Below are 56,896 nucleotides of genomic sequence, written 5' to 3'. Positions count from 1 at the left end.
GAGCGGGTCGGGCAAAGATGCTGTTATGCAATTAAGCTGCGTTCATATTGAGGCGCCGCTTGCTGGGGGAATGGCAGTGAATTATGTGGAAACGCGACTAGCTGAGCTGTCCCGCAATGGAGACCGCAAAGCATTCGCGGAGTTAGTGGACCTATATAAAGATAGAATTTATCATCTGGCCTATCGCATGCTTAGCCAAGCCCATGCCGCTGAGGATATTGTTCAGGAGACTTTTCTGCGCGTATATAAAAATTTGCACCGGTATGATGAAAAACAGAAGTTTTCCACCTGGATTTACCGGATTGCCACCAACTTATGTATTGACCAACTGCGCAAGCGCAAAGCAAATTACTCTTTAGATGCGGAAATGCCGGACGGGGAAGGCGCTGATTGGTATTCAATGCTGCCTAGTGATGATGTTTCACCGGAAGGGCAGATTCTTCTGTCCGAAACTCAGCAGCAAATTCGTTCAGCCATCGACATGCTGCCGGAAAAATATAAATCGGTTGTAATCCTCCGTTATTTGCACGATCTGTCGCTGCAGGAAATCGGGGAAGTGTTGGATATGCCTGTAACGACCGTAAAGACAAGGGTACATCGGGGACGTGAATATTTACGTAAAAGATTGTCACCGGAATTTGGCGATTAAAAAATGAAACATTCTGTAGTTTGTTTCGTATGGTAATAAACAATGGAGGAAAGGGGCAGTTCAATATGGATTGCAAGGGAGCCCTCCGATGGATTCACGACTATTTGGATGGGAATCTAGACAGGGCTGAGTCGCTTGAGTTGAAAGAGCATCTTATAGCATGCCCTGACTGCAAGCAAAGGTTTAAGCAGATGGAGCGCGCCGAAGCGATGATCCGGTCGATGCCTCGCATCTCTGCACCTGACGGCTTGACCAGCCGAATTATGGCCAGCCTCCCGGAATCAAGAAAGACAAATCGTTGGATCGATTGGATTAAACGCCATCCAGCCATATCTGTAGCCTCCGTTTTTTTGCTTGTCATGCTGAGCAGCTTTCTAACCCTTTGGAACCAGGATACGGATTTCGTCGTCAAGGGAAAGAACCTCGACCAAGTGGTGATTAAAGGAAACACCGTGTATGTGCCGGCCGGACATACCATAGTGGGCGACTTAATGGTGAAGAACGGCAATATCCAGATTGAAGGGGATGTCGAGGGAAGCGTAGTGGTCGTTGACGGAAGCTATCAGTTGGCTTCAACGGCTACCATATCCGGCCAAATCAAAGAAATTGACCAAGCGCTTGGCTGGCTGTGGTTTAAATTGAATGAAGCGTTCTCCTTGTTTTCCAAGTGATTGCCGGTGTGGCTTTCCAACCTCCCACTTATTTTCATAAAGGGGAGGTTTTTTGTTGAAAATATGATATGATTTAATATAAAGAGACAAAGGAATCCGCTGATTTTACTCGGTTCCAATGGGGGAACGCTAATGGATTACTTTACCGACCTAACGCTCAAAGATTCCATTAAAGATATAGTCGATATAACGATTGTAAGCTACGTAATTTATAAATTAATTCTCCTTCTTCGGGGCACGCGTGCGATTCAACTGTTGAAAGGGATTATCGTGGTGTTCATTGCCTGGGGCATTAGTCTCTGGTTTCAGTTGAACACTCTGCAGTGGATGATGAATCAGATGTTTACGTTCGGGGTGATGGGCGTTCTGATCATTTTCCAGCCTGAGCTTCGACGCGCCTTGGAGCAGTTGGGCCGCGGGAAGCTGTTCAGCCGTTCATCGAACGAGGAGAATCAGGAGATTAACCGAATCATCAGCGAGATCATGAAGACCATCATGAATTTATCCCGCAGGCGGATCGGCGCTTTAATCGTGTTCGAAAGACAGACGGGATTGAACGAATATATCGAGTCCGGGACACGGGTCGAATCGGAAATCAGTGCCGAGCTGCTGATTAACATTTTCATTCCGAATACCCCCCTGCATGATGGCGCAGTAATTATTCGCGGAAGCCGGCTTATGGCGGCGGGATGCTATCTGCCGCTTTCTGAAAATCCGTTTATAAGCAAGGAATTGGGTACCCGGCACCGGGCGGCGATAGGAATGAGTGAAGTCTCGGATGCGATCAGTGTTGTCGTGTCGGAGGAGACGGGCCAGATCTCGCTTGCCCTTAACGGTCTGGTCGTGAGAGATATCAAGGAGGAGTCGCTGATCTCCAAACTGTACGAGGAGTTAAAGACACCGGCTAAAGCCAAGAGGGGCTCCTTCTGGAAATGGGGGCGGAAGCAGAATGGATAAATGGCTGAGAAATAATACCGTCGTTAAAATCATCGCCCTTCTGCTCGGAGTACTGTTATGGGCTGTTGTACGCAGCATCGATGTGCAGAGCCCCGGTGGATCGGTAAGCAATCTGACCGGTGATTTAAGATACAACAATGTGAAAATTGAAGCGGAATATGATGAAAGCCAATATAAGGTTTCCTTGATAGATCCTTCGGAAGTCGCCGTTATCCTCAGAGGGAAGCCCTCGGATTTGAAGAAGGCCTCTATCAAATCCTTCAAGGTCAAGGCGGATTTGACCAAATATTCGTCCGGAACGTACACCGTCTTCCTTCATTCTTCGGGCCTGCCGGATAACGTAACCGCGGAGATTATTCCCCAAGCGGTCAGAGTGGTCATCGAAGAGAAGCAAATGAAAGAAGTGGATGTTATAATAACTCCTGTAGGGATACCTGCAGAAGGGTTTAAAGTGGGGAATCCCATTGTCTCCCCGAGCCGTGTATATGTAACCGTGCCTGAAAGTCGTCTGGACGATGTCGATTCGGCGCGGGCCGAAGTCAACGTGGACGGAGCCAACTCATCAGTGAGCAAGCAGGTTACATTAACGGTATACGACAAGGACGGGAATCCGATGGACGATCTCGAGGTAAGCCCGCGAGTAGTGGATGTGGAGGTTCCGGTGACCAGTCCGTTCAAGCTGATGCCTCTGCAGATCAAGCTTGTCGGCCAGCCGGATCCGGGATATAGCGTGTTGTCGGTGAAGCAGAGCGTAGAGCAGGTTACGGTATTCGCTCCTCAAGAGGTCCTGGACCAGATGGAATTTTACGAAGGACCGCAGATCGATTTGACGGGCATGCACGAGTCCAAAACGATAACGCTCGATCTTGTTCCGAAAGCCCAGATCATTAATCTCAATCCGACGAAAGTGGAGGTTGCGGTGGAAATCGCCCCTTCGGCGACACGGACCTTTACCAATCACAAGATAGAGATAGTTGGAGTCGGGGACAACCTGGTCGCTAATCTGGTGACTCCGGAAACCGGAAAGCTGGATGTCACGCTGGAAGGAGCGCCCGAGCTGCTCAATCAGATGAAAGCAGCGGACCTGCAAGCTGTTGTCGATGTCAGCAATCTTCCGCCGGGTCAATACGAATTGCCGATTAACTTGAATTTGCCGCCTTTCATTAAGAAAGCTGCAGAACAGCAGGAAATCAAGGCAACGGTTGAAGTTAAAGAAAAGTAGCAAGTGAAGGAAGAAACATTAATTAAGCTAATAAGAGGAGAAATTATATATGGGGAAATATTTTGGCACGGACGGAGTCCGGGGGATTGCGAATGAAGAGCTTACCCCGGAGCTAGCCTACAAGATTGGCCGCTGCGGAGGTTTCGTACTCGCGGGGCAGGTGAACCGTCCTAAAGTACTGATCGGCCGGGATACACGCATTTCCGGCCCTATGCTGGAGGCTGCATTGGTTGCCGGTTTGCTCTCTATCGGAGCGGATGTAATTAGGCTTGGTGTGATTACAACACCGGGGGTCGCGTATTTGACCCGCAAGCTTAAGGCGGACGCCGGGGTCATGATCTCGGCATCTCATAATCCGGTTGAGGACAACGGGATTAAGTTCTTCGGCGGTGATGGCTTCAAGCTGTCCGATGAGACGGAGCTCGAAATTGAGAAGCTGCTGGAAGCCGGGGAAGACCAGCTCCCCCGGCCGACGGGGGCGAATGTGGGCACCGTTACGGATGATGAGGAAGCTAAATATGAGTATTCCAACTATATTAAGACAACTGTCAAATCGTCCTTCTCCAGTTTGAAGATCGTATTGGATTGCGCCCATGGCGCAGCTTATGAGCTGGCGCCCAAGATTTTCCGGGAGCTGGGGGCAGAGGTAATCAGCATCGGAGATGCGCCTAACGGAGTGAATATCAACGACCGGTGCGGCTCCACCCACCCTGAAGCGCTGGCTGCGGAAGTTCTGCGTCACGGTGCCGATCTAGGCTTGTCCTTCGACGGGGACGCCGATCGCCTTATTGCCATTGATGATAAGGGCGAAGAGGTGGATGGAGATTATATACTGACGATAATCGGCGAAGCGATGAAGCTGGATGGCCGATTGAAGCAAAATACGGTGGTAACTACCGTGATGAGCAATCTGGGCTTCTTCAAAGCGGCCAGAGAGCTTGGATTCAATACAGCACAGACGGCTGTCGGGGACCGCTATGTGATGGAGGAAATGCGCAAGGGCGGTTACAACATCGGCGGCGAGCAGTCCGGCCATATCATTCTGTTGGACTACAATACGACCGGAGATGGAATGCTGTCCGCTCTGCAGCTTGTGGATACCGTTATTCAATCAGGCAAAAAATTAAGCGAGTTAAAGCTTAAGATGCAGAAATTCCCTCAGGTGCTGATCAATGTGAAGGTAACGGACAAGAGCAAGCTGGCTGGGAATGAGTCTATTGCACAAGCCATTCAAGAGGTGGAGGCGAAGCTCGGAGAAGACGGCCGGGTTCTGGTTCGTCCCTCCGGTACCGAGGCGCTGGTGCGGGTCATGGTAGAAGGTCCGGATAAAGCTCTGATTGAGGACTACGGCAACCAAATTGCGGAGGTCATCCGTAAGGAGTTATGTTAGTTTTAATTGATTTTATTAAGATCCAGGTCTAATCCAATATACTTATAAAGACAAGATCAGCCTTGCTGCGAGTCTAAGGGACCTATTCCCGGGCCGCGCAGGGCTTTTTTTGACTGTGGATTCCTACTAAGCATAAAAAACCGTTAATCCATCATCACGACCTAAATAGAGCTATGACTACGCAAGGGATGGATACGAGTAACGTAGATGCTTTCTACCACAGTGTGATCTCTGCATCCCCAAAGTCCTACTTGAGCTGAATACGAGTGACCCGATATTTTTGTCTAAATGAGACTATAGGACAATAGAAGTAAGAAATGAATCCAAAGTAGAGTATGGGACGAGAAAAATTAGATGCTGTGAGACATGGACAAAGCTTCGGAAACATGGGGAATAGGCGGTTAATCTATTTAATAATTTTGGTGGAAAAGGCGGATAATTAGCTGCGACTAATCTACCGTTTTTTCAATAATTTTGTTAAGAGAGTTGCTTTGGGACACAAAAATCAATATTATGTATATTAGATTTTTTACTCATATGTAGAAAGGTGGGCAGAAGCAGCAATTTCAATAGCGCCAGAACTTGTGCAGGCTGCGGAGATTCCCGGGATCATCTTAATGATTCAGGGGATAAAGCCGGCAAGTTGACGAGGTGAAGGTGTTCGAAGTTTTCGGCGGGGACCTTCCGGCAGCCATCAACTGCCGTAAGTTGGACGGCAAACCATCCGGGTGACCGGGTGAACAAGAGTCCATCTTGATTCCATAGTGAAGGCAAGGCGAGGATGCGAGAATCGCACCCTCTAGCTTAAGCTATGCATTCTTTGACAATCGTCAGAAGACGAACATATCGAGAGGGGATCTTATTTATGTGCGGAATTGTAGGATACATTGGAGATCGGAATTCGCAAACCATTTTGCTGGACGGCCTTAAGAAGCTGGAGTACCGGGGGTACGATTCTGCAGGCGTAGCTGTCTTTACCTCGAACGGACTGGAGGTGAAGAAGGCGAAGGGGCGTCTGGCCGTATTGGAATCCCGGCTGCAGGAAGATCCTCTGAATGGGAGCGTGGGAATCGGACACACCCGATGGGCCACTCATGGGAAGCCCTCAGATGTTAATTCTCACCCCCATACCGACAATGCGATGAAATTTTCCGTCGTTCATAACGGTATTATTGAAAATTATCTCTCTTTGAAAGAAGAACTGATCGGTAAAGGACATCGTTTTGTCTCCGAGACGGATACGGAAGTTATTTCCCATCTGATTGCTGAGTTATATGATGGCGATATTGTCCGGACGGTGCAGAAGGCGGTCCAACGTCTTCGCGGAGCGTATGCTCTTGGAGTAATTACGGAATACGAACCGGATAAGCTGGTGGCAGTCCGGCAAGCGAGCCCATTGATTATTGGCGTCGGCCAAGGAGAGAATTTTATTGGCTCGGATATCCCCGCTGTCTTGGCATACACTCGGGATATTTACATTTTGAACGATGGGGAAATGGCCGTTTTGACGAGAGATGATGTCGAATTAATGACTTTAGAGGGAGATATTATTTCCCGGGAATTATTTTATGTCGATTGGGACATCGCCACTGCGGAAAAAGGCGGATACGATCACTTCATGCTGAAGGAAATCCACGAGCAGCCCAAAGCTTATCGGGACACGATGGGAAGCCGGATTAATGCTGATGGAAGTAAGATTGTGCTTGATGAAATCCGGATGACTGAGGATCAAATCCGAAGCATTCGTAATATTCATGTAGTCGCATGCGGAACGGCCTATCATGCCGGTTTGGTTGGAAAATCCGTGATTGAACGGCTGGCTCGAGTTCCGGTAGAGGCTGATGTAGCATCGGAATATCGTTATCGCTCTCCCATTATTACGAAGGATACGCTGGTTGTAGTGGTGAGCCAATCGGGGGAAACAGCCGATACGCTGGCCGCCCTACGGGAGGCCAAAAGACAAGGAGCCCGGGTACTGGCCATTACCAATGTGGTCGGCAGCTCCGTTGCCAGAGAAGCAGATGACGTGATCATCACATGGGCGGGACCGGAAATCGCCGTTGCTTCAACGAAAGCTTATACTTCCCAATTAATTGCTTTCTATCTGTTCGGATTATACTTAGCCGAGGTGTTGGGTACAATTGAGGCGGCAGATCTTCGCAAGACGATAGCGGCATTACAAGAGCTGCCGGAGCAGGTTGAGAATATTCTTCAACAATCCGCTAAGATGGAGTCATTTGCGAAGCAAATTGCGGCTCATAATAGCTTATTCTTCATTGGCCGAGGTCTCGATTTTGCTATTGCCCAGGAAGGGTCCTTGAAATTGAAGGAAATTTCTTACATTCATTCAGAAGCCTACGCTGCCGGCGAGCTTAAGCATGGAACGCTGGCCTTGATCGAGGAAGGAGTCCCGGTAATCGCTCTGGCTGCGCAGGAGGAACTGCTGGAGAAGACATTAAGCAATATCAAGGAAGTTAAAGCCAGAGGGGCTTATGTCATCGGAATTGGGCTGGAGGGAAATGAAGAGCTGTCTGAATTCGTGGATGCCGCCATCTACCTGCCAAGAACCCTATCCCTGTTGACGCCTGCCCTCTCGGTTATTCCGCTTCAACTGCTGGCCTACTACGCATCCTTGGCCAAAGGAAACGATGTAGATAAGCCCCGCAATCTCGCCAAGAGTGTGACAGTGGAGTGAGATAGAGTTGATCGAAGGAAAATTCTGTCCGGTGAAAATAAAGTATTTTCTTAGTGCTTAGGTTAAGATAAGTCCCCTGTTTAAGCACTACATGCTACCCGCGTACGTTCTTTAATTGGTGATTGGAAATGGAATATAATGAGGAGGACGTAGCCAAAGCGAAGGCGCGGGAGCGTTCTTTTTATTGAACTAACGGGCAGTTTACGTTAATTACGAGTGGGTTTTTCGAGTATTATGCAGGTTGCTAATATACACGATTGACATCTGAATTCTAACTGGCTACAATAACAATAATTAGGAAATGATACAAATGAAATCAATGAATGAACAAAATATGCTACGTTTCGTTCAGAGAGGGAAGTTTTGGTGTGAAATCCTACGAAACTTAGTATGTTGCCGGTTCAGGAGTGCGGTTAATGCCCGCCGGTTTGACTCGTTATAGTCAACAAGAGCTGATTGTTTCGCTATGCGCGAGGACAATAACTTGGGTGGTACCGCGATTAAAATCGTCCCAATATTTGGGGCGGTTTTTTTGTTGTAAAAAATCGGAATGGAACGGGGTAATATTGATGAAATTGTATACATCCGATGAAATTAGAACGAAGTTTATTCGGTTTTTCCAAGCCAAGGGTCATGAAGTCATTTCAAGTGCTTCTGTTATACCCGATAACGATCCAACAGTTCTGTTTACGACAGCTGGGATGCACCCCCTGATACCGTATTTGCTTGGAGAAAAGCATCCTTCTGGAACGAGGCTAACTAATATTCAGAAATGCATACGTACTGTTGACATCGACGAAGTCGGTGATGATACCCATTGCACCTTTTTTGAAATGATGGGCAACTGGTCACTGGGAGATTATTTCAAGCAAGAATCGATTGCGTGGAGTTGGGAGTTCGTCACATCCCCCGAATGGCTCGCAATTCCCAAGCAAAAAATTGCGGTTACCGTGTTCGAAGGGGATGCTGATGCTCCTCGTGATCAGGAGTCGTATGACATTTGGCGTGAATTAGGTCAAGATGAGAAAGAAATTTTCTTCCTACCCAAAGCCGATAATTGGTGGGGCCCAGCAGGTCAAACAGGTCCTTGCGGTCCTGATACAGAAATTTTCATCATTTCGGATAAAGAACGTTGTGGTCCTTCCTGTTCACCAGCCTGCGGTTGTGGGCGTTATATCGAATTCTGGAACAAATGTCTTCTTGCAATACAACAAAAGGGCAGATGGCCAGTTTGAGCCGCTTGATCAAAGAAACATCGATACGGGAATGGGCTTAGAGAGAGTATTAATTGCATTGAATGGCGGAACTGTCTACGATAGTGATCTATTTACTTCGATATTCGCTCAAATTGCAGCATTGTCGGAGGCGACATATGTAGATCAGCCCAAAGCGTATCGAATCGTTGCGGATCATACCCGGACGGCCGTATTTATCCTGGGTGATACGTATGGCGTTACCCCGTCTAATGTCGACCAAGGATACGTACTGCGCAGATTAATTCGTCGGGCTCTTCGATTCGCAATGGAATTGGGTATTCAGGAAGGCAATTTGGCAAATGTCGCTAACGCAGTAATTGAGAAATACGAGCTCATATATCCGGAATTGCAAAGGAACCGCGATAAGATTATTAGGGAGTTCCAAGCGGAAGAAGCACGTTTTCAGAAAACACTCTCGCAGGGACTTCGTGAGTTCGACAAGCTTACGATTTCGTTGGAGAATGATCAACTAGATGGCAGAGCAGCATTCAAACTTTACGATACGTACGGGTTCCCCATCGAACTGACGATGGAACTGGCAAAAGAGCGTTCTATCGTCATCGATCTGGAAGGATTTAAAGAAAATTTTCAGAAGCATAGAGAATTATCCCAAGCTGGAGCAGCCCAAAAGTTTAAAGGCGGCTTAGCGGATCATTCTACGCATACAGCTAATTTGCATACGGCAACTCATCTTCTACATGCTGCATTGCGAAAGGTGCTCGGCGAAGAGGTAGCACAAAAGGGCAGCAATATAACGGCTGGGAGGCTGCGTTTTGATTTTTCTTTCCATCGCAAAATGACGGTAGAGGAAATCGCGGCAACCGAGAGGCTTGTCAACGAAGCGATTGCCGAGGGCGTTGAAATTATCTCCGAAGAGATGACACTGGAAGAAGCGCAGAACACAGGGGCTATTGGGTTATTCGAGAGTAAGTATGGTCAAAAGGTAAAGGTGTATTCGATGGGGAAATTCTCTAAAGAGATATGTGGCGGTCCTCATGCAGCGAATACGGCAGACCTCGGTACTTTTAAAATTGTTAAGGAAGAGAGCTCGTCGTCCAGCGTTAGGAGGATAAAAGCAATACTTGAAAGCACTGATGCTTTACGCTACCCCGAAAATCACTCTTAGCAGAGACCTGAAAATGGCAGCACGAAACTAAGCCCAGCTTTAATGGTTTTTAAAAACTGTGCTTGCTTGGTCGTATAGGAATTAGAACGTTAAGAGGCTTGTGGGGCAGATAACGCAACCTGAAAACCAAGATTCTCGAGTCTTCGTACGGCTTGTCCCACAATCGCTTCTTGCTGTCGTTGCTCAAAGTAATGGCTGCCTAAATCTTTGTAATCCTCTTTACGTGTGAGAAGATAATACACAAACTTATTTTTTAAAAGCTGGGCGATTCTCCAAGTCACAAACTCGCGCCAGATCTGAAACTCCAGTCTAATACTTTGTTTTCACTGAGCAAATTTGCCTTCAACTTCTAAACACTCACGGGGAGCGCAAGTTCAGTTCTCCTCATTTTATGCGAAAAAGAGGGTGCTCCGCATGTCCGGCACCTTCTTTTTTCCCAGCTCGATAAATTTTGTATAGAGGGCCATCGCTTTCGTGTCGGCTACTTGGGGTAGAAAATGCCACAAAACTTATAAAAGATGGACAGAGGATTCGAGTGGACGGTACGAAAGGCTATGTGGAAATATTGGAATCATGACATGAACTTCAAATTCACGCATTAACCGAGCTTTGTAGTCATGGGAGGCATACTGGCTGACAATTTGCTCGGCTTTTCTATTTGGAGCAGGGGTCGGAAATAGGGAGGCTTTGCTGTATCGGAGCGTTCTATCTATTTCGTTTCCTTTCCGTTACGGCTGATCAGCCCCCGCAGGCGCTTCATGACAGACTGAATTTCGGTATCGGTCAACAAATAATACGTATTTACAGTCCAGGTCTCTCTGTTTTTCAAATGAAATATCAGCACTGGTAATTTCGGAAGCAGCCACTTCCGAATGGAAGGGCCGCTGTAGCTGATGCTTGTAATCTCCGCCCAGGCTACGGTCCGCGTACCATCTGAAATGGAATTTTGATCGTAGGTCAGCAACCGCGTGTCTGATTTCAACGCCTTTGGCAAGCTGACAACCAAATATCCTCCAAAAAACGGAATCCCTATTATGGCTGATGTGATACAAAAAAACTTACGAATAAAGGAAGTGTCCATAAAAAAAGCTGCGTACAGCAGAAACAGGCAGGTCAGCACAAACAGTAAACTGCCAAGTGCTTTGCCCCATGCCACGGGTTTCCGATAAGATATCGAGTTCATGATCAACCGCCTTCCTGAAATTATTTGAACAGTCCGCTAATCCAGCGAATCGCGAAATTTGCGCGTAGCGGGAGATAGATATCGCTTCTTATGCCATACGATTTGAAAGTTGCGCTGACAAACGGGGAACTCCATATGCAGCAACCTCATCGAGGAGTCCGGGCCGCCGCAATTCCCAACGTCATGTGCGCCATCCGGGCCGCCGTTCGAAAATACCTCAACTGCAGCAGCTCCATACGTATCTCCCACCCATATACCTGAGTATATAATGACTATGTTTAAATATAAATTTTTGTTTTTATAAGGAATGTAAATTAAGGCATGTAAGGAAGGCAATAAGCTTTGGGTAAAAAATACCGCATTGGGCAGAGTGGGGAGCTCACCGCCAGGAAAGCAACAGTTCAGCAACAAAGCGGAGAAAATTGATTCGGATTCTCAGCTAACATTTTTTAAAAAACGTAAGCTTAGCTAAGAGGTTGTCATTTTCATTTATTAATTGATTTTAATATTACACTTGTGTAATATTACGATATAGTACAATAAAGTGAAAGGATATTTTATGGAAATCACTAACGTTGAATTAATGCTTTTACAGATTATTTATGAACAGAAGAAGGTTTCTGGTTATGAAATTAATCAGTTAATAAAAGAACGAGGATATAGAGATTGGGGAGATATCGGTACTACATCTATTTATGTCGGTTTAAAAAAATTAAGTGAAAAGCAACTGGTAAATTCCTATTTAGATGAAAGAAAACAAGGTAAAGGACCAATGCCAAGGAAATTTAAAGTAACAGATAATGGTGTAAAAATACTTAAACAGAATACTCTGGAATCTCTATCATCTTCACGGGAAAGAGATAATAGATTCGATTTAGCTCTTGCGGGTATTCCATTCTTAACTACTGAGGAAGTTGTGGCAGCATTTCAAAAAAGAAAAGAGTTTCTTTCCGAGGTTGCTAAAAACATAAATAAAAAATTTGAATCTCAAGGCGGATCAAGACTACCTTTTCACGTCCAAGCTTTATTCAAACACCCACTTTTATTAATTAAAAATGAAATTGAATTTATGGATATCTTAATAACGGATTTTTTGAAAAAAAATGACGATAAGGAGGAAGGATAAATGTTTATACAAAATTTCTCGCCTTTTTCAGGCCAACACTGTGAAACGACTGCTACCGGAAATTTGATAAAAAGATTAGGAATTGAAATGTCTGAAGCGATGCTGTTTGGTATTGGTGAAGGATTTGGTTATATATATTGGGACATGAAAAATATGGATTTTCCGTTTCTTGGAGGAAGGATTAAACCGGATCTTCTTACCCATAACATTGTAAATAATTTAAATCTCCAAATGGATGTACAAGAAACTTCTTCCTCCAAAAAAGCGTGGGAAAATGTTAAACAGAACATAGATAAAGGAATAATTGTAGGATTGAAGCTTGACAGTTATTACTTAGATTATTTCACTAATAAGGTACATTTTGCCGGTCATTATGTGGCTATGTATGGATATGACGATAGTTTTGCCTACCTAGTTGATACAGGACAACAGGGTAGTATGGTAAAAACAAGTCTTGAACATTTGGCAATGGCAAGAAACGCAAAAGGCCCGATGTCTTCAAGAAATCTATCTTATACCATTAAGAAAAAAGGGGCTGAACCCAATTTAAAGGATGTGATTACAAAAGCAATCAAGAATAACGCTATTGATTATATTAATCCTCCTATAAAAAATTTGGGCTATAAAGGTATTAAGAAAACAAGTGTAGAGATTAAAAAATGGTTTGAGAGAAGTAAAAATATTGAAGGTGACTTAGTATTAACAGCTACTCTAATGGAGCGTGGAGGAACCGGAGGATCTCTCTTTAGAAACATATACAGGGATTTCTTAAAAGAATGTTTGATTATATTAGATAATGCTACTTTACAAAATGCATATAATCTCTTTACCGAAATTGCGCTTATGTGGGAGAAAGTATCCAAGCTTATTAGAAAGGCTGGAGAAACTCATGAATTACTATACTTAAATCAGGCTTCTGATATACTTTTGGAGTTATCAAGCAAAGAATATGAAGCAATGAATCATCTGTCAAGAATCAGTTGAGCGAGAAGTCAAAGAGGGACTACGGGGGCTAGGGGTAAAATTTGGACTTGTTTATGGGGCTTAATCTCTTTTAGTTGAATGGGCGTCGTGGAAATCCACAGGAGAATGATGATAATGTATTGATCGGTATGAATGTCACTATTGCCACACTTAATCATGGGTTATCCTTGGAAACAAGAAACACAACGTTTCCCTCTCCAGTCGTAATCGGCAAAAATGTATGGATTGGGTCACGCAACAATATTACCTGGTGTGACTATTGGCGACAACTCTGTAGTTGCAGCAGGGGCCGTTGTCACCAAGGATGCTCCGGAAAATACGGTTGTTGCAGGAGTGCCGGCTAAAGTTGTCAAAGAAATTAATAATCATTTGGAGTAATTTCAAGCTTTAGTTTTTAAATTATTTTTCCTTGCCTGCCTCTTCAATCTTCTCTTCAATCTTGTGTTTTTCTTCTCCCCACCAAAGCACATGCTCCGTATCTTCAATGACTTCTTTGATTTCATGCTTTTCCGCAACGGCGGGTGGGGAACCACGGAGAGGTTTACCCGATGTATTTTTTAGAAATAGGGTAACAACGACAATACCAATTAGAGAAGCGAATAATAAATAATATGCCGGTATAAATTCATTGGCGGTCGTATTAATCAGCCAGGAAATCAGTAAAGGCGCCGTGCCTCCAAATAACGAAGCGGAAATATTGTAGGCCACCGCCAAGCCGCCGTACCTGACTTCTGTAAAAAACAGCGATGGTAATTGTGAAGTCATGGTCCCTTTAATGCCGGCCAGGAGCACACCAAGAATCAACAGTCCAAAGAAAATTGACCAATTATTGCCGCTTCCAATTAATATGAATGATGGAATAGACAACAAAATAATACCGGTCAAACTGGCCTGAATGATCCGTTTATTTCCGACTCGGTCACCCAAATATCCTATAAATAATACAATAGGGATCATAATAAACATAACAATTATTATTAACAGGAGTCCTTTAGTTTCTTCATAGCCTAATACCGCCGTTAAGTGGGAGGGCATATAGGTTAAAACCGTATAATCCGTTACATTATAGAAGAAAACCAGGACCAAACACATCAGCAGCGATCGTCGATGAAACTGAAACAGTTCTTTCATGGAGACATGCTTTTCTTTTCCCGTTTCCTCTTTCTTCTCTTCCATCGCTGTAAAGGCGGGTGATTCCTCGAGATGGTTTCGAAAATACAGGCCTATGATTCCGATTGGTCCGGCAATCAGGAACGGCACTCTCCAGCCCCAATCAAGCATCGTTTCGGATCCCAAAGCATAGGTAAGTGCCGTAACCAACCCCGCACCACCAATGTATCCGACCAGAGTCCCCACTTCCAACCCGCTTGCCATAAACCCGCGTTTTTTATCCGGTGCAGATTCCGCAATAAAGGTCATAGCCCCGGCATATTCCCCGCCTGTAGAAAACCCTTGTACCAATCTTGCGCACAGCAATAAAATCGGCGCAGCAATTCCAATGGACGCATAACTTGGGATAAGTCCGATACTGAATGTTGAGATGGCCATCATAATTAATGTGACAGCCAAAATCTTCTTACGTCCTAGCCGGTCACCCAGCATTCCAAAGAACATTCCGCCAATAGGCCGTATAAGAAAGGCAACCGCAAACGTACCAAAGCTAAATACCAACTGAGTGGATTCACTTATACCCGAGTAAAACACTTTCCCGATGATTACAACCAAATAAGAATAAATGCCAAAATCAAACCATTCCATGGCATTGCCTAATGCGGTAGCCACCACGGCCTTTTTCGCAATATCTGTGTCTACAACCGTAATATCATCTTTATGAAATTTATATTTTTTTCGTTTGTTCTTTTCTTTTTTTCGATCCATTGGCGGGAATCCTCCTTAAACACCCCCTTAGTATTTCCCCGCCCCCATAAGTTTTAAACCAGAATTTTGAAAGCCCATAATGAGAGGTGTGCTGCCCCCGTTTATGAGAAAGAACTGTTATAAAGCCGGAAGAATCCATTCCTTGATCAATGTCCACCTGTCCCGAGGATTCATGGTGAATTCCGATGCTATGGCTATGACAAGCTCTTGTTCCGGAAGACAGCAGATCACATTGCCGCCATCGCCTATCGCCGAATATGCAGAAACACCGTCCTCTTCGCGTAACCACCATAGATAACCGTAGTTATTGGGATTCATCGAAGTCGATTCGTTAATCCATGCCTCGGAAATAATCTGACGATGTTCCCAGAAACCTCTGTTCAAATATAGAAAACCGAAACGCGCCATATCACGGGGAGTCAGTGTAAGTCCCCATCCGCCAGTGGAGTGGCCCTGAGGGTCATGAACCCAGCCTTTCACATTGCTCCCGAACAAATCATCGAACCCGAATGCTTTCATTTCATGCTCCGGGATTTCTTTCATGCCGATGGGTTTAAATAAATGCTCGTTGGCAAACTCGCGGGCGCTCCGGCCGGTGCTGCGAGTGAGGATGGCCGAAAGTAAATGTGCCCCTGCAGTAGAATACTTGAAATCGCCAAGCTTTCCTTGTTGGCCCAGCATATCAAGGGTATACTTTACCCAATCAGGCTGCATGCACATCTTGTCCAGTGGTTCCTGCCAGTCCTGAAACGGATAGGGAGCCGTCATCGTGAGAAGATGGCGCAGGGTCACTTCCCCTTTAAGCGGATCAGCAGCTTTGGGAGCATATTCGGGGAAGAAATCGAGCACCTTCTGGTCAACGCTTGTGATATCACCATTATCTATGGCAATGCCAATAAGAGCCGATATAATACTTTTCGTTACAGATGCCACATGATGCGCATCATCCGGGCCACAGCCATTATAATACCGCTCGAAAGCGATAGATCCGTTCCTCACAACCACCATGCCGTTTATATTGCTGTAATCGGACTGGATTACAGACTCGAGCTCCGAGAGCTTGTTGGGATCCATTCCCAAGACGGCGGGATCTTCGGTATGCCATTGCGCAGTTGGCCAGTAATTTGTGTGCATTCTAAATTCCTCCCCTGAATGGAATGTGAATTCCATCGCTATTTTTTCTTAACAGGAAAATATACCTCTGTAACCATATCCTCAGGAACGGCGGCTTGATTGGGGTCGGTGACATATACTTCGTAGGGTGATCCCACCAATTCATATCCCTTACTATGGATCCATTCCATCAGCTTGGCATATACCGATGTCAGTTCGGAATAGGAGCCCTTTAGAACGGACTTCGCACAAAGACCTCCGGGCATATCTCTCGTTCCCTTGACCGGTTCCGCTATCGGGATGGCGAATTCGGTATCGTTGCCGGCAGGATTGTATTCAGGACTGTGGTAAATCGTCATAGGTTTACCGAGCAAGGTAAGTTTTTCGGTAGCGATCTTTTCATAGAGCCTGCTAAAAAACGTTTCATAACCTGCGGCATAGTCATCACTGCTCATCATCTGACGTCTATACAGAATATTCATTGGCCGGGTTTCGACAAGTTCTACTTCTATATGGTCAAGGTGCGACATCATCGGAATGCCCTTCTGCAAATTTAAAATATCTTCGTTCATTTGTTTAAGGGTGTATTCCAAAGCATTCAGCTTTTCCTGTATCTCTCTTGTCTTGCGATTAAGGACGGAACACAGCTTCTCTTCGGATTGATCCTCTTCCCATTCCAGAATGACTTTGATTTCTTCCAGGGAGAAATGATAAGATTTTAAACGGTTGATAAAGATCATCTTTTTAAGCTGCTTGATGGAATAATACCGATAACCATTCTCCGGGTTAATCTCATCGGGGTGGATCAATCCAATTTCATCATAATACCTCAGCGTTTTTGCAGACACACCGCATATCTTTGAGAATTCTCCAATCGAAAGCAAAACGTCACCTCCATTCTTCATATTTTATAGGGTCTGCATGGTTTAAGCATCAATATTTGATCAAATCAACCGTACACCTTACCCTAAGGGTAAAGTCAACGGCAAAAAATTAAAACTATTCAATACCGCTGCCAGGCTGTGGTTCTCTATAAGAGGACGAAGAATCTTACAGATGATCTTGAGGCAGATATGATGCGCTTCTCAGTGAATATCGAGATTTAAAGAGGCGTGTAATTTCGGAGGAAGAAAATTTCCAAATTTAATGCCGATCGTTAGGTGGAATCAGCTATGTTTACCGATCACGGCATATTTATTATCGGCTTTAGCGTAGCCAAACATCATCTGGCTGTCTCCCCTGAAAGCACAGGAATTAATCATTTCTGACGAAATTATGAATAAGAGAGGGATTCCAATTGGACTATAATAGAAAGATCAAGGAATATATGCAACATAAAAAGATCAATGCAGAACATCTTGAATTGAATGAGTCTTGCCACACCGTAGAGGAAGCTGCTAAGGCTGTCAACGGCGCAGTAGACGAGTTTGTTAAAAATATTTGTATGATGGATGACGACGGCCGCTTAATTGTAGCAATTGTCAAAGGTGAGGATAGAGCAAGTACGTCCAGGGTAGGCAAAGCTTTAAACATAGCCCGGCCTAGATTGGCGGAAGAAGACGAAGTTTTCAAAGGTACGGGTTATCCAGCCGGAGGGGTTCCATCTTTTGGCTATGACGCGATCTTCTTGATTGACCCGAAAGTAACCGAGCTAGAGTATGTATACACAGGCGGAGGCTCTATCCATTCATTGGTAAAAATAAAAGTGAGCGAGTTAATGCAAGCCAATCAGGGGATGGTAGCCAGAGTAAGAAAATGATTATTCGTAAAGTGAATTCCATATTTTGGGAATAATCATTTTCAGAAGGAGAAGGGTACAAGTAGTGAGAATAGGATTTTTCAGTTATTGGCGATGTTAGATTTAAAAGTTATGGGGAGGAGGAAGCGAATTGAGAGACGATTTCAATAATTGGATGCCTTTATCTGTAGCGGAAATCTATTCTCTCTATTCTAAAATGGGGATTCAGTGGGGCATTGCCGGAGGCTGGGCACTGGATTTGCATCTCCGCAAACAAACAAGAGAGCACAGTGATATTGATGTAGTGATCACTCGCGAGGAACATCTGACAGCATACGATTATCTGAATCAGGATTGGATGCTGTATAAGGCTGAGAAAGGCAAGCTTTCGCTGTGGGAGGACCGGGAGTTTTTATACACCACCATGGATATTTGGGTCAGCAAGAGCAGTGATACTCCGTTTGTTTTTCAAATGATGCTGGTTGATACGGAGGGGGATTCATGGGTATACGGAAGAAATAAATCGATAAAGAGACCGTTCGATGATCTATTCCTGAAATCGGACGAAGGCATCCCTTATATCAGGCCGGAGATACAGCTTCTCTATAAAGCAGGGTCATCGCAGGTACGGGATAAAGATTATCGGGATTTTCGAACGATCCTCCCCTCGCTGCTTCCGCAAGAAAAGGAGTGGCTGAAATCGTCCCTAAGCCTTCAATTTCCGGAAGGCCATGACTGGATTAAATTTCTATAGTCCAACAGGGATTTCAATCACAAGGGGACCTTCCTCACCGGAGCCGGCGGTCAGTCCCCTAGGTTACTCCCATATGGTGATTATCTCAAAAATTCCTTTTTAACAAATTCAAGTGCTTCTTTAATATCGGCATCCAGTTTCGCTTCATCGGCATTGTCCGAGAGATCTCTCCAAACCTTGATATCGGACCCGACAATTCCTCCCGGACGGACAAAAGGCTCCATGACTACACAGCCGTCATAGTTGATGTCCCGCAGGGCCTGACCCATTTCCGCCCAAGGCATATGGCCCTTGCCGGGCACTTTGCGATTGCACTCGCCAATGTGGAAATGCCCCAGATAGTCGCCTGTGTATCGGATGGCGTCGCCAATGTAATCTTCTTCAATGTTCATATGGAAGCTGTCTAACATGACTTTAACATTGTTCTTATTAACAGCCTTCACATATTCAACCGCTTCTTTCGCATCATTAAGTAAAAATTGCTCGAATCGGTTCAGAGTTTCCACTAACAAGGTGATGTCATATTGAGCGGCATAGTCCGCCAATTCCTGCATGCTCTTAATGCTTTGATCCCGAGCGGCAGGTTTATCGATAGGTTTGGAATAGTCAACCGGCCAGTAGGAATAGATCGTTCCGCCGATGGCCTTTATTCCGGCTTTATGAAGGGCATCCAAAATTTTTTTCATGAAGGCAATGCCGTTCTGGCGAACGTTCTCATCCTGGGAAGAAACATCATATTCCTTCGGAAGACCGATACCGGCCGTTAAAGTGATATTGTATTTCTCCGCCTCTGCCTTGAGAGCATATAAATCGTCGTCGGACATATTGACGATCCCCGCAGCTCCCACTTCCAGAACATCAAAGCCGAGGTCCGCCACTTTCTTGACGTATTTAAGATATTCCGTATCCCAGCTTTGCTCCCAATAAGCAAAATATGTTCCAAATTTCATTATTAATGCCTCCAATATTAATGGAATTGAGTGTATATTTAAAGTATCTTACAAATCTTGACACAGCTTGGAGGAAGGAGGGCCATAAATAATCGGGCTTCTTATTCGGCATCACGTCCCTTCGGAAACTTGCATATTGCCGACTGCTTTATGAAAGCTGCTGATGCACAATTATAGCTATATCGGGAACTTATTCATCTATCATGTAATGGTTTTCAATACGACAACTACGAAATTGAATTGATAATTTAACTATGTTACTATATAGTAACAATATAATATTGATATAGCATGATTAAATAATAAGAATTTCGAAACGACTCTGTCAAGTGAAAGAGCATTATCTTCGCTAACGAATATCCAAAACTGCTCATTGATAAAGGTAATTTAACAGGCTTGGGCTTTTACGAAAGGGCTTAAATTATTATCGGGAAACGAGGGAATGATGAGATTGAGAAATTTGCAATTGGATAAATCCGTTCCAATACCATTATATTTCCAATTGAAAGAGCTGATTCTATCAGAAATTAAAGAGGGCCGCTACAAGATTGGAAGCATGATTCCAACGGAAAATGAACTGAGCCATATTTTTCAAATCAGCCGCACCACCGTCAGGCAAGCGATAACCGAACTGGTTCAAGAGGGCTGGTTATATCGTGTAAAAAGCAAAGGCACATTTGTGGCGAAGCCGAAAATTGAACAAAGCTTCATTCAAGCTCTAGGTTCCTTTAATGATCAAATTGCTCAATTGGGCAGAACTCCCCATACGGAGCTGCTTGACTTCGAAGTGCTTGAAGCGCCTGAATATGTGGCCCATGAGCTCAATCTGCAGCCTAAGGACAAGGTCATTTATATCCACCGCCAACGGTTTGCGGATGACGAGCCCATTGTGATGGTTAAGACTTATCTGCCATATGAGAAATGCAGGTTTGTTCTGGATCATGATTTATCCAGGGAGTCACTGTACCCTGTCTTGGCGTCGCACGATGATACCCAAATCTATAAAATTCGCCGTTTAATAGAAGCCGTAGATGCTCAAGATTATGATATTAAGCATCTGAATATCAGTAGAGGCTAGGCGATCCAGCAATTTATTTCGGTTGGCTACAATATGTACGACGTGCCGATAGAGTATTCTTTGGCCAGATATCGCGGGGACAGGAACCGGTTCGAGGTAACGATATCGGCAAATCAAACCAATCAAGCGAAATAGTCAGATCACTGGATGGCTGCAGACTGAGGCTTATGAATCGAATCTGAGGTGTAATGGATGACAAAATATATATTAGCCCATGATTTAGGCACGTCGGGGAACAAGGCCACTTTATTTTCCGAAGACGGTAAAATGGTAGGAAGCCATGTCGCTTCCTATAATACCGATTATTTTAACGGTACCTGGGCGGAGCAGGATGCAGAGGACTGGTGGAATGCCGTATGTGTGACAAGCAAGAAATTAATTGGCTCATTGGGTATCCAGCCTTCCGATATTGCCGTTGTCAGTTTCAGCGGGCAGATGATGGGCTGTCTTTGTGTAGACAGGAATGGGGACCCTTTGCGCAAGGCGATTATTTGGGCGGACCAACGTGCTCAGAAACAGGTCGCACAAATTGAAAGCCGCATTTCTCAGAAGGATTTCTACCACATTGTAGGGCATCGCAATACGGCATCCTACGGGATTCAGAAACTGATGTGGATCCGGGATAATCAACCGGAAATCTACGAGCAAACCTATAAAACATTAAATGCAAAGGATTTCATTGTGGCCAGGCTGACGGGGAATTTCTATACGGATTATTCCGACGGCAATAGCAACGGATGCTTTGATTTGGTGAATTTGAAGTGGTCCGATGAAATTATCGAATATGCCGGGATAGATCCGGACAAGCTGCCGGAATTAAAGCCTTCGACCTTCGTAGCCGGAGGGGTAACCAGGAGGGCTGCGGAAGCTACCGGCTTGGCCGAAGGAACACCGGTCGTTATCGGCGGCGGGGATGGCGTAACGGCAAGCGTTGGTGCGGGTTCCATAAGCCCGGGCAAAACCTATTGTTCCATAGGAACATCGGCCTGGATTACCACCGCCTCGGAGAAACCGATTTTCGACGATGAAATGCGCACGGTTACATGGGCGCATATCGTTCCCGGATTGTATGCACCCAACGGGACCATGCAGACAGCCGGAGGGGCTTATCACTGGTTGAAAAATACAATCGGCCGGTTTGAAATGCATGAAGCGGAAGTGAATGGCAAATCCGCTTATGATTATATGAATGAGCAAATTGAAAAATCCCCTGTCGGCTCGAACGGGGTCATTTTCCTGCCGTATCTTCTCGGGGAAAGAGCTCCGAGATGGGATGCGGAGGCGAAAGGCGCTTTTATCGGCTTGAAGTCGGAAAATGAACGGGGAGACCTGATGAGGAGCGTTCTCGAGGGCGTAACGATGAATCTCTCTATTATTTTGGAAATTCTCCGCAAGCAAGTGGAGATAGATGAGATGATTGTCATTGGCGGCGGAGCCAAAGGTGCGGTCTGGCGTCAAATGATGGCGGATATTTACAACGCGAAGGTAATGGTTCCGAACGTGCTGGAGGAAGCAGGCTCTATGGGGGCGGCCGTAACAGGCGGCGTCGGGGTAGGCTTGTATAAAGATTTCAATGTTATTCATAATTTCCTTGAAATAAATCATGTGCATACTCCCAACCCGGAGGCGGTTACAGCTTATCAGCCGGTCAAGGAGCTTTTTGACGATTGCTACTATGCCTTGAAAGATGTCTTCGCCAAAATGTCAAAATAAAGAAAGATAGATAGGACAAAATATTCATCAGGATGGCAACAGCTTACAGGAGAGGAAGATAAACATTATGCCATTAGTTACCACGGAACAAATGTTTAAGGATGCCGATAAGGGAGGCTATGCGATAGCCGCCTTTAATGTGGAAAATATGGAGATGGTTCAAGCGGTTGTGGAAGCGGCGGAGGAATTAAAATCGCCTGTTATCCTGCAAACCTCTGCGAAAACCGTTCAATATGCGAACTTTGCTATATTTCACGCCCTGGTGAAGGCGGCCGCGGATGGTGCCGGCGTTCCGATTGCCCTTCATTTGGATCACGGAAACAGCTTCGAACTGGCAATGCAGGCACTGAGAGCGGGGTATACATCGATTATGATCGACGGCTCTCATGAAGCGTTCGAGGATAATATCGAGCTGTCGAGGAAAGTTGTGGAAGCCTGTGCCCCCTCAAGAATCCCTGTTGAAGCCGAGCTTGGCAAGGTGGGCGGCAAGGAAGATGATATCGACGGCGGAGATGGCGGATTGACGGAACCATCGGAAGCGAAGGAATTTGTGGCAAGAACCAAGGTCACATCCTTAGCTGTGGCCATCGGGACATCGCATGGGGTATATAAGGGAGTCCCCAAGCTGGATCTGGAACGTTTAAGCGAAATACGCGAAGCGGTAAATTTGCCCTTAGTGCTGCATGGAGGGTCCGGTTTGTCCGAACAATCGATCCAGGAATGTATTAAGAGGGGAATCCGCAAGGTTAATTATGCCACTGAGCTGAGAATTGCCTTTACGGAAGGCGTAAAACAGGCTTTATCGGAAACGCCGGATATTATCGATCCGAAAAAATTCACTGCAGCGGGTCGGGACAAAGTCAAGCAAATGGCAATGGATAAGCTGAAAATATGCGGCAGTGTCGGAAAAGTTAATTAGTGAAGGATGAAAGAGGCCATCGAGATGGAAAACCTACTACTGGGAATTGATATAGGAACCTCTGCATGCAAAATTGCTGTCTTTAATAAAAAAGGCGAGGTACTGGCTCAGTCCAATCAAGAATACAACATTTACTATCCCGATGCAGGCTGGGTTGAACAGAATCCGGAGGAATGGTGGAGGGGAGTTTGCCTGGGAATCAAGGATTGCCTGGCTAAAGGCGAAATCCAATCCTCGCAAATCATCGGAATAGGCATTGCCGGTCAAGGCTGGTCGGCCATCCCCGTAGATAAAGACGGGAATTGTTTGTCCAATACACCGATTTGGATGGATACACGCTCGAAGGAAATTGCCGCCCGCGTCGAAGATGAAATAGGCGCAGACAAGATTTTTGAAGTGTCCGGCAACGCATTCTTGCCTGCCTATACCACGTCCAAATTAATCTGGTTCAAGGAAACAATGCCTGAAATTTATAATAAAACCTATAAATTTCTGCAAAGCAACAGTTATATAGGTATGAAGCTCACCGGTGTCATGTCATCGGATAAATGTCAAAACTACGGGCTGCATTTCTATAACACGAAGACCTGTACCTATGATGAAGAGCTGGCCAACGCGATGGGGTTATCCCTGGATAAAGTGCCCGATATTTATCAATGTCACGATATTATTGGGAGAGTCACTAAAGAGGCGGCTGAACTGACTTCGCTGGCAGAGGGTACTCCGGTTGTCGCCGGTGGACTGGATGCAGCTTGTGGAACGTTGGGTGCCGGTGTGTATCTGCCCAAGCAAACCCAGATCCAAGGAGGACAGGCAGGGGGAATCAGCATTTGTGAGGATCAGCCGATCGCGCATCCCCAATTGATCTTCGGGCCCCATGTCGTTCCCGATTTATGGCTGCTTCAGGCCGGAACCGTTGGCGGCGGGGGAGTTTTACGATGGTTTAAACAACAGTTCGGAGAAGGCAAGTCGTTCGATGAGTTAACGGCTTTGGCAGAAGAAATTTCTCCGGGCTCGGACGGGGTTACCTTCCTGCCTTATATGGCCGGTGAACGCTGCCCGATATGGAACCCGGATGCCAAGGCGGTATTCTATGGGCTCGGCTTCGATAAGACCAAAGGACATATGGTGCGGGCCGCAATGGAAGGCGTCGTTTTCTCCGTTCAGCATAATTTAAAGGTAGCGGAGGAAGCCGGAGTCAATATCCACGAGTTGGATTTCAGAGCGATGGGCGGAGCCGCAAATAGCCGATTGTGGGTACAAATCTACGCGGACGTTACGGGCTGCAAAATAAGCGTGCCTGCATCGGATACCGCCACTACACTTGGGGCTGCACTGTTGGCGGGGGTAGGCGTCGGCTTATACGACAATTTCGCAGAAGCAGTCGGGGAAACTGTCAAAATAACGAGAGTTCAAGAACCCGACATGGAAAACCATAAAGTCTATCAACGTTCAATGGAAAGGTATTTGGGGCTTTATGAAGCTGTAAAGCCTACTTTCAGCAGATGATTCTGGCAAAGTAAGAGGAGTGAATTCACCATGAAAGCAGGAGTGCTGCACGCCAGAGAGGATTTGAGATATGAAGAGATTCCAACTCCCTCTCCCAAGGCAGGAGAAGTATTGATCAAAGTAAAATATACCGGAATATGCGGCTCCGACCTCCCCAGGGTAAATGGAGATGCGTCCCATTACTATCCCAATGTTTTGGGACATGAATTCTCAGGTATCGTTACTGAAATCGGAGAAGGCGTCCAAAGCTTGAAAGTGGGAGATAAGGTAGCCGGAGTTCCGCTCATTCCATGCTTCGAATGTGAAGATTGCCGGAAAGGCGACTATTCCCTTTGCAAGCATTACAGCTTTATAGGTTCGAGACAATTCGGCAGCTTTGCTGAGTATGTGGTTGTCCCGGAGAAAAACGCCGTGAAGTTCGACGATTCGATCAGCTTTGAGCATGGGGCCTTCTTCGAACCGATTACTGTCGCATTACATGGATTGAATCGCCTGGATTATAAGCCTGGGGGAACGGTAGCCATTCTAGGCGGGGGTACGATCGGTTTATTCACGATGCAATGGGCGAAGATCTTCGGAGCGAGCAAAGTCGTCGTATTCGATATTAGCGATGAACGATTGGCGCTTGCGACAAAATTCGGGGCCGATGAGTGCGTTAATACTCTGCAAGAAGGCTTTATTGAACAGGCCAAATCGTTCACCGGCGGCCGAGGATTTGATTATGTTTACGAAACGGCGGGAAATACGGCTACGATGAAAATGGCCTTCGAATTGGTGGCTAACAAAGGGGGAGTCTGCTTAATCGGAACCCCGACCAAGGAAATTTCCTTTAGCGTAGAGGAATGGGAAAATCTCAACCGGAAGGAATTCAGCCTGACGGGCTCCTGGATGTCGTACAGCTCGGAATTCCCCGGCAAAGAGTGGGAGCAGACAGCCCATTATATTAACACCGGCGAGTTTAAACTGGATGATTCATTCATTTTCAAGAAAGTTCCTTTAAGTGAAATAGCCGATGCATTCAAAATGTTCAAAACCCCCGGTCTTGTAAAAGCGAAGATCTTAATCGACAGTGAAAAGTAAATCTGATCTTTATAAGGTAGACTGGTTAAATTAGAAGAAAGACATGCCAGATAACCAAATTATTGGTTTTAATGTCGTTACAATACAATATTATGATTAAGGAGATTGGGAGTATGGATACTCTGAAAAAGTTATTTTCGCTGGAAGGCAAGGTAGTTGTTATTACCGGAGGAGCGCAGGGTATAGGGAAATCCGTTGCCGAGCATATTGCGGGAGTAGGCGCGGACATTGTCATCTTAGACCAACAGGTGGAGAAAGCGCAGGCTACGGCTGAGTCTATTGCAAGGGATTATAATTGCCGGGCGATCGCCATCGGAGTGGATGTAACAAAACCGGATGAGGTTGCCGCTGCCATTGAACAAGCAGATGCGGAGATGGGTAAACTCGATTTGTTATTCAATAATGCAGGAATTGTCATTCAGAAGCCGGTCGTTGATTTGACTCCGGATGAATGGCTGAAAGTCATTAATGTAAATCTAAACGGAGTTTTCTTCGTAGCTCAGGCATTCGGAAGATATTTGATGGCCCGCAATAAGAAGGGAGCCATCGTTAACACGGCTTCTATGTCCGGCACCATTGTTAACTACCCGCAGGCGCAGGCATCTTACAACACTTCCAAAGCGGGTGTCGTGCAATTGACGAAATCCCTTGCCGTCGAATGGGCGGAGAAAGGAATAAGAGTGAACAGCATCAGCCCGGGCTATATCTTTACAGAGCTGACCTCCTTCGTCAGACAGGATTGGCAGGATCTGTGGAAGGAGTTAACCCCGATCAAACGTATGGGCAAACCGGAAGAGCTGGCGGGAGCCGTCATTTATCTTCTTTCGGATTCAGCTTCCTTCGCAACCGGAACCGATTTGATTATCGACGGCGGTTTTACCATTGTTTAATTAAGAAGCGTAACGCTGCAGGACAAATCAGAGAGGGGGCTTCAAATGGTTGATGGTATTATATTTGATCTGGATGGGACTCTATGGGACACCACTCATATAGGGGCCAAGATTTGGTCGGAGGTTGCAGCTAAATATAAGGTTGTAGAACCGGTAACCGCCGAAAAACTTAAAGGCTTGTATGGATTGCCTACGGAAATCATTGCAAGAACACTGTTTCCATCCGCTCCGGAAGAAGTAGCTCTCGCCATTATGACGGAAAGCTGCGCAAATCAATGTCCCTATCTTGAGAAAGATGGCGGAATTCTTTTTCCAAAGCTGGTTGAAACGCTGGATGAACTTAAGAAAAGCTATCGGCTTTTTATAGTAAGTAATTGTCAGGAGGGGTATATACAAAGCTTTATAGCAGGAAACCGATTGGAAGGTTACTTTGAAGATTTTGAATATCCGGGACGAACGGGCTTATCCAAAGCAGAAAATATCCGCCTGATCATAGATCGTAATTCTCTTAAGAATGCTATCTATGTAGGCGATACGTCAGGGGACGCTTCGGCTTCCAAGGAAGCGGGGATTCCCTTTGTGTATGCAAGATACGGCTTTGGAAGTGCCGAACATTTCGATGCAGCCATCGATTCTTTGGACGAGCTGCCGAAATTATCGCTTTTGAATCCATGACGATCAAAATTTAATAAAATATTTAGGTTGAAACCGCTAACAGCTTATTGTATACTAACTATGTAATATTGTAATGTCATAACAATACTTTGTATTGAACAACACCATAAGTATTTAGGGGGAAAGATTCATGAAGAAAAAAGGTTTATTTGCACTAATCCTAACACTAGTAGTGGCCATGATGGTGGTTGGATGCAGTTCTTCCAAGGATACTTCCGGGAATGACTCCGGCGGGAAGAAAATCAAGGTTGGCTTTGCAATCAAGACTCAGGATTCTCCATACTTTGTATCGCTGGTTAAAGCGGTTCAAGAAAGCGCTAAAGCAGAAGGCTGGGACATCACTGTTCTGGATGCCAACGGAAACACTTCCAAAGAAGCTGAAAATATGGAAACCTTCATTGCTCAAGGAATGGATTTGATTTTCCTCGACAGCGTTGAGCCGGATGCGGCTGTTCCTAGCATTAACAAAGCTGCAGAAGCCGGAATCGGAGTCATTAACCTGGACAGCGGTGTTGGTGAAGGGGCTAAAGACATTACAACGGTTTATTCCGACAACAAGCAAAACGGCCGATTGGTTGGTTTAGCATATGCGAAAAAAATGGGTGATCAAGAAATCAAAGCGATCATTCTGAGCGGTGCGAAGGGGAACGTAGCCGGTGCCGAAAGAAGAACAGGTCTCTTCGCAGGAATTATTGAAGGAAAAACCGGCGTTTCGGAAGAGAAAGCTTGGGAATTGGCAGAAGCCTTCGATAGCGAATTGCTCTCCAAAGGTAAGGCAACCAATGCTGAAGCCAAGTTCACCGTTGCTGGACAAGGCTGGGGCGCTTGGACTGAGGAACAAGGTCTTACGGCTGCAGAGGATCTGATCACTGCGAACCGCGATTTGACAACGGTATTGGGTGAGAACGACCAAATGCTGTTCGGCGCGATGACAGCACTTGAGAATGCCGGTATCCAAGGTGTCGACATTGTTGCCGCAGCCGACGGAGCCAAAGCAGCGTATGATTTGATCAAAGAAGGAAAATACTTTGCCACTGGTGAGAACAGCCCATATAAAGTTGCACAACTGGGTGTGAAAATTGCGAAAGAAATCCTGGTAGATGGCAAAGATATGTGGAGCTACGATGACATTACATTAACCGAGCCGGCTGCCGTTACGAAAGAAAATGTTGACGAATACTACGAGTTTGGTTTCTAAGCCAAATTCATTGTGAAAAATTAAAAAGTCAGCTTATGAAGAATCCTCCTTTTGACGAAAGAGGAGGATTTTTTCTTCTTGGACACGGTCGCACATCGAACGAAATACTCCGATAGGACTTTTCCTCATCATAGCTGGTGATAGAAAGGGGAGACCAGAATATGCAGGATGAATACATCATTCAAATGAATAACATATCGAAACATTTTGGCGGCGTTAAAGCGCTGACGGATGTTTCCCTTAAAGTCAAGAAGGGGGAAATCCATGCCCTAATAGGGGAAAACGGTGCCGGAAAATCCACGTTGATGAAAATTCTGGCCGGTGCCTATCAGAAAGATACTGGCCAGATTTTGATCGATGGGGAAGAAGCCAAAATTGCATCGCCCAAAAGCATGATTAGTCTTGGAGTCTCCGTTATTTACCAGGAATTCATGCTGGCGCCCGATTTAACCGTGGCGGAGAACATTTTTATCGACAGACTGGCCGAGTCCGGAATGTTTATTAATTGGAAGGACCTGAAAAAGAGGGCCAAGGAGCAATTAGTGAAGCTTGGCTTCGAGGATATTGACCCGGAGGCCAAGGTAGGCAGCTTGAGTGTTGCTTATCAACAAATCGTTGAGATTGCCAAATGTTTGGCGAGAAACTCCAAGGTCTTGGTTTTTGATGAGCCGACGGCTGTGTTAACCTTCTCCGAGACCCGAAAATTACTTTCGATTATTCGTAATCTGAAAGAAAACGGTGTCAGTATCATTTATATTTCCCACCGTCTGGAAGAGTTGTTAGAAATAAGTGATCATATCACCGTACTGAAGGATGGAGGATATGTAGGCACGGTTCCTACTTCATCTATCAACAAGGAAGAATTGGTCGAAATGATGGTAGGCCGGGAGATTACCCAATTGTTCCCGGAACGGAACGCGGAAATAGGCGAAGAGATACTTAGGGTTGAAAACTTGAACGCAGGGGATATGGTGAAAGATGTAAGCTTTACGGTTAGAAGCGGTGAAGTGGTAGGATTTAGCGGATTAGTAGGATCAGGAAGAACCGAAGCAATGCGTGCTATTTTTGGAGCGGATAAGAAGAAATCAGGAAAAGTCATCTTTTTTGGAAAAGAAGTTAACTTTAAAGATCCGAAAGAAGCCATTAATAACGGATTTGGACTTCTCCCCGAGGATAGAAAAAAACAGGGCTTGTTGTTGGAGCAATCTATCAGGATAAACACAACACTAGCGTCCATGTTCAAAATACAAAAAGCCGGTATTATCAACCATAAAAAAGAGAAAGCATATGTAAAGGACTTATTGGCCAGCATTGCCACAAAGTACGGGTCGATGGAGGATAATGCCAACAGCCTAAGCGGGGGGAATCAGCAGAAGATTGCCCTGGCCAAATGGTTATCCGCGGACTGCAAATGTGTTGTTTTTGATGAGCCTACGCGAGGTGTTGACGTAGGTGCGAAGACCGAAATTTACAAGATCATAAACAAGCTTGCAGAAGAAGGTGTCGGCGTGATTGTCATCTCTTCGGAAATGGCTGAAATCATTGGCTTGTGCGACCGGGCCCTTGTGATGCGGCAAGGCTCTGTCGTTGGAGAAGTCGGTAAATCGGAACTGACGGAAAACAATCTTATCAAACTGGCAATGGGGGTATAGGACATCATGACTAGTGCTGCAAAGAGATTTAATTTAAAGCAATTTATCATAGATAATAATACGTATATTATATTAGCCATTTTAATTATTATCAGTGCATTACTTTCAGATACTTTCTTCACATCTATGAATATACGTAACATCCTTCTTCAACAGGCAGGACCCATTCTGGTTGCGGTTGGGATGCTTTTCGTCATCCTGACGGGCGGAATTGATTTGTCCGTCGGTTCGGTCATGGCCGTCGGAGCAACCGTCTCTGCTATTTTGATCAGTGATTTTGGAATGAACTATGCTCCTGCCATGGTGCTGGCTGTACTTATCGGAATGGTATTCGGAATTTTCACGGGCGCATTAGTGGCCTATGCGGGTATACAAGGCTTTGTGGCGTCATTGGCGACGATGACTATAGCAAGAGGGGTTTCCTTCGTCATAACCGAGGGCAAACCGGTTAAATTGGCGCCGGGAACGTTGGATACGATTGTTAGCAAAACTTACATGTTTCCAATAATTATCATTGCGATTGTATTGATCATTGTTTGCGCTTTGGTCCAAAAATATACGGCTTGGGGCCGGATTGTTATTGCTATCGGAAGTAACCAAACGGCAGTGCAGCTTGCCGGTATCCGAACCAAAAGATATGTCATGTCCACTTATGCCGTATCTGCTGCGTTGGCCGCATTAGCGGGCGTATTTATCGCGGCAAGATCTTCAACCGGTAGCGCGACCGTTGGAATGGGACAAGAGCTCGATGCCATTGCTGCCTGTGTTATCGGGGGAGCAAGCCTTGCAGGGGGTAAGGGCTTTGTCGTTAAAGCCGTTGCGGGCGGACTGATTCTGGGAATCATCGGAAACATTATGAATCTGATGGCCGTTCCGTCGTATCCGCAGGATATTATTAAAGGTTTCATTATTATTGCTGCCGTGTTCCTGCAAATTCTTACCAACAAATCGGAAAAAACGGTTTAATCGTTAACTAATCTTGAATTTTGAAAGGTTGGATTTGATGAAAACCTTAGTGGTGGATTCTACTGGTCAGCTGCAAGTTAAAGAAATACCGGTCCCGAAATACAACTCCAAACAAGCGCTGGTTAAAATGATAAGCTGCGGAATTTGCGGCACGGATTCTACCCTTATAAAATTCGGCTTCAAAGGATTTCCGAAGGAAAAATACCCTCTCATGCTCGGGCATGAGGGGGTAGGCCGGGTGGTTGAAGTAGGTTCTGAAGTAACGAGCTTCAAAGTTGGAGATGTTGTATTGCTGCCGTTTAATGATCCGGACGAAGAGCTTTACGGCTCATTAGGCTCGGCTTGGGGCGCCTTCAGCGAATATGGCGTAGTTAACGATAAGGCGGCCTATCCGGAGGGAGAAGTTCCCGAAGTCGCCTATGCCCAGCAGATTGTCCCCGAGGATATTGATCCGGTAGATGCGGCGATGCTTGTCACCCTGCGGGAAGTATTCAGCAACATTAAATATTTCGGAGTGGGAGAGAACGATAATATCGTAGTGTTCGGCAGTGGTCCTGTGGCGGTCACTTTCATCAAGCTGATGAGCTTGATGGGAATCAAGTCGATTATCGGAATTGCCAGAAGCGAAGCCAAGAAAAATCTTCTTCTGGAAAATGGGGCAACGATTGCATTGAACAGCAAGGAATGTGACGTTACTCAAGAGATCCGAAAGCTATATCCGGATGGCGTTAAATATGTTTTGGATGCGGTCGGGTCTACGGATATTATGAATCATGCGATGGAATTGATTGCGGATCGGGGAGAAATTCTGTGTTATGGTGTCCCGAGAAACAATCAAATGCAGCTCGATTGGAGTAAGGCTCCCTATAACTGGAAAATTAATTTTCAGCAAATGCCGTCCAAGCTTGAGGAGGCGGAAGCCTACGATCAGATTTTAGAATGGATAAGAGCAGGCAAGCTTAACCTGAAGGATTTTATTTCGGATTACTTCAAGTTTGAAAACATTGTGGAGGCTTTTGAGAAGTATAACAACCATCAGATTCCCAAGAAAGCTATCATTACTTATTAATATTGGAAGATCATAAGACGAATTCCGGAGTGGAGAGAGGAGAAACGAAAATGATCCAAGCCATTATGACCGAACCCGGTAAAATAGAGTTTAACAATGTGCCCGTTCCAGAGGTTAAACCGAACCAAATTAAAATTAAAATGAAAAGCATCGGAGTTTGCGGTTCGGATATTCATGTCAATCATGGGAAGCATCCCTATACGAGTTACCCGGTCGTTCAAGGGCATGAGGTGTCGGCTGAGGTAGTCGAAGTGGGCTCTGAAGTAACGAATGTTAAAGTCGGCGATAAGGTTACGATCCAGCCTCAGGTCGTATGCGGAGAATGTTATCCATGCACCCACGGGCTGTATAATGATTGCGAAGAACTTAAAGTGATGGGCTTTCAGACAACGGGAATGGCGAGCGAATATTTTGTAGTGGATGCCGACAAAGCACTGGCACTGCCGGCCGATATGAGCTGGGAGCATGGAGCGTTGATCGAACCGCTTGCGGTTGCTGTGCATGCTGTAAGACGCGCAGGCGATATTGCCGGGAAAAAGATTGTAGTGCTAGGCGGAGGCCCGATCGGCAATCTGGTCGCTCAGACGGCCAAAGCTATGGGAGCGGCGGATGTCCTTATCTCGGAGCTAAGCCCGTACCGCTTGGAGGTAGCGCAGAAATGCGGAATTAAAACGATCGATGCCAAGAACGAGAATATATTGGAGTCGATCATTGCGAATTTCGGCAAGGATCGGGCCGATTATATCTTCGAGTGCATCGGCATTAATGTTACGATCAATCAAGCGATCGAATATGCGCGCAAGGGCAGCACGATCGTCGTTGTCGGCGTATTTGGCGATTTGGCAACGGTCAATATGGGATATGTGCAGGACCATGAATTATCATTGCTTGGCAGCGCCATGTATAGAGAAGAAGATTTTATCAAAGCGATTGAGCTTGTCAATGAAGGCTTGATTGAGTTTGATACTCTGATTACCCATCGTGTGAAATTCAAAGACTATTCCGAAGCATACGACATTATCGATCAGCAGAAAGACAAGGCCATGAAAGTCATGATTGAAATGGAATAAACCGTCTCAAAGGGAGTGGAACGCTCCACCTTACGAAACACAGGAACGTTATTCGGCCCAAAGAAGCTCCCTACTTTTTCTAACGAAACGGGAAATCGTTATTCACGAAAATAGTAGGACATCTAGCAATAATTTGCCCAGATAACGATTCTGTGTTTCGTTATATTCGAAATGGTGTCGATTAAGCGGCAATAGTGTTTCTCAGATTCGTTAAAGTGACTGAATCCGGACAGAGAAAGAGCGAGGTAAGTTGGGGCAAACCCCACTAACCTCGCTCTTTGTTGTTGAGACAGCCATGTCAGAGCAGAAAGTGCCCGATCATTCACATGTAGCGAACGATCGGGCACGATGGAAAGTTTGCCAAGCTTAGGATGATCTGGCCTCTTTAATTTTTTCCACGAACTGACGGGCTAAGCTGGTGATCGTCTGATAATCTCCTGTCTTGGAGCTGGCCGTGAGGCTGCCTCCCGAACCGACAGCAACGGCTCCTGCTTGGATCCAGTCACTGACATTATCCAGGCTCACACCGCCTGTCGGCATAATGTTGGCTTGCGGCAGCGGACCTTTGATCGCTTTGATCATTTTCGGCCCGAAGGCTTCCCCAGGGAACAGCTTGATAATGTCCGCCCCCAACTCCATAGCTCGTACCACACCTTCGACGGTCATAGCGCCAGGCATACAGGGCACCTGGTAACGATTGCACAGTCTAAGGACTTCTTCGCTGAGATAAGGGCTTACTACGTATTCCGCCCCGGAAAGCAGCGCAATCCGCGCCGTCTCGGAGTCTAACACGGTACCCGCGCCAATAATGATTTCATTCATAAATTCTTTAGCCAGTTCTTCAATAACTTGAGTAGCGCCCGGAACGGTATAGGTAATTTCAATCGCCGCGGCGCCGCCTTTTAAACAAGCCTCGGTAATTTTTTTCGCCTCATCCGCATTTTCCGCCCGGACAACGACGACTAAGCCGGAGTCCGTAATCTTTTTAATGACTTCCCATTTTTTGCTCATCGTCGCTTCTCCTACTCTTTCCATTTCGGATTATCGATGATTTCGGGTTTTCCGTCCTTCTCTACGACAAGCTTCCGATACCCTTTAGTTTCAATCGTTCCATAGTCATGACCGGCATCGGCCCGGTAGGCATAGAACGTCACCAGAGGCTCGTTGCCAAGATTGATGCTGCGATGGGCATAGCGCGGCGGCACATAAACAGCCTGTCCCGGGGTGAAATATTGGATATCCCAATCTCCTTCCGGATTTTCCATCAGCATGGCGCCATGACCTCTTAAGCAGTAGTAAACTTCTCCGGTTTCCAGAATGGTATGGAAATGGCCTTTGGTCATGTAATATTCGTTTCCTACTTTGCCGGGGTAGAGAATGCTCGTTCCGAATAACAGATTGCCGGGTGTTTCCGGCACATCAAGCTCATAAAATTCATAAACGAGCGGGTCGTTATTTTGTACGGCGGCCTCGAAGGCAGCGTCATCCGCGTACATTCCCTTCATTTTGGACAGCGGGCGCTTGGTCGATTCCTTCGTTTGGGACAAACCTGTGATCAGATCGAAGTCAAGGGCAAATGGTTTTACTGTGTTTTCACTCATGCTGCAGTCTCTCCTTATCTCGTTTCATTGGAAATTTGTTCAATTCGGTCGAATACGGCTCCGGTAATATCGATATGGAACACTTCGGAAACGACCTGGGTCCAACCGTGGATGAAGTAAATCCAGCCGTCTTCCACGTGAAGGTCTTTTAATTCCTTCTGACGAAGGGCCTGATGCATGAAATCCAGCTCTCCGCGGTAATTCAATTCCCATACAAGGCTCTTCTCCGGGAAGCTGCCATTATCCGTTAAAGGTGACCCTGGGCGGTCTTTGCCCAACCCGGTTGCATTGATGATCAGGGAATGCGGTTTGATCTGGGCAAGCAGGGCATCGTTCTGGGTCGGCTCAGGTGTCAAATGATATTCGGCTTTAACATCGGGATTAATTTCTTTGACAATCCGCTCGATCTCGTCCAGACGGGGCTGGCTGCGGTTGGCGATGACCACTTTAGAAGGGATGTTCTCACCGTTCTTGGGATCGAGCAGGTAGGAGCAGATCGCAATGGCGCTGCCGCCGGCTCCGATGACGAACAGCTCTCCGCCATGATCCTTCCAATAGTTTGCCGGAATGAAAGCTTCCATGGCCAGACCGCTGGAAATAGGGTCTTTCGCATATCCTTCAAGCTTGCCATCCTTCTTGGAAATCGAAGAGAGTTCGCCGAACATGGTGGCATAAGGATCAAGGTAATCAAACAAATCCTTGGCCGCATGGTACAGATCGATCTTGTGGGTAGTAACAAGAGCCCCTAACGATAATTCATCATTTTTAATAAATTCCACGACATCCCGATAAACCTGGGGATCGGCATGAATGTCGATATCAATCCCTTTCAGAACCGCGTTTTCCAGTCCCAATGCTTCCGCCCACAGAGGGAACAGCTTCATGATGGAGGATTTCGTGGTGGTGACGCCGATGAAATACATGGTAGGTTGGGTTGCTTTTTCAGGTAATTTCATGGGAAATGGCTCCTCTCTGTTTCTGATCTTGTCAACAAATAAATATAGTTCTAAACGCCTTTACTAAATGCTTTGGCCGGATTGTCGTGCATTATTTTGTGAATCAAGGCTTTCGGCACTCCGCCTCTTTCAAGCTTCGGCAGGAAGGTTGTGGCCAAATAGTCCAACCCGAGCTCGCCGCCATAGCTCTTTAACCGTTTGCGCGTCGTATCCAGCGAAAGTAAGATTTGATTTTCATAGCCGGCCTCAATCAGCTTGATGATGAGCTCAACCTCTTCTTCATCCGAATGATATTTAAACCGGCCAATCGTATCGAGCTCCAAATATACTCCCGTGCTCGCCACATGGAGCATATAATCGGCATTTTCCATTTCCCGGTCCAGATGACAGATGATCAGTTGGTCAGGCTTAAGGCCGAAATCGGTATAAAGCTTGATCTGATCAAGAGCTGCGCGTCCCATTTCCGTGTGACTCATGATCGGTGCCTTGGTCGCGAGAGCGGCCTGGGCCGCCGCTTTGAACAGCCTGTAATATCGGCCGCCCACCCCTTGGAAATCGGAGGCTGTTTTGATGATACCGGCTCTGGCCGTGATTTGTTCCGCGGGCCAGGCTTCCTCGCCGTCGGCATACATCCCGTTCTGCAGCTCATCGATAAATAATTCCGTGAGCTTGTCGGCGTCGGCCGTATGAATCCAATGGTCTTCCGGATAAAAAACAAGCTTGTGGAAGCCGGTGGAGGCGACGATTTGCACTCCGGTCTGCTGTGATGCGGCTTCCAGCCATCTGCCGTGACGTCCGCTTCCTACCGGCTGTGCTTCGACAATCGTGGCCCCGCCAACCTCTTTAAACAAATTCAGTTCCTGGATCGTTTTGTCATAGTCATCGATTTGCAAGGCCGGATCGATTTTGGCGGACTGGCCCTTTTTCAAGAAAAGGTGCTCATGGCTGTGACAGAAGCCCATTTGCTCCGGCGAAATAGGTCCGGTTACGGTAGTGATCACTTGGTTGGAGCGTAAATTTTGGTCCGCCTTGCTCATTTGGAATCATCCTTCTGGTCGAGCATATGGATGAGATTTTCGGTGGATACCATCGCCATTCGCTCTACCGCTTCATGAGTGAAAGCGCCAATGTGCGGGGTCAAGATAAAATTCGGCAGCGCCACTAACGGATCGCCTTGCTGTGGGGGCTCGGACGAATAGACATCCTGCGCGGCCGCCGCAATTTGGTTATTGACTAGGGCATCATATAAGGCTGCTTCGTCCACAAGCTCTCCGCGCGACGTGTTAATCAAGATAGCCGTCGGCTTCATCCGTTTTAGAGCTTCCGCATTGATCAGCCCTTTGGTATCCTCCGTTGCCGGCAGGTGGAGCGAAATAATATCCGACTCCTTCAATACTTCGTCGAGCTGCTCTTGTCTCTGGACGTTATATTGTTCGAGGAATGCCAGATCCTTGAAGAAGGGATCATAGATAGTGACATTCATTCCAATACCAACCGCGCGCTTCGCTACCTCTTTTCCAATTTGTCCTCCGCCGATGACGCCTAGCTTCTTGTTCGTTAACTCGAAGCCGATGGTGCGGTCCCAGCCATAGGATTTGACGCCGGCTGCAATGGCCGGGAGATTCCTGGCGCTAGCGAACATGAGGGCAATCGCATGCTCGGCAACCGAAATGGAGTTGGTTCCGACGGCATTCTTGACGAGAATTCCCAATTCCTCGGCTCTCTTGAGGTCGATATTATCCATTCCGACCCCATATTTGGAGATGGCCCGCAAGCTTTTGCATTGCTCAAGGACGTTAGCCGGTAGCGGGTCGATCCCGATAATAATTCCGACCACATTGTCCTGAGCGGCATCGATGATTTCTTGCTCGGTCATCGTTCTGCCTAAGTTATTCTCGATGATTTCGTAGCCGCGTTCCTGCAGCAGCCGGTGTGCCTTTTCTTTGTAATTTTTGAATGATTTAGGCGTGATTAAAATTTTTTCTGCCATGCATCCTCATCCCCATTTTAAAGTTTTGTATATTAAGTAAATTTGCGGAAAGGCGCTGTAATGCAGCAATATCGTTTGCTTAGATCGAAATAGGCTTCCTCAAATGTTTAAGGGTAACATGCTTAATTGAGTGTCTACATACCAATGTCGTTATGTCTTTACATTTAAGAGCAAAAAAATTTAACGATTCATTTCAAAAGTAAAGGTATTGCGGTCCCCTCTATATTTGGCTAGGGAATATTCAATGGGCTTTCCGTTGGATAAGAAGGTTGTGCTCTTGATGAATTGGATAGGCGCCCCTTGTGAAACATTGAGCATTTGGGATTCGTAGTCGCCCGCCAGAACAGCTTCCAATTTGCGGACAGCCCTTGTAATTTTTAAGGATAATCGGGCTTCAATCAGTTCATACAACGACTCTTGCTCTAAATTACTGTCCAGCAGGAAGCGGCAATCATTGTAGGGCAAGAAGGTATCCACAATAACAATAGGGTCCTCATTGGCAAAACGCAATCTTTGCAGCTTGATCACTTTGGAGCCTTCCATCATATGTAACGCTTCACTGATGGATTTATCGCTTCTGACCGTTTCGATGTTCAGAACCCTTGTTGACGGAACCATGCCCTTCTTCTTAATTTCATTATTAAAACTGTCCAAGACTTGAAGAAATTCCTGCTGAATCTTCGGGCGGGACACGAACGTGCCCTTGGCTTTAATCCGATAGAGAAAGCCTTCATAAACCAGTTCATTGATGGCCTGCCTGACGGTCGGCCGACTGATCTTGAAATGAGCGCTAAGCTCTTGCTCCGTCGGAATCGGTGCCTCCAAGTCCTCATGGTTGTTCGAAATATATTCCAGCAAAATTTCCTTTAACTGATAGTAAAGGGGAGTTGGAATCTCTTTATTCAATGTCTTTTCAAATAAAGTGGACATGACGGGGCTCCTCACTCCTGCTGCATCAAATGTAATGACATAAGAACATTAAAGACAATTCCATCATAAGTCTTCTCCCTTTTCTTGTCAATCCCTTGGCCTTAAAATATTGTAAATGGTTACAAAAGGCAGAGGAAGTTCAAAACAAACGAAATCACCATCTTGAAAAAGGTAGCAAAAATTGACTGCGAAACCTGATCATGTAAAAATAAGCGGTAGGTGATACCATGGATAATAACCAGAAGGAGCTTGACGGGAAAAATGCCCCGAATAGGCCATACACCAGGGGAGGGCAGCGTACGGGAGCCGGCCGGAAAGCGATTGGCGTGACCCGGAAAATCTCTCTTACCTTGCCGGAGAAGTACTGGGCCGAAATTGATCGGCAGTGCGAAAGGGGAGACTATTCGGTATCAGAGATTCTGCGCTCGATCGTAGAAGACTACCTGAAGGAGGCAGACCTCGTATAATCAATTTGTTGTGGAGGGCCGGGATTCCCCGATTTTATTGCTTGATGAAGCGACTGCGGCTCTGGACAATGAAACGGAACAGCTTATTCAAAATGCTATGGTGACATTGATGGCCGGGCGCACTTCCTTCGTCATCGCCCATCGGTTGTCTACGATCCAGCGGGCGGATTGCATCCTGGTCATGGATAACGGACGTGTGGTGGAGTCGGGGACCCACGATGAACTGCTAGCCAAACAGGGGCTGTATCAGCGTTTATATCAAATGGAGTTTAATTCCAAAGAGTGAAAAGGGAGCCGGCGCCCCCTGTTTTGCCACGATTATAACCAACATCTACCTTGAAAATTAGTTAATTTCATTTTCTGCCGGTACCGTGCAAGCGGAATGGCGCGTCTAACTGTGTTTTATGTAGGTAAATTCAAGCGAAAGGTGGAAAGTGATTAAAGTATATGGAAAATTGCAGCTAGAATAAAAAGTGGACATCCCTTAAGTGAAAATAGATAATAGCCGTATAAGGGAGAGGGTGTCCGAATGGAAAGAAACAGTTACAGTGAAGATTTCAAGAGACAGATGGTAAAGTACATTTTAGAGCAAAATAAGTCGATGCCTCAGATCGCTGAGGAGGTTGGGATATCTGCAGGTGTTCTGCACAGTTGGAAAGCTCAATACCGTGATGAGATTCAATTAGAGTCTTTAGTCACGCTGGAAAGATTGCGTCAGCTTGAGCAACAACTGCTTGAAAAAGAACGGGAGAATCAGGAGAAAGAACGTCAGAATCAAGATCTCCAGGAAGAACTCGCCATCTTAAAAAAGGCGCTGCACATCTTCGGCAAAGAAAGGAACTAAGGTTCCAGTTCATCGAAGATCATCGCTCCGAGTTTCGATTGTAGAAGATGTGCGCTGTACTCGAAGTTTCACGGAGCGGTTATTACAAATGGTGCAGGGAAAAAGACAACGAGAACAGTTACCAGAAGCGCCGACAGGTTTTGCTGTCCCGGATTTCTTGGCATTTTTTTGACAACAGGTGTTGCTATGGCAGCCCCAAAATCACAATGCTCCTTCGGGCGGAAGGTTGGAAGGTGTCCGAGCGTACGGTGGGGATTCTCATGCGGAAGAACAATATGCGCTCATGCGTGTCGAAGAAATTTAAAGTCACGACAACAGACTCCAATCACACCAGTCCCATTGCACCGAACCTGCTGAATCAAAACTTCAAGACAACAGCCCCGAACAAAGTATGGGTTACGGACATTACTTACATTTCATGTCGTGCCCCATGCCGCTGACCGCGACACCATCAGATGATGAAAATGGATGGGTTTTCAAGGTAGAATAGAGTTGAATTGCTTCAATAGTGTGAAATTTGAAAACTAAATGGATTTCATACAGTTAGATTTCTATATTCGGAAGAAATATGGAAACTAACTGGAAAACCTACAGTTAGTTTGCGCCAAAACAGCCGTTTCGCCCAAAGTTGCCCATTTTAACTGTAGTTTATCCAGTTAGTTTGATCATTTTCGCCCATTCGCTTGAATCTACCTGTACAAAATACAGTTAGACGTGCCGCTCCGCTTGCAACGATGCCTGCAGACGGTAAAATAGACGGATTTTCAAGGTAGTTCCCCGTCTTTTGCTCCAGAGGGGCAAACTAACTGTATGAAATCCAGTTAGACGCACCCTATAGGGGAACTACCTGCGGAAACTCCAGTTAGACGCGCCCTATAGGGGAACTACCTGCGGAAACTCCAGTAAGACGCGCCCTACAGGAGAAACTAGCTGCAGAAACGCCAGTTAGACGCACCCTATAGGGGAACTACCTGCGGAAACTCCAGTAAGACGCGCCCTCCAGGAGAAATTAGCCGCAGAAACGCCAGTAAGACGCGCCCTCCAGGGAAACTAGCTGCGGAAACTCCAGTAAGACGCGCCCTACAGGTGGAACTAGCTGCAGAAACTCCAGTAGAACGTCCCTGTCGGAAACGCTTCACCGGTACCGTCAATCGGCGGTTGTTTTCATATGGAACCAGAGACGACTTCTCCCCGGAACAGGGTAGCTACCCGTCTCGATCTTCTTGCCACAGCTTCGGCCGAGCAGGAGGCTTCCACCAGCACGATATCGGCATTGTCGCCGGCTTTGGGCCATACGCGCTCCCCTTCTTTATTTAAAGGAGTGACCCCTCCTGTAATAAATCCAAGGGCTTGTCCAAGCGAACGTTCATCGCGTAAGCTGAAGCGCTCCGCCAACGTCCCGGCCTTCTCCAAGCTATCTCCCTTCCCGAAGGGGGACCAATGATCCGTAATGCTGTCATCGCCAAGGGATACGTCCACTCCATGATCCCTCAGGAGAGGAATCGGAATCGTCCTGGCCAGAGGAACCGAGGAGGTAATCGAAATTCCATGGCGGGCCAGCAGCTTGGCGGCTTCGCAGGCTTCTTGAAGGGGAATATCGGCCAGGGCCAAGGCATGGCTTATGGTCACTCTTCCTTGCCAGCCGGCTTCCTCCGTCAGATGAGCCAATCGCTGAATCGTAAACAGGCCCAGATGGCCCGGATCGTGCAAATGAAGGTCAATGTTCGCATTGGCTTCCACCGCAAGCTCCATGATCGTCTGAAGGGACTTCTCAATATCCCCGTCAATGGTTGCAGGATCGACCCCGCCCACTAATGAAGCTCCGCTTCGCAGTGCTTCCCGAACCAGCGAAACGGACTGGCTGCGTAATAAACCTCGCTGCGGAAAAGCGACAATTTCGACGGAAGCTTTCCCTTGATAGGCTTCAACGGCCCGCAAGGTGGCCTCCAGATTTTTCAACCCGACGACGAGATCCACGTTGCAATGTGTGCGAATATGAGTCGTGCCTGAATTTAGGAGCAATTCGAGCAATTTCTTTGCTCTTTCTTCTGCTACAGGCAGCAAGCGGGGAAGTAACTCCTGCTCTTCCTCCAGTCTTGTCCAAATCCCTTTAGCAGGGATCGTCGGCGCTTTCCAAGGGCCTCCGTAGTATGTTTTATCCAAATGGATGTGCATATCCCTGAAGGAGGGGAGCATTAAATAATTTTTCGCATCCCGCACAGGCAAATCCGTTTCCAAAGGCTGGCCGGCAGGAATGATTTCTTTCATTTTTCCATCTTCAATACATACATCACATAGCTCCGTTTCCGTACCCGCGACGATACCGTCTTGGCGGAGGTAACCGGCTTCCAAGCGGACGTTCGTTAACCAATAGGCTTTATTCGTCATTTCGGTTGTCTCCTCTCACATCATAATCAGCCCGATGGCTTTCAATAATTTCAACGTTATTTATGCCCCGGCATTTATCAATATAGCTGCGATTTCCTCAAATCCGCGCTGCTGCGCATGCTCCAGAGGGGTGATTCCGTCTCCGTCCCCGATGTGGACATCAGCTCCATGATCCACTAACAGCTGCACGATTTGCTGATGCTTTTCTCCGCCGTTGCCAAGAATGACCGCTTCCAATAATGCTGTCCAGTGTAAATTATTAATATGATTAACATCAATATCCGAATGAGCAAGCAGCTCTTTAACCACATCGACATGTCCGCGCTCCGAAGCGGGGATTAGAGCCGTCCCTCCAAACCGGTTCGTCAGCTTCGTATCGGCTCCGGCCTCGATGGCGAGCTTGACGATGTCGAGAAGCCCTTCGGCCCCCGCATATAGAAGGACATTATTTAAGCGCTCATCCCGTAGGTTAATGTCCGCACCCTTATCGATCAGTGCCCTGACCGTGTCTGTTTTATTGTTGTAGGTTGCCGCCAGTACGGCCGTTCTTCCGTGAGCATCCGTTGCGTTGATATCTGCTCCGTCTTCAAGCAGCTTCAGAACATTTTCTGTGTCTCCTTGCTCTGCGTAGTGAATCAATTGCTGGTTCATAATTTCCACCTTCTTTTCGGTTGGTTGAGTTTCTTTCATAACATCTTGTGAGGTATCAGGAATAGCTTGACATCCGGCAAGCCAAACAACCAATAAAACCGTGCAGAGACGATACATAATCATCGCTCCTTTTTCTTTATTTACAAATATGCTAACATGAGGAGGGTTATATGAAAAATATTATTAAAATTAGTTTTGCTTAAGTTTTTCATATATTAAAAGGAGTGTCTTCCTTCGATGGACATAAGACAGCTGCGGTATTTTATAGCGATAGTAGAAGAGAGGAAAATTTCCGCCGCTGCGGAGAGACTTCATATCTCCCAACCGCCGTTAAGCCAACAACTGAAGGCTATGGAGGAGGAGCTAGGCTCCAAACTAGTCGAAAGAAGCGGGAAATTTCTCGAGATAACGGAGGCGGGCAAAGCCCTATATAAATATGCTTTACAGATGACTCAGCTAATGGAAGAAGCCAAGTTGGAGGTTCGGGAAGTCGGGAATGGGGCAAAAGGAAGGCTGACGATAGGCATCAATACGTTTTCGGAAGCGAAGTTGCCGGAAATCCTCCGTCAATTCAAAGAACAATACCCCAAGGTGACCTATAAAATCCAGCAAAATGAATCCGCCCATCTCTGCAAATTGGTGAGAGACCGGGTCGTAGAGCTGGCGATTACCCGCTTGCCGCTGGAGCTGGACGACTTTTCCGTGCTCCATCTTCATACAGAGCCCTTTTATTTCGTTGCCTCGCAACAGGAACCGCTCGATCGCGAAGTCTCGCTGGAGGAGCTTCAGCATTATCCGCTCATACTGCCAAGTACGGAGGGATTGGGGGTCCATTATTTGATTTTGGAGGCGTTCTCACGGTTCCATCTGCAACCGAACATCGTAGGCGAGTGCTCGGATATTACTCTGCTGATGGATTTAATTTCATCCGGCTTTTGCGCTTCTATTGTCCCGGAAACGATGCTTAAACGCCATCCGGGGTATGCTATCCAGGCTCACCAGATATCGGGGGCCAACCTGTCTGCCTCCGTCGGTTTAATCTGGTTGAAGAATCATTACTTGTCCAAGGCCGCTCAAAATTTTATCGATTTAATTAAAACCAGATATTAGAGGAGGCCGCCAATGATTTCACAAGGTATCGTTATTCAAAATAACCGAGTGCTGATGGTCAAGCAGTTTGTTCAACGAGGGGATATCGTATGGAACTTTCCGGGCGGAAAAATAGAGGGGAACGAAACCCCGGAGCAAGCTTGTATCCGCGAAGTAAAGGAGGAGACCGGATACGATATCCGGATCACGAAACGACTGCACGAAAAGAACGGGAAATTTACTTTTCTGGCGGAGCTTGTGGGCGGTGAACTTTATTTGGACACTGAGAATGAATCCAATCGGGATATTGTTGAAATTGCCTGGGTCCGCTTGGACGATGATAAGAAATTTGATTCCTATACCGCGCCTATGCTTCAGTTGTGCTTTGCAGGCATGAAAAATATGATATAGGTCATATGGAATCCAGCGTATCTTGCCCCTTGCCCATAAGCCTTACGATCCGACTCAATGGTCAAATCCGTTGAGTCTTTTTTCGGTAAATCCTTTAGACTCATCCAGGGATATTTCGGTTAACTTTTGACTATATATGTAGTTAGAAGTTGTAGTTTTGTTTTAGTTTTTGCTTGCAGTTAACTTTCAGTTTTCTTAGAATAGGGGGTAAGTGAGGTGAAGTACATGGCCATAAGTGAAGCCGAAAGAAAGACATTTGAACGGGTAATTGCTGAGGTGGGAAGTGATCCGGAGAAAGCTGGAGTCACACTAAAAGTGCTATTTAATGTAATAAAAAAAACTACTTCAATAACTATTGATCTTCAAAGCGAAGTGAAGAAGCTTCTTGATCAATACCCATACCAGGCGAATCATGCGTTAGTGCAGGAAGATTTGCAAAAACTCGGAGAAATTTTGATGTGCGTTGCTCAGGAAGAAGAAGTAGGAAGAACTTATTCCACAGGGCAGTTGGCAAAGTTTTTCGGGGTTAGTATTACGACGATCAATAACTGGATAACCGGTAGACGGTTTATAGGGGTCGAACGAATGGAACGCAATAAGCAAGCACGTATTTCGGAAAATACAATCTGGATTTCGCCTACCGAAGAAAGAATACCTGTTCGTGATATTGTAGAAATTTATGAACAAAAACAGAGAAGAGGGAATTCATCCATCTCTGACGATGGAGGGAATCTTAACCGTATCCGATACATTATTGAAACCATTAACTATTTCGAGAAACGATATGGAAAGCCATATTCAGAAGTAATTGTAGAAAAAGGGAATCCTGATGATTCTGAGGATTGGATTTGGGCGAGGGAAGGGAAAGAATGGAAGTCATTACTTAAAGAGATAAAGGACTTATGATTGGCAAACCTGCTACAAATTTGGATGTGTTAATAAAAGCTTTTGGACATGCTATACATTCCATAAGAGACACTGACAGTACGGGCATGTCAAGCTCGATTTACGCCCAACGAGCAACCATATTTTTTTCTGATAATTCTAAATTGTATGTGACCGAAAAGCTGAATAAACAACAGATAATCGTAGAATACTGGTACGACTGGATTGCACCAGATGAGAAAACTGTCTGGGGAAAGTATCATGGCGAGCCGCATGAGGATAGAAGGTATCAAACGGTGACGGAACCATATCATGTTCATCCGCCAGAATATGCGAAGCTTACAAACAAGACAAGATTCCCTAATCACTATTACAACGACTTGTTCTCTATTGTTGAAGGGATTTTTCTATTTCATCTGCTGCCCGAAAAGTGAATATCTTATAGAAGCAACGGGGCTTTCTCTGTACTCATATCCATGGAATGAGAGAGCCCCGTTTTTTTGACTCGAAAATTAGACAGTATATTGACAAATTCATTATATTGTCTAAAAAGAGGGAGATACCAATGGACTTCTACAAGGATTTATTTTTAAATGCAGCAAACTTACTCTACACTTTTCTCGGTGACCAACAAGCTTCAGGTGCAAGGGGATCAGTACCTGCAGAGCTTGACGTCAAGACGGTGTATGGCTATGGTGGCCATCGTCCATTTGCCGGAAGGCGGAGCGACGCTCAATAATATTGCGAGGAAACTGGGCACCACCAAACAGAGCGTCAAGCAGCTGATCGACATTTTGGAGAAAAAGGGCTATGTCAATGTTGTCCCCAGCAAGCAGGATAAGCGCGCAGTCAATGTTGGAATTACAGAATCCGGCAAGCAAGTGCTCATGGAGTGCAGTGAAAAGTCGATTTACTTTTTCGCCGAAGCTTTTAAACATTTCACTACGGAAGAGATGGAAATCTTGTGGAGCTTGTTGAAGAAGCTGTATCGTTATGACGGTGAGGAGCAGAGCGGTTTTGAAGAGGAGATCGAATTCGAACGGGACAATCTGACGGAAGTTCAATCGAGAGCCATGAAAGAATTTGCAAGACTGAGAACGGAATCTGAAATGAAGAGGAGATCCAATGAATAACATTGTGACCGTTAGTAACTTGGAGAAAAGTTATGCTGCCAAAAAAGCCGTGGACGGTATTAGTTTCGTAGTCCGACAAGGGGAAATTGTTGGTTTGTTAGGTCCTAACGGGGCGGGGAAGAGTACGACGATCCATATATTGGCCACTATATTAACGGCTGATCAAGGGGAAGTGACGATTCTGGGCCATTCTCTACCCCGGGACGCCAAGCAGGTCAAACAGGGGATTGGAATCGTCCCTCAGGATTTGGCCATCTATGAAGAAATGACCGCTTGGCAAAACGTGCGTTTCTTTGCGGGACTGTACCATCTTAAAGGAAAACAGTTGGAAAATCAGGTGAAGGAAGCCTTGGAACTGGTAGGACTCCCAGAAGGCCTATATGACAGGGAATAGAAAACGGGAGCGCCATGCTGGAGTACAAGGGACAGCTTATCTATTTGCTGGCTTGGATTATTGGACTGTGGCTCCTGGGAAGCATGATTACGCGAAGGAAGATGAAGAAAGAAATGTATTAGCACAAAATTTACCCGGAACCCATTAGGAGCTCAAATCCCAATGGGTTCTTTTTTACCCATTGACTTCCTGCTTGGAATAATGTTACAGTCACTATAGACCGACGGTCGGTCGATGACGGTGGAGGAATGAACAATGAGAATTTCCAAAAAACCTGAAGAACGAAGAAACGAAATATTGGACGCTGCGGAGATGCTGTTTACGACCCAAGGATACTCCAACACGACCGTTAATGACATTCTGAACAAGGTCGGGATCGCCAAAGGGACGTTCTATTACTATTTTCAATCCAAGGAAGAAGTGATGGACGCCATTGTTATGCGATTCATAGACCTGGGGGTGCAGGCAGCCAAGCAGATTGCCGCAAATCCTGATTTGCAGGCCCATGAGAAAATCTTTCAGATCCTGATGGCCCAGAAGCCTGACGCCGGCCGCAAGGAACAAATGATCGAGCAGCTGCATGAAGTCAACAATGCGGAAATGCATCAGAAAAGCTTGGTGGAGACGATCCTCCAGCTAACCCCTGTGTTGACGGAGGTGATTGAACAAGGAATAGCGGAAGGCGCCTTCCGGACTCCTTATCCGAAGGAAACGGTAGAATTTCTGCTTGTGTCTTCCCAATTTTTATTTGACGAAGGAATTTTCGATTGGTCGCCCGAGGAATGGATGCAGAAAGCGTTAGCCTTTACCTATGTAATGGAAAAGACTCTGGGGGCAGAGAGAGGCAGCTTTAGCTATGTTCTTGAAATGATCGGGCAAGGTCCGAAAAATATACGCGATAAAGGAGCGGATTCCCATGAATAAAACCGAAGTGGCTGCCAAAGTATCGGAGAAATCAGGCGTAGGCCTCATGGAGTGCCACAAGGTCCTGGATGCTTTGGAGGAAGTGCTGAGCGAAGAACTGGCCCATTCTCAAGGTGTAAGCAATGCCTTGGATAAGGTGTACAGCGTGCTGCATTTTTTTAAAAATAAAAACAGGTGATGGCCGTGAACCCTATTATTGTGGTCAAAGATTTTGTGAAGAAATATGGGGATTTTACAGCGGTGGACCAGGTTTCGTTCGAGGTGGAAAGCGGGAGCATCTTTGCCTTCCTGGGACCGAACGGAGCAGGCAAAAGCACCACCATCAACACTTTGTGTACGATTATCGATAAAACCTCGGGAACGTTGCTGATCGACGGCAAAGATGTCAGCCGGGACAGAGACGAAGTGCGAAGTGTCATCGGTGTTGTCTTTCAAGATTCTACCCTCGACAGCAAAATGACGGTGGAAGAAAATCTGAAGATGCATTGTTATTTCTACGGCTTGCCCAAATCGGTCATGAATGAGCGGATCGACTTCGCCCTGGAAATTGTTGACCTCGTCGAATGGAAGAAAGCGATGGTCAGCACCCTGTCTGGAGGGATGAAGAGACGGGTGGAAATCGCCCGCAGCCTTCTGCACCTGCCTAAAGTGCTGTTCCTCGATGAGCCTACGACCGGTCTTGACCCTCAGACAAGATCGAATATTTGGGAGTATATCATCAAGCTGCAGAAGGAGAGAGACCTGACCATTTTCTTAACGACCCATTATATGGATGAAGCTGAAATCAGCGATAAAGTGGCGGTTATGGATCATGGCAAAATTATCGCCTTCGATACACCGAGCGCGTTAAAGCAGCGCTACACCAAGAACAAAGCGGACATCACGAGCACGGATGTGCCGGGGTTGGAAGCACTTCTGACCAAATTTAATATAAGCTTCACTAGAAACGGCGGTTATCATTCGGTAGAGTGGAGCAATCTGCCTTCATTGATGGAGGTCATCAGCGAGCACAGGCCAGCCATTCAAGAGCTGGAAATCAAGAAGGGGACCTTGAACGATGTGTTTCTCGAGATTACAGGAAAGGACATAAGGGGGTAGGCTGGGATGCGCATTATCGGGGCCTTATGGTTAAGAAATGTAAAGCTGTTTGTCCGAAACCGGGTGCAGATGATCTTAATTTTGATTATGCCGTTCTTTTATTTGTATTTGTTAAGTACCATTTTTCAAAGCACCCATGTCAGCAATCCGGTCAATTATGTGCTGGCCGGCATTGTGATTATCGTCGTCTTTCAGACGTCCCTGAATATAGCCACTTCCACGATTGAGGATATCGTCTCCGGGTATATGAAAGAAGTGCTGGTCAGCCCGGTTAAGAGAATACAGATCGCTCTGGGCCAGATCTTGTCCTCCACAACGATCGCCACCCTGCAAGGAATATTGATTCTGGCGGTAGGCTATCTGATCGGTATGAAGTATTCCTCTGCCGCTACGCCGCTGGCGGTTATCGGATTTATGATTTTTGTGGGACTGGTATTTTCGGCCTTCGGCCTATTCATCGCCACATCGGTTAGAAATTCCCAGACCTTCCAGATTGTTTCGGTCGCCATAACGACTCCGATTACTTTCTTATGCGGCGTTTATGTCCCGCTCAGCCTGCTTCCGGATGGCTTGCAGTTCATCGCTCTATTGAACCCGATGACCTACGCTGCGGCTTTCTTCAGAGCATTGAGCTTGGAGAAAATGTCCTTGCCCGCAGATGAGCTAATCGCTGAACAGCTTGCATTCAAGATAAACCACTTTGTCATTACGCCTCAAATCAGTATCCTCTTGGTTCTATCCTTCGGGCTGTTATTTTTATTGCTGTCCACCATCGCCTTTTCCAAAGTTGATTTTTCGAGAATGAACCGTCCCAAAGGGAATAAAGATATTTTTCAGCAGTGAACCTATTAGGATAAGGAGTTAAAATAAACCGGATGCTGATCTAACAATAAGACAGATTCTGCATAATATTGTAAATCTATCTAAAAATTTGTGATCGCCATTTTCGTGGGATATAATAGATAGAGGCAATTATTATTGCTGCTGTCTATTATTTTTTTTGAGAGGAGAGTTTATGTGAAAGGAAAGTTGTGGGGTAAGCTGGGCCGTGTCTTGACCAGCAGTTTGCTTGGATCGTCCATTATTCTGGGGAGTGCCTTATCCGCGCATGCCAACGATGAACCGGCCGTTCCGGACATCAGCCCATGGTCTGTAACCACTCTTAACGAAGGGGAGAAATACGGGATTTTCCCGCTGGGCTGGTACTATGACGGAACCTTCCGGCAGGCGATTTCCGCTGATAAATTGCAGTCCTTGCTCAATGATACAGCCGCAAAGCTGGATAAGCTGGGACTAACCAAGAAAGGGGATCTCGAGCTTCCTTCCTCGTCCGAGGCCGGAATTACCAGAGAAACGGTTGTTCTGTCCTTGTACGCTTTGTTGGCTCAATATGAGCTGCCCGAGGCGTTCGAGATCGATAAATCCGACCCGATAGAATACTTACAGCAGAAAGGCATCATCGAAGGAACCGATCGCGGTCTGGAGCTGGAACAGCTCTGTACGGTCGAACAGGCCACCGTATTGGCCAGCCGGCTTGTTCAATATACATATGACACCGCTCAAGGCGGAGCCCAAGGACTATTCTGGAAGGTGACTCACGGGGACAACACTCTTTATTTATTGGGATCTATTCATCTGGGCTCCCCGGAAATGTACCCGATGGATAAAGAGATCAGAGACGCCTTCGCTGCCTCCGATGATCTATGGGTGGAAGTGAATATGATGAACGATGATCCGGAACCGCTGAAGTATTTCAATCAATTAATGGTATACAGCGATGGAACGACCTTGAAGGATCATGTCTCCCAGGAAACCAATGAGAAGCTGCAAGAGGTTGTTGAAATGTTTGGGCTCCCCGCCGATATATTCGACACCTTCAAGCCATGGGTCGCTGCGAACAACATATCGATGCTCCATCTGTCCAATACCGTTGAAGATCTGGCTTTGGGCCAGGCTCTGGGTGTAGACCTATACTTCCTGCAGAATGCGCTTCTGACCGGGAAGCCGATTCATGAGTTGGAAGGCTATAAGCTGCAAGGAGATCTGTTCAACAACGTAGCTCCGGAAGTGCAGGAGAAAGAATTGAATGAGGTAATGGATGCCATCCTGAACCCGTCCGAAGACGACAATAGCGCCGAACAGTTCCGCCTGTGGCAGCAGTATTGGGCACAAGGGGATTTGGACAGCTTCACCAAGGAATACGTCAAGAGTGAACCAGCTCAGCGTCTGTTCGGAGAAAGGGACAAGAACATGGCGAAGAAGCTGGCTGAATTGCTTGAACAAGAAGGGGAACATACACACTTCGTTGTGGTGGGCGCAGGCCATTTTGTCATCAAGGGAATGATCGTCGACCTATTGAAGGAGAGAGGCTATAACGTGGAGTTTATTCAATAATTACGGATAGAGAGTAATAAAGAAGAACATCTTCGGCTCGACCGGAGATGTTCTTCTTTCTTGGTAAGATTATGCGGAGTTATAGATTTTTTTGGGAATAGATTTTGACCGATGTGGTCATCGAGATCAAACCTAATAGAATGGCCATTAAGACAGGAAGTGCATGGCCGGCCGGCTGGGGCAAAGCCGGTAAGACATCAAGATTGACAGAATTGGTCTGCAGCCATTTAATTACGAAAGGGCCGACAAAAGGCGTTAAAATAACAAACAGGGAAGAGATAAATTTCGTCTTTTCATACCCGTACTTATATTGAACCGGAAGCAGTACGCCGAAATAGGCCGTGATGAACAAGAACGACAGCCCGGCTGTAAACAGATTCAGCTGCTCCAGAGGAACCGGGGAGACGAAAGAGGTCACCGTATATATGGCATAGACACCGACAAAAATAATTAAGGAAAATAAATATCTGGCGTGGATCAGTGTTTTCCTTGTATAGGGGGTTGCACTAAGAAGCACGGCCCCTTTGTATTTGTCCTCCAGGCTCGAAAGGGTATTGAGCAAAATATATTCTGTGAAAAGAACGGTAATGAAAAAGCCCAGAAGGCCTCCACCGGGGAAGCTGATCTTAACCGTGATGAACATGGGAGCAATAATGGAGAACACGACCATGAACAACAAGTATTTTTTGACAAGCAGCAAATCCTTCTTCACAAGACTAAAAAGCATAATGACTCCCTCCAATGTACGCCAGCATGATCTGCTCGATACTTGGTCTTTCCACAAGCACATCTTTCATTTGTTCGCGTATCGCCGCTTTTTCCCTGGTAATCCCCGTAAATCCATAATTCGTTTCCCGCAGGGATAGAAACAACGGTCTCGTATGCTCGTTAAGCAGTTTCCGGTCCCCTTTAATCAAGCTATGTGTGTCCAATAAGACATCTTTCTCTTCTTGAAAAACGATATTTCCTTTGTCAATCAAAATAAGGACATCGGCAACCTTCTCCAGATCGGAGGTGATATGGGTGGAGAAAAATACGCTCTTTCCTTTCTTGCCCATAAAGTCCAGCAGGATATCCGCCAGTTCACTCCGTATCAACGGATCCAGACCGCTCGTCGGCTCATCCATGATTAACAAATCGGGATGGTGGGAAAGGGCCAGAGAGATGGCGTATTTCATCCGCATTCCTTTGGACAGTGTGGAGATTTTCTGATTCCGCTGCAGGCTGAAATGATCCAGATAGCTTCTAAAGGCGGATTCATCCCAGTTGGAGTATGCAGGAGCGATCACGCTTTTCATTTCACCAATCGTCATCTCATCATAAAAATATCCCTCGTCCAGCACGATCCCAATCCGGTTCTTCAGTTCGCGTTCCTTCTCCGTCAGCTCCCGGCCCAGAAAAGTAATGCTGCCGGCATCTTTCAAGGTGAGTCCCAGTATGGCTTTGATCGTCGTTGTTTTGCCGGAACCGTTGGCCCCTATAAAACCGGTAATACAGCCTTCCTGCAATGAAAAATCGATATGGTTCAAGCTAAAGGAAGGGTATTCCTTGGCCAGTCCCTTAACCTCCAGAATCGGATTCATTGGTCATCCTCCTCGAATATTAAATCCATCATTGAATACAGCTCTTCCCTGGAAATCCCGAGATTCCGGGCGATCTCCCACGCCTCTATCAGCTTGGCTTCCACCATTAGCCGCTTGGATTCCAGCAAGAGCTCCAGGTTGTCCGGGGCTACGAACGAGCCTTTCCCTGCTTTGGTGATAATAAAGCCTTCCGCTTCCAGCTCTTCAAAGACTCTTCTGGTCGTCAGAACACTGACATTCAAGTCTGTAGCTAATGCCCGGATGGAAGGAAGCGGCTCTCCCGCCTGCAATTCTCCCCGTAAAATAGCGGCTTTGATTTGTTCTTTGATCTGTAGATACAAAGGTTGATCCGACACATTGCTAATGATTATTTTCATGGAACAGCCCTTTCTGGATAACTGTTAATGTCATACATACACAGAATATACACAATATACAGTATACGAGAGAATTAATTTTGGTGCAAGTGGGGTTCGAAGTGTTTTTGTCTTTCTAGGAATGGAGGTGAAGGAGGATGAACGGAAGGAAGAGGACGCCTGGAGAAATAAACGAGAGGCTGTCCCCATATTGTTCGCATAAAACGGGTACGTCCCTAAATGAAGCAAAAAAGGACCTCAAATCCCATTATGGAGCGGGGAAGGGGTCCTTTTTTAAAATATAAGTATAAGTTATCATCTATACCTGTTCTTATTCTTACCACATTAGAAAGTTTAAGTTCACCTTATACCTATTCTTATATTTCATCGGTAAACGCGCCTGTCCCAAGGACGGCGATAGCCGTTTATCCTTGCGCAGTCATATTTAATTCCAGGTGGGGCGTGAAAAATGATAATCGACTTATGAAACAGCACTCTTGGTAATTATCTACGCAGTTCCATGGGTGACACCGAGTTCGGTTAAGTACTGCCTATACGCGATGCTCATCCGGTCGCTCTTGAGCGACAGTTCTATCTGAAGATCGAGCGGAAGGTCCTCGGGCTTCTGATTTTCCACGATCGGCTTGTCCTGTGCAAAAATCATATCCTGAAACTTAACCATCTCTTCATCGGTTAAATCCGTTTCATAGTTGAAGGACATTACGCCGAACGCGACAGACTTCGTCTCCGTGAGCGGCAGCACCGTCAGCAGGATCGACATCAGGTTGCCGTTCTCTTCATCCCGCTTGGTGAATTTGACCGATAAAGGCCGCAGTACTTCGTAGGTATAGTAGACGTGCTTCGCCTGCCCGGTTCCGTCGGGATCGGGCTGGAAGATGGCGATTTCGTCCGAACGGATGCAGCCGTCCTCTGTCTTGTGAACGCGATAATCGCCGATTTCTCTATGAGTCTCGACACCGAGATAGCCTTCGTGAACAACAGCCAGATGGCCCACATCCAGGAAATTCTCAATCACCCGCGGCGGTTTGGCGTTCACTTCCTGCGGTCCCCAAATCACATTGCGGAATGCCGGATCATCGAATTCCGGAAGCGAAAACATCCCGGCGTCTTCTCCGCCGAGATTCACCCAGACGAAACCATAGCGCTCTCGGCAGCCGTAGGCGATGGCCTTCGCTTTGGTCGGAATGGCTTGCGTCTCCGGCAATTGCGGAATTTTGACGCAGGCGCCCGAGGGGTCATATTCCCAAGCGTGATAGGGGCAGACGAGGTTGCCGTTGCGCACACATCCAAGCGATAATGCGGCTCCGCGGTGGATACACAGATCTTTGAAAGCGTGAATGCCGGTTTCCGTACGGAATACGACGATACGCTCGCCCATTAATGTAACCTGTACAGGCTTGTCCTGAACATCGGAAGAACGGCAGACGGCGATCCATTCCCGGTGCAATACGGGGTCCTGAACCAACATGCGGATAGACATCCTTTCTCTGTAAAAAATCGATTGAATTCTCTTGCGTACCATTATAGGCGTGTATATACGGAAAGTCAACGAAAAGGCGAACATTTGAAATATGCTTTGAGTAAAATGTAAGTTTTTATTTGCAATTCAGCAACATTCAACTATAATATGGACATAATCATTCGGGAAAATATAGTGATGGGGGACTAACACGTGAAACAGGGGAAGCAGGACGATAGTATTCATCTGATTGTAGGCGTCGACGAAAAAATCGGTTACGGCAAGGCCTTGTTGCTGGGCCTGCAGCATGTATTGGCCATGGACTTGTATATAGCCCCGATCATTATTGCGGGGCTATTGTCCTTCGATTCGGTCAATACTTCCTTTTTTATCCAAATGTGCTTCTTTGCGACGGGGATTGCCACATTGATTCAGGTGGGCTTCGGCATCAAGCTGCCGGTAGTCCAGGGCCCATCGTATGTCCCCATCGGAGCGATTGGGGCTATCGGGAGCAAGCTGGGACTCGGAGCCGTGACGGGGAGTCTGATTCCCGGGGCGCTGCTTATTGCCGTGCTCGGTTACCCGCTCAAGCTGTTTGCCAAAGCGGTGCGCAAAATCATTCCGCCAATCGTCGGCGGCACGGTGATCGTTGTCGTCGGGATTTCGCTGATGCCCATAGCTGCTAACAATATTTATGGGTCTCCCGGCAGCATCGGGGACAATGTTCTGATTGCCGCCGTATCCGCCGGGGCGTTGGGCGTATGTATATTGCTGGGGCGCAAGATGAGCGGGACAGGCACCTTCTTCCGTCTGGTCTCCGTTATCGTTGCGATTATCGTCGGCACCATTACCGCTTCGTTCTTCGGCAAGGTCGATTTTAGCCCGGTCCTGGCGGCGAACTGGTTCTCCCTGCCGAAGCTGTTTCCGTTCGGTACCCCGGTTTTTGACTGGAGCGCCATGCTGACCATGGTTTTTGTTTATCTCATTATTCTGATAGAAACGACCGGAACCTGGTTCGTCGTCTCGTCGGTTACCGGCAAGGAGCTGACGGAGGAACGGCTGAACCGCGCCGCGGGCGGGGAAGGACTCGGCTGCTTCGTCGGAGCCTTGGTCGGCAGCACTCCGATGACCGGCTATTCCTCCAATGCGGGCCTGATTGCGGTGACCGGGGTCGCCAGCCGGATGGCTATTATGGCAGGCGGAGTCCTGCTCGTATGCTTAGGCCTGCTGCCGAAGCTGTCGGCGCTTATCACCTGTGTGCCGGAGCCGGTCATTAACGGCATCTTCGGCATCGTCGCGATCGCCGTGCTGACGAACGGAATGAAGGTCATTCAGCACATATCGATCAACGAGCGGAATATGCTGATTATCGGTGTTCCCATCCTGCTGACCGTCGCCGTTACCGTTCTCCCCAAGGAGGTTCTGCAGGGCCTGCCGGATTTCGCCAATTATGTCCTGTCCTCGGGAATCGCTGTCGGAGCGCTGGCAACGGTTGTCCTGAACCTGATTATTCCGGAGAAGAAGCGAGAAGCCTGACCGTAGAAGCAGGGGCGGCGGTGTTTTGATTCTCGTTCGCGGAACAAAGTAAATCCGAGCCTGTATGCAATCAGTCCCAATATGACTAGATTGCTGCAATAATAGAAATCCATCGCATTCGGTGGATAACGCTATCAACTTACACAAACTTCTTGGCGCTACCTTCAATAGTGTGAAATTTGAAAACTAAATGGATTTCATCAGGCTGTTGAGAAAAGGGGGTTAAGCAGTTAATTTACGATCCCCAAATACAAAATTGGTTAAACTTGTAAGAA

Annotated in this window: 56 protein-coding genes and 3 pseudogenes; 42 read left to right on the top strand and 17 right to left on the bottom strand. The window is 46.5% G+C overall.

Annotated features, from left to right (window positions below):
* The first annotated feature begins 76 nt into the window (after positions 1–76).
* The 8 genes from sigW to ACTHRH_RS21925 all read left to right on the top strand — a co-directional run bounded on the left by sigW (position 77) and on the right by ACTHRH_RS21925 (position 9,966).
* Complete coding sequence (sigW, locus tag ACTHRH_RS21960; protein ID WP_150960619.1) at positions 77–649, top strand: RNA polymerase sigma factor SigW; 573 nt, start codon at positions 77–79, stop codon at positions 647–649.
* Positions 650–714: 65 nt separating this feature from the next.
* On the top strand, positions 715–1,320 hold the full coding sequence (locus ACTHRH_RS21955) for a zf-HC2 domain-containing protein (protein WP_379289563.1): 606 nt from the start codon (positions 715–717) through the stop codon (positions 1,318–1,320).
* Positions 1,321–1,452: 132 nt separating this feature from the next.
* The gene (gene cdaA, locus ACTHRH_RS21950; RefSeq protein WP_144941914.1) at positions 1,453–2,277 is read left to right on the top strand and encodes a diadenylate cyclase CdaA; all 825 of its coding nucleotides are present in this window, start codon (positions 1,453–1,455) and stop codon (positions 2,275–2,277) included.
* Positions 2,270–3,499: a CdaR family protein gene (locus ACTHRH_RS21945; RefSeq protein WP_144941911.1), complete on the top strand. Its 1,230-nt coding sequence runs from the start codon at positions 2,270–2,272 to the stop codon at positions 3,497–3,499. The genes cdaA and ACTHRH_RS21945 overlap by 8 nt, the downstream gene beginning before the upstream one ends.
* A 49-nt stretch (positions 3,500–3,548) precedes the next feature.
* Entirely contained in the window at positions 3,549–4,889 is a 1,341-nt protein-coding gene (glmM, locus tag ACTHRH_RS21940; protein WP_144941909.1) for a phosphoglucosamine mutase, read from the top strand.
* A gap of 865 nt (positions 4,890–5,754) precedes the next feature.
* A complete protein-coding gene (gene glmS / locus ACTHRH_RS21935; protein ID WP_379289566.1) occupies positions 5,755–7,584 on the top strand; it encodes a glutamine--fructose-6-phosphate transaminase (isomerizing) in 1,830 nt (609 codons plus the stop codon).
* A 569-nt stretch (positions 7,585–8,153) separates the two neighbouring features.
* Positions 8,154–8,819 (top strand): alanine--tRNA ligase-related protein, encoded by a 666-nt coding sequence (locus tag ACTHRH_RS21930; protein WP_379289568.1) that lies wholly within the window; start codon positions 8,154–8,156, stop codon positions 8,817–8,819.
* The gene (locus ACTHRH_RS21925; protein WP_379289570.1) at positions 8,785–9,966 is read left to right on the top strand and encodes an alanine--tRNA ligase-related protein; all 1,182 of its coding nucleotides are present in this window, start codon (positions 8,785–8,787) and stop codon (positions 9,964–9,966) included. The genes ACTHRH_RS21930 and ACTHRH_RS21925 overlap by 35 nt, the downstream gene beginning before the upstream one ends.
* A 709-nt stretch (positions 9,967–10,675) precedes the next feature.
* On the opposite strand, the gene ACTHRH_RS21920 is transcribed toward ACTHRH_RS21925, so the two are convergent.
* Positions 10,676–11,149: a DUF5381 family protein gene (locus ACTHRH_RS21920; RefSeq protein ID WP_440417658.1), complete on the bottom strand. Its 474-nt coding sequence runs from the start codon at positions 11,147–11,149 to the stop codon at positions 10,676–10,678.
* A gap of 559 nt (positions 11,150–11,708) precedes the next feature.
* Here ACTHRH_RS21920 and ACTHRH_RS21915 point away from each other — a divergent pair.
* The 3 genes and pseudogenes from ACTHRH_RS21915 to ACTHRH_RS21905 form a co-directional block, all read left to right on the top strand.
* Positions 11,709–12,275 (top strand): PadR family transcriptional regulator, encoded by a 567-nt coding sequence (locus ACTHRH_RS21915; RefSeq protein ID WP_440417656.1) that lies wholly within the window; start codon positions 11,709–11,711, stop codon positions 12,273–12,275.
* Positions 12,276–13,259, top strand: coding sequence for a BtrH N-terminal domain-containing protein (locus tag ACTHRH_RS21910; protein WP_440417654.1), 984 nt, complete (start codon positions 12,276–12,278; stop codon positions 13,257–13,259).
* A 110-nt stretch (positions 13,260–13,369) separates the two neighbouring features.
* A pseudogene (locus ACTHRH_RS21905) lies at positions 13,370–13,637 on the top strand (DapH/DapD/GlmU-related protein); the annotation flags it as partial.
* A gap of 21 nt (positions 13,638–13,658) precedes the next feature.
* Here ACTHRH_RS21905 and ACTHRH_RS21900 read toward each other — a convergent pair.
* From ACTHRH_RS21900 to ACTHRH_RS21890, 3 genes are all read right to left on the bottom strand, one after another.
* The gene (locus ACTHRH_RS21900; RefSeq protein WP_150959913.1) at positions 13,659–15,137 is read right to left on the bottom strand and encodes an MFS transporter; all 1,479 of its coding nucleotides are present in this window, start codon (positions 15,135–15,137) and stop codon (positions 13,659–13,661) included.
* Positions 15,138–15,254: 117 nt separating this feature from the next.
* Positions 15,255–16,271: a serine hydrolase domain-containing protein gene (locus ACTHRH_RS21895; protein WP_379289576.1), complete on the bottom strand. Its 1,017-nt coding sequence runs from the start codon at positions 16,269–16,271 to the stop codon at positions 15,255–15,257.
* A gap of 38 nt (positions 16,272–16,309) precedes the next feature.
* On the bottom strand, positions 16,310–17,134 hold the full coding sequence (locus ACTHRH_RS21890) for a MerR family transcriptional regulator (protein WP_144941931.1): 825 nt from the start codon (positions 17,132–17,134) through the stop codon (positions 16,310–16,312).
* Positions 17,135–17,381: 247 nt separating this feature from the next.
* On the opposite strand from ACTHRH_RS21890, the pseudogene ACTHRH_RS21885 reads away from it, so the two are divergent.
* From ACTHRH_RS21885 to ACTHRH_RS21875, 3 genes and pseudogenes are all read left to right on the top strand, one after another.
* Positions 17,382–17,515: pseudogene (locus ACTHRH_RS21885) on the top strand (iron chaperone); the annotation flags it as partial.
* A 62-nt stretch (positions 17,516–17,577) separates the two neighbouring features.
* Positions 17,578–18,009, top strand: coding sequence for an aminoacyl-tRNA deacylase (locus tag ACTHRH_RS21880; RefSeq protein WP_440417666.1), 432 nt, complete (start codon positions 17,578–17,580; stop codon positions 18,007–18,009).
* A 130-nt stretch (positions 18,010–18,139) separates the two neighbouring features.
* Entirely contained in the window at positions 18,140–18,742 is a 603-nt protein-coding gene (locus ACTHRH_RS21875) for a nucleotidyltransferase domain-containing protein (protein ID WP_440417651.1), read from the top strand.
* A gap of 80 nt (positions 18,743–18,822) precedes the next feature.
* Here the strand turns inward: ACTHRH_RS21875 and ACTHRH_RS21870 are convergent, their stop codons facing one another.
* Entirely contained in the window at positions 18,823–19,692 is an 870-nt protein-coding gene (locus ACTHRH_RS21870) for a D-psicose 3-epimerase (RefSeq protein ID WP_440417649.1), read from the bottom strand.
* Between the two features lie 442 nt (positions 19,693–20,134).
* Between ACTHRH_RS21870 and ACTHRH_RS21865 the strand changes: the two genes are divergently transcribed.
* The 12 genes from ACTHRH_RS21865 to ACTHRH_RS21810 all read left to right on the top strand — a co-directional run bounded on the left by ACTHRH_RS21865 (position 20,135) and on the right by ACTHRH_RS21810 (position 33,511).
* Positions 20,135–20,770 (top strand): GntR family transcriptional regulator, encoded by a 636-nt coding sequence (locus ACTHRH_RS21865; protein WP_440417647.1) that lies wholly within the window; start codon positions 20,135–20,137, stop codon positions 20,768–20,770.
* A 192-nt stretch (positions 20,771–20,962) separates the two neighbouring features.
* The gene (gene xylB, locus ACTHRH_RS21860) at positions 20,963–22,483 is read left to right on the top strand and encodes a xylulokinase (protein WP_150959911.1); all 1,521 of its coding nucleotides are present in this window, start codon (positions 20,963–20,965) and stop codon (positions 22,481–22,483) included.
* A 67-nt stretch (positions 22,484–22,550) separates the two neighbouring features.
* Complete coding sequence (gene fba, locus ACTHRH_RS21855; protein ID WP_144938283.1) at positions 22,551–23,402, top strand: class II fructose-1,6-bisphosphate aldolase; 852 nt, start codon at positions 22,551–22,553, stop codon at positions 23,400–23,402.
* A gap of 24 nt (positions 23,403–23,426) precedes the next feature.
* Positions 23,427–24,911, top strand: coding sequence for a xylulokinase (locus tag ACTHRH_RS21850; protein WP_144938286.1), 1,485 nt, complete (start codon positions 23,427–23,429; stop codon positions 24,909–24,911).
* 30 nt (positions 24,912–24,941) lie between these two features.
* The gene (locus tag ACTHRH_RS21845; RefSeq protein WP_144938289.1) at positions 24,942–25,991 is read left to right on the top strand and encodes a galactitol-1-phosphate 5-dehydrogenase; all 1,050 of its coding nucleotides are present in this window, start codon (positions 24,942–24,944) and stop codon (positions 25,989–25,991) included.
* A gap of 113 nt (positions 25,992–26,104) precedes the next feature.
* The gene (locus tag ACTHRH_RS21840) at positions 26,105–26,881 is read left to right on the top strand and encodes an SDR family oxidoreductase (protein WP_440417644.1); all 777 of its coding nucleotides are present in this window, start codon (positions 26,105–26,107) and stop codon (positions 26,879–26,881) included.
* Positions 26,882–26,926: 45 nt separating this feature from the next.
* Positions 26,927–27,556: an HAD family hydrolase gene (locus ACTHRH_RS21835; protein ID WP_144938295.1), complete on the top strand. Its 630-nt coding sequence runs from the start codon at positions 26,927–26,929 to the stop codon at positions 27,554–27,556.
* Between the two features lie 130 nt (positions 27,557–27,686).
* Positions 27,687–28,754 (top strand): substrate-binding domain-containing protein, encoded by a 1,068-nt coding sequence (locus ACTHRH_RS21830; protein ID WP_379289583.1) that lies wholly within the window; start codon positions 27,687–27,689, stop codon positions 28,752–28,754.
* Positions 28,755–28,915: 161 nt separating this feature from the next.
* A complete protein-coding gene (locus ACTHRH_RS21825) occupies positions 28,916–30,406 on the top strand; it encodes a sugar ABC transporter ATP-binding protein (RefSeq protein WP_144938301.1) in 1,491 nt (496 codons plus the stop codon).
* 6 nt (positions 30,407–30,412) lie between these two features.
* The gene (locus ACTHRH_RS21820) at positions 30,413–31,372 is read left to right on the top strand and encodes an ABC transporter permease (protein WP_144938304.1); all 960 of its coding nucleotides are present in this window, start codon (positions 30,413–30,415) and stop codon (positions 31,370–31,372) included.
* Positions 31,373–31,409: 37 nt separating this feature from the next.
* The gene (locus ACTHRH_RS21815; RefSeq protein ID WP_144938306.1) at positions 31,410–32,441 is read left to right on the top strand and encodes a zinc-dependent alcohol dehydrogenase; all 1,032 of its coding nucleotides are present in this window, start codon (positions 31,410–31,412) and stop codon (positions 32,439–32,441) included.
* Positions 32,442–32,491: 50 nt separating this feature from the next.
* Positions 32,492–33,511, top strand: a complete 1,020-nt coding sequence (locus ACTHRH_RS21810) for a zinc-dependent alcohol dehydrogenase (protein ID WP_440417641.1) — start codon at positions 32,492–32,494, stop codon at positions 33,509–33,511.
* Between the two features lie 366 nt (positions 33,512–33,877).
* On the opposite strand, the gene ACTHRH_RS21805 is transcribed toward ACTHRH_RS21810, so the two are convergent.
* From ACTHRH_RS21805 to ACTHRH_RS21780, 6 genes are all read right to left on the bottom strand, one after another.
* Complete coding sequence (locus ACTHRH_RS21805) at positions 33,878–34,522, bottom strand: bifunctional 2-keto-4-hydroxyglutarate aldolase/2-keto-3-deoxy-6-phosphogluconate aldolase (RefSeq protein WP_150959907.1); 645 nt, start codon at positions 34,520–34,522, stop codon at positions 33,878–33,880.
* Positions 34,523–34,533: 11 nt separating this feature from the next.
* Positions 34,534–35,112: a glucose-6-phosphate isomerase gene (locus ACTHRH_RS21800; RefSeq protein WP_144938314.1), complete on the bottom strand. Its 579-nt coding sequence runs from the start codon at positions 35,110–35,112 to the stop codon at positions 34,534–34,536.
* 14 nt (positions 35,113–35,126) lie between these two features.
* Positions 35,127–36,068, bottom strand: a complete 942-nt coding sequence (locus ACTHRH_RS21795; RefSeq protein WP_144938317.1) for a shikimate dehydrogenase family protein — start codon at positions 36,066–36,068, stop codon at positions 35,127–35,129.
* A 50-nt stretch (positions 36,069–36,118) separates the two neighbouring features.
* The gene (locus tag ACTHRH_RS21790; protein ID WP_144938319.1) at positions 36,119–37,105 is read right to left on the bottom strand and encodes a phosphotriesterase family protein; all 987 of its coding nucleotides are present in this window, start codon (positions 37,103–37,105) and stop codon (positions 36,119–36,121) included.
* Positions 37,102–38,058 carry a phosphoglycerate dehydrogenase gene (locus tag ACTHRH_RS21785; RefSeq protein WP_440417638.1) on the bottom strand — a complete coding sequence of 319 codons (957 nt, stop codon included), beginning with the start codon at positions 38,056–38,058 and terminating at the stop codon, positions 37,102–37,104. Before ACTHRH_RS21785 ends, ACTHRH_RS21790 begins: the two co-directional genes overlap by 4 nt.
* A 180-nt stretch (positions 38,059–38,238) precedes the next feature.
* The gene (locus ACTHRH_RS21780; RefSeq protein WP_144938325.1) at positions 38,239–38,988 is read right to left on the bottom strand and encodes a GntR family transcriptional regulator; all 750 of its coding nucleotides are present in this window, start codon (positions 38,986–38,988) and stop codon (positions 38,239–38,241) included.
* Positions 38,989–39,215: 227 nt separating this feature from the next.
* Between ACTHRH_RS21780 and ACTHRH_RS21775 the strand changes: the two genes are divergently transcribed.
* The 4 genes and pseudogenes from ACTHRH_RS21775 (at position 39,216) to ACTHRH_RS21760 (ending at position 40,739) form a co-directional block, all read left to right on the top strand.
* Entirely contained in the window at positions 39,216–39,455 is a 240-nt protein-coding gene (locus ACTHRH_RS21775; protein ID WP_144938328.1) for a ribbon-helix-helix domain-containing protein, read from the top strand.
* Positions 39,456–39,477: 22 nt separating this feature from the next.
* Positions 39,478–39,741 (top strand): annotated as a pseudogene (locus tag ACTHRH_RS21770) (hypothetical protein); the annotation flags it as partial.
* A gap of 243 nt (positions 39,742–39,984) precedes the next feature.
* Positions 39,985–40,299, top strand: a complete 315-nt coding sequence (locus ACTHRH_RS21765; protein WP_150959903.1) for a transposase — start codon at positions 39,985–39,987, stop codon at positions 40,297–40,299.
* 47 nt (positions 40,300–40,346) lie between these two features.
* A complete protein-coding gene (locus ACTHRH_RS21760) occupies positions 40,347–40,739 on the top strand; it encodes an IS3 family transposase (RefSeq protein ID WP_150959902.1) in 393 nt (130 codons plus the stop codon).
* Between the two features lie 724 nt (positions 40,740–41,463).
* Here ACTHRH_RS21760 and ACTHRH_RS21755 read toward each other — a convergent pair.
* Together ACTHRH_RS21755 and ACTHRH_RS21750 are read right to left on the bottom strand one after the other, a co-directional pair.
* On the bottom strand, positions 41,464–42,687 hold the full coding sequence (locus ACTHRH_RS21755) for an amidohydrolase family protein (RefSeq protein WP_440417635.1): 1,224 nt from the start codon (positions 42,685–42,687) through the stop codon (positions 41,464–41,466).
* A 60-nt stretch (positions 42,688–42,747) separates the two neighbouring features.
* Positions 42,748–43,338, bottom strand: coding sequence for an ankyrin repeat domain-containing protein (locus tag ACTHRH_RS21750; RefSeq protein WP_144938172.1), 591 nt, complete (start codon positions 43,336–43,338; stop codon positions 42,748–42,750).
* A gap of 237 nt (positions 43,339–43,575) precedes the next feature.
* Here ACTHRH_RS21750 and ACTHRH_RS21745 point away from each other — a divergent pair, with 237 nt between their 5' ends.
* The 11 genes from ACTHRH_RS21745 (at position 43,576) to ACTHRH_RS21695 (ending at position 51,666) form a co-directional block, all read left to right on the top strand.
* Positions 43,576–44,448, top strand: a complete 873-nt coding sequence (locus tag ACTHRH_RS21745; RefSeq protein ID WP_144938169.1) for a LysR family transcriptional regulator — start codon at positions 43,576–43,578, stop codon at positions 44,446–44,448.
* A gap of 12 nt (positions 44,449–44,460) precedes the next feature.
* Positions 44,461–44,838, top strand: a complete 378-nt coding sequence (locus tag ACTHRH_RS21740; RefSeq protein ID WP_144938165.1) for an NUDIX hydrolase — start codon at positions 44,461–44,463, stop codon at positions 44,836–44,838.
* A 216-nt stretch (positions 44,839–45,054) separates the two neighbouring features.
* Positions 45,055–45,744, top strand: a complete 690-nt coding sequence (locus ACTHRH_RS21735) for a hypothetical protein (protein ID WP_144938162.1) — start codon at positions 45,055–45,057, stop codon at positions 45,742–45,744.
* A complete protein-coding gene (locus tag ACTHRH_RS21730; RefSeq protein WP_144938159.1) occupies positions 45,741–46,157 on the top strand; it encodes a toxin-antitoxin system TumE family protein in 417 nt (138 codons plus the stop codon). Before ACTHRH_RS21735 ends, ACTHRH_RS21730 begins: the two co-directional genes overlap by 4 nt.
* A 159-nt stretch (positions 46,158–46,316) precedes the next feature.
* On the top strand, positions 46,317–46,856 hold the full coding sequence (locus tag ACTHRH_RS21725; protein WP_440417632.1) for a MarR family winged helix-turn-helix transcriptional regulator: 540 nt from the start codon (positions 46,317–46,319) through the stop codon (positions 46,854–46,856).
* Complete coding sequence (locus tag ACTHRH_RS21720) at positions 46,849–47,250, top strand: ATP-binding cassette domain-containing protein (protein WP_440417630.1); 402 nt, start codon at positions 46,849–46,851, stop codon at positions 47,248–47,250. Before ACTHRH_RS21725 ends, ACTHRH_RS21720 begins: the two co-directional genes overlap by 8 nt.
* Before the next feature lie 255 nt (positions 47,251–47,505).
* Positions 47,506–48,174 (top strand): TetR/AcrR family transcriptional regulator, encoded by a 669-nt coding sequence (locus ACTHRH_RS21715; RefSeq protein WP_144938151.1) that lies wholly within the window; start codon positions 47,506–47,508, stop codon positions 48,172–48,174.
* Positions 48,167–48,352 (top strand): hypothetical protein, encoded by a 186-nt coding sequence (locus tag ACTHRH_RS21710; RefSeq protein WP_144938148.1) that lies wholly within the window; start codon positions 48,167–48,169, stop codon positions 48,350–48,352. The genes ACTHRH_RS21715 and ACTHRH_RS21710 overlap by 8 nt, the downstream gene beginning before the upstream one ends.
* Positions 48,353–48,357: 5 nt before the next feature.
* Positions 48,358–49,272, top strand: coding sequence for an ABC transporter ATP-binding protein (locus ACTHRH_RS21705; protein ID WP_144938146.1), 915 nt, complete (start codon positions 48,358–48,360; stop codon positions 49,270–49,272).
* 6 nt (positions 49,273–49,278) lie between these two features.
* Positions 49,279–50,115, top strand: coding sequence for an ABC transporter permease (locus ACTHRH_RS21700; RefSeq protein WP_440417627.1), 837 nt, complete (start codon positions 49,279–49,281; stop codon positions 50,113–50,115).
* A gap of 174 nt (positions 50,116–50,289) precedes the next feature.
* On the top strand, positions 50,290–51,666 hold the full coding sequence (locus tag ACTHRH_RS21695; RefSeq protein ID WP_150959892.1) for a TraB/GumN family protein: 1,377 nt from the start codon (positions 50,290–50,292) through the stop codon (positions 51,664–51,666).
* A 79-nt stretch (positions 51,667–51,745) separates the two neighbouring features.
* Here the strand turns inward: ACTHRH_RS21695 and ACTHRH_RS21690 are convergent, their stop codons facing one another.
* The 4 genes from ACTHRH_RS21690 to ACTHRH_RS21675 all read right to left on the bottom strand — a co-directional run bounded on the left by ACTHRH_RS21690 (position 51,746) and on the right by ACTHRH_RS21675 (position 55,094).
* Positions 51,746–52,393, bottom strand: coding sequence for an ABC-2 transporter permease (locus tag ACTHRH_RS21690; RefSeq protein ID WP_186328378.1), 648 nt, complete (start codon positions 52,391–52,393; stop codon positions 51,746–51,748).
* Positions 52,383–53,249 (bottom strand): ABC transporter ATP-binding protein, encoded by an 867-nt coding sequence (locus ACTHRH_RS21685; protein ID WP_379289613.1) that lies wholly within the window; start codon positions 53,247–53,249, stop codon positions 52,383–52,385. Before ACTHRH_RS21685 ends, ACTHRH_RS21690 begins: the two co-directional genes overlap by 11 nt.
* Positions 53,246–53,626 (bottom strand): GntR family transcriptional regulator, encoded by a 381-nt coding sequence (locus ACTHRH_RS21680; RefSeq protein ID WP_144938131.1) that lies wholly within the window; start codon positions 53,624–53,626, stop codon positions 53,246–53,248. The genes ACTHRH_RS21685 and ACTHRH_RS21680 overlap by 4 nt, the downstream gene beginning before the upstream one ends.
* A 487-nt stretch (positions 53,627–54,113) precedes the next feature.
* Positions 54,114–55,094 carry an aromatic ring-hydroxylating dioxygenase subunit alpha gene (locus tag ACTHRH_RS21675; RefSeq protein WP_150959890.1) on the bottom strand — a complete coding sequence of 327 codons (981 nt, stop codon included), beginning with the start codon at positions 55,092–55,094 and terminating at the stop codon, positions 54,114–54,116.
* Between the two features lie 204 nt (positions 55,095–55,298).
* Here ACTHRH_RS21675 and ACTHRH_RS21670 point away from each other — a divergent pair, with 204 nt between their 5' ends.
* The gene (locus ACTHRH_RS21670; protein WP_144938125.1) at positions 55,299–56,621 is read left to right on the top strand and encodes a uracil-xanthine permease family protein; all 1,323 of its coding nucleotides are present in this window, start codon (positions 55,299–55,301) and stop codon (positions 56,619–56,621) included.
* The last annotated feature ends 275 nt before the right edge of the window (positions 56,622–56,896 follow it).

The sequence above is a fragment of the Paenibacillus sp. SAFN-117 genome (assembly GCF_051966115.1).
Taxonomy (GTDB): Bacteria; Bacillota; Bacilli; order Paenibacillales; family NBRC-103111; genus Paenibacillus_L; species Paenibacillus_L residui.
This window is presented reverse-complemented; position numbering and strand designations above follow the sequence as displayed.

What these genes read in the sequence shown, in the direction of transcription:
- ACTHRH_RS21955 (WP_379289563.1), top strand. Translation starts at nt 715, where the DNA reads ATGGATTGCAAGGGAGCCCTCCGATGGATTCACGACTATTTGGATGGG.
- cdaA (WP_144941914.1), top strand. Translation starts at nt 1,453, where the DNA reads ATGGATTACTTTACCGACCTAACGCTCAAAGATTCCATTAAAGATATA.
- ACTHRH_RS21945 (WP_144941911.1), top strand. Translation starts at nt 2,270, where the DNA reads ATGGATAAATGGCTGAGAAATAATACCGTCGTTAAAATCATCGCCCTT.
- glmM (WP_144941909.1), top strand. Translation starts at nt 3,549, where the DNA reads ATGGGGAAATATTTTGGCACGGACGGAGTCCGGGGGATTGCGAATGAA.
- glmS (WP_379289566.1), top strand. Translation starts at nt 5,755, where the DNA reads ATGTGCGGAATTGTAGGATACATTGGAGATCGGAATTCGCAAACCATT.
- ACTHRH_RS21930 (WP_379289568.1), top strand. Translation starts at nt 8,154, where the DNA reads ATGAAATTGTATACATCCGATGAAATTAGAACGAAGTTTATTCGGTTT.
- ACTHRH_RS21920 (WP_440417658.1), bottom strand. Translation starts at nt 11,149, where the DNA reads ATGAACTCGATATCTTATCGGAAACCCGTGGCATGGGGCAAAGCACTT.
- ACTHRH_RS21915 (WP_440417656.1), top strand. Translation starts at nt 11,709, where the DNA reads ATGGAAATCACTAACGTTGAATTAATGCTTTTACAGATTATTTATGAA.
- ACTHRH_RS21910 (WP_440417654.1), top strand. Translation starts at nt 12,276, where the DNA reads ATGTTTATACAAAATTTCTCGCCTTTTTCAGGCCAACACTGTGAAACG.
- ACTHRH_RS21900 (WP_150959913.1), bottom strand. Translation starts at nt 15,137, where the DNA reads ATGGATCGAAAAAAAGAAAAGAACAAACGAAAAAAATATAAATTTCAT.
- ACTHRH_RS21895 (WP_379289576.1), bottom strand. Translation starts at nt 16,271, where the DNA reads ATGCACACAAATTACTGGCCAACTGCGCAATGGCATACCGAAGATCCC.
- ACTHRH_RS21880 (WP_440417666.1), top strand. Translation starts at nt 17,578, where the DNA reads ATGCAACATAAAAAGATCAATGCAGAACATCTTGAATTGAATGAGTCT.
- ACTHRH_RS21870 (WP_440417649.1), bottom strand. Translation starts at nt 19,692, where the DNA reads ATGAAATTTGGAACATATTTTGCTTATTGGGAGCAAAGCTGGGATACG.
- ACTHRH_RS21865 (WP_440417647.1), top strand. Translation starts at nt 20,135, where the DNA reads ATGATGAGATTGAGAAATTTGCAATTGGATAAATCCGTTCCAATACCA.
- xylB (WP_150959911.1), top strand. Translation starts at nt 20,963, where the DNA reads ATGACAAAATATATATTAGCCCATGATTTAGGCACGTCGGGGAACAAG.
- fba (WP_144938283.1), top strand. Translation starts at nt 22,551, where the DNA reads ATGCCATTAGTTACCACGGAACAAATGTTTAAGGATGCCGATAAGGGA.
- ACTHRH_RS21850 (WP_144938286.1), top strand. Translation starts at nt 23,427, where the DNA reads ATGGAAAACCTACTACTGGGAATTGATATAGGAACCTCTGCATGCAAA.
- ACTHRH_RS21845 (WP_144938289.1), top strand. Translation starts at nt 24,942, where the DNA reads ATGAAAGCAGGAGTGCTGCACGCCAGAGAGGATTTGAGATATGAAGAG.
- ACTHRH_RS21840 (WP_440417644.1), top strand. Translation starts at nt 26,105, where the DNA reads ATGGATACTCTGAAAAAGTTATTTTCGCTGGAAGGCAAGGTAGTTGTT.
- ACTHRH_RS21835 (WP_144938295.1), top strand. Translation starts at nt 26,927, where the DNA reads ATGGTTGATGGTATTATATTTGATCTGGATGGGACTCTATGGGACACC.
- ACTHRH_RS21830 (WP_379289583.1), top strand. Translation starts at nt 27,687, where the DNA reads ATGAAGAAAAAAGGTTTATTTGCACTAATCCTAACACTAGTAGTGGCC.
- ACTHRH_RS21825 (WP_144938301.1), top strand. Translation starts at nt 28,916, where the DNA reads ATGCAGGATGAATACATCATTCAAATGAATAACATATCGAAACATTTT.
- ACTHRH_RS21820 (WP_144938304.1), top strand. Translation starts at nt 30,413, where the DNA reads ATGACTAGTGCTGCAAAGAGATTTAATTTAAAGCAATTTATCATAGAT.
- ACTHRH_RS21815 (WP_144938306.1), top strand. Translation starts at nt 31,410, where the DNA reads ATGAAAACCTTAGTGGTGGATTCTACTGGTCAGCTGCAAGTTAAAGAA.
- ACTHRH_RS21810 (WP_440417641.1), top strand. Translation starts at nt 32,492, where the DNA reads ATGATCCAAGCCATTATGACCGAACCCGGTAAAATAGAGTTTAACAAT.
- ACTHRH_RS21805 (WP_150959907.1), bottom strand. Translation starts at nt 34,522, where the DNA reads ATGAGCAAAAAATGGGAAGTCATTAAAAAGATTACGGACTCCGGCTTA.
- ACTHRH_RS21800 (WP_144938314.1), bottom strand. Translation starts at nt 35,112, where the DNA reads ATGAGTGAAAACACAGTAAAACCATTTGCCCTTGACTTCGATCTGATC.
- ACTHRH_RS21795 (WP_144938317.1), bottom strand. Translation starts at nt 36,068, where the DNA reads ATGAAATTACCTGAAAAAGCAACCCAACCTACCATGTATTTCATCGGC.
- ACTHRH_RS21790 (WP_144938319.1), bottom strand. Translation starts at nt 37,105, where the DNA reads ATGAGCAAGGCGGACCAAAATTTACGCTCCAACCAAGTGATCACTACC.
- ACTHRH_RS21785 (WP_440417638.1), bottom strand. Translation starts at nt 38,058, where the DNA reads ATGGCAGAAAAAATTTTAATCACGCCTAAATCATTCAAAAATTACAAA.
- ACTHRH_RS21780 (WP_144938325.1), bottom strand. Translation starts at nt 38,988, where the DNA reads ATGTCCACTTTATTTGAAAAGACATTGAATAAAGAGATTCCAACTCCC.
- ACTHRH_RS21775 (WP_144938328.1), top strand. Translation starts at nt 39,216, where the DNA reads ATGGATAATAACCAGAAGGAGCTTGACGGGAAAAATGCCCCGAATAGG.
- ACTHRH_RS21765 (WP_150959903.1), top strand. Translation starts at nt 39,985, where the DNA reads ATGGAAAGAAACAGTTACAGTGAAGATTTCAAGAGACAGATGGTAAAG.
- ACTHRH_RS21760 (WP_150959902.1), top strand. Translation starts at nt 40,347, where the DNA reads ATGTGCGCTGTACTCGAAGTTTCACGGAGCGGTTATTACAAATGGTGC.
- ACTHRH_RS21755 (WP_440417635.1), bottom strand. Translation starts at nt 42,687, where the DNA reads ATGACGAATAAAGCCTATTGGTTAACGAACGTCCGCTTGGAAGCCGGT.
- ACTHRH_RS21750 (WP_144938172.1), bottom strand. Translation starts at nt 43,338, where the DNA reads ATGAACCAGCAATTGATTCACTACGCAGAGCAAGGAGACACAGAAAAT.
- ACTHRH_RS21745 (WP_144938169.1), top strand. Translation starts at nt 43,576, where the DNA reads ATGGACATAAGACAGCTGCGGTATTTTATAGCGATAGTAGAAGAGAGG.
- ACTHRH_RS21740 (WP_144938165.1), top strand. Translation starts at nt 44,461, where the DNA reads ATGATTTCACAAGGTATCGTTATTCAAAATAACCGAGTGCTGATGGTC.
- ACTHRH_RS21730 (WP_144938159.1), top strand. Translation starts at nt 45,741, where the DNA reads ATGATTGGCAAACCTGCTACAAATTTGGATGTGTTAATAAAAGCTTTT.
- ACTHRH_RS21725 (WP_440417632.1), top strand. Translation starts at nt 46,317, where the DNA reads ATGCAGCAAACTTACTCTACACTTTTCTCGGTGACCAACAAGCTTCAG.
- ACTHRH_RS21720 (WP_440417630.1), top strand. Translation starts at nt 46,849, where the DNA reads ATGAATAACATTGTGACCGTTAGTAACTTGGAGAAAAGTTATGCTGCC.
- ACTHRH_RS21715 (WP_144938151.1), top strand. Translation starts at nt 47,506, where the DNA reads ATGAGAATTTCCAAAAAACCTGAAGAACGAAGAAACGAAATATTGGAC.
- ACTHRH_RS21710 (WP_144938148.1), top strand. Translation starts at nt 48,167, where the DNA reads ATGAATAAAACCGAAGTGGCTGCCAAAGTATCGGAGAAATCAGGCGTA.
- ACTHRH_RS21700 (WP_440417627.1), top strand. Translation starts at nt 49,279, where the DNA reads ATGCGCATTATCGGGGCCTTATGGTTAAGAAATGTAAAGCTGTTTGTC.
- ACTHRH_RS21690 (WP_186328378.1), bottom strand. Translation starts at nt 52,393, where the DNA reads ATGCTTTTTAGTCTTGTGAAGAAGGATTTGCTGCTTGTCAAAAAATAC.
- ACTHRH_RS21685 (WP_379289613.1), bottom strand. Translation starts at nt 53,249, where the DNA reads ATGAATCCGATTCTGGAGGTTAAGGGACTGGCCAAGGAATACCCTTCC.
- ACTHRH_RS21680 (WP_144938131.1), bottom strand. Translation starts at nt 53,626, where the DNA reads ATGAAAATAATCATTAGCAATGTGTCGGATCAACCTTTGTATCTACAG.
- ACTHRH_RS21675 (WP_150959890.1), bottom strand. Translation starts at nt 55,094, where the DNA reads ATGTTGGTTCAGGACCCCGTATTGCACCGGGAATGGATCGCCGTCTGC.